The sequence below is a fragment of the Streptomyces sp. NPDC030165 genome (genome assembly GCF_055573595.1).
Window position 1 is genome coordinate 115,344 of the sequence record NZ_JBVIBD010000020.1, and the last position, 57,671, is coordinate 173,014.

Sequence of the window (57,671 nt, forward strand, 5' to 3'; positions counted from 1 at the left end):
CGATGCCGTCCAGGGCGCTGGCCGGCGCGTCGGTGGCGTCGGTACGGGTGACCAGCGCGGCGGCGTCCATCGCGCCGCGGCCGGGCACGTGCAGGGTGGGCCGCTCGCCGGTGTCGGCGCGGGCGCGCAGCACGGCGTGAGTTTCCAGTACGGCGGCCAGCCCCGCGGTCAGCGCGTCCGTGCCCAGTCCGGCCGGCGCCCCCATGATCATCCACTGGGCGAAGCCGGGACGGGCGGCGCGCTCCCCCAGGGCCCGCATCACGGGCGTCCAGGGGATCTCGCCGTCGCCCGGGTCGGACGCCGCGCGGGCCGCGGCACCGGTGCGCGTCGCCACCGCCGCCAGCCGCCCGGCCGTCTTGAGGTCGAAGACCTGCCGTGGGATCAGGACGAGTCCGGCGCGGCGGGCCCGCGACACCAGCTGCATCGAGCCGATCGAGTCGCCGCCCAGCGCGAAGAAGCTGTCGTCGACGCCCACCCGGTCCAGGCCGAGCACCTCGGCGAACAGGCCGCACAGGACCTCCTCGGCGGGCGTCCGCGGCTCCCGGCCGGACACCCGTCCCGCGAAGTCGGGGGCGGGCAGCGCCACCCGGTCCACCTTGCCGTTGACCGTCACCGGCAGGGACGGCAGCACCAGCACGGCCGCCGGGACCATGTAGTCCGGCAGCACCTTGGCGAGGTGCTCGCGGATCTGGCCCGCGTCCGCCTCCTGCCCGTCGGGCACCACGTAGCCCACCAGGCGCCGTTCGCCGGGGCCGTCCGCGCGGGCCACGACCACGGCCTGGCCGACGGCCGGGTGCGCGGCCAGCGCCGCCTCCACCTCGCCCGGTTCGACCCGGAATCCGCGCACCTTGACCTGCGCGTCCGCCCGCCCGACGAAGACCAGCTCACCCTCGGGCGTCCAGCGCACCAGGTCACCGGTCCGGTACATCCGTCCACCGGAGGCGAACGGGCACGCCACGAAGCGTTCGGCGCTGAGCCCCGCCCGCTGCCAGTAGCCCTGTGCCAGGCCGGTCCCGGCGACGTACAGCTCGCCGACCACGTCGGGCGGTACGGGCTGCAGGAACGCGTCCAGGACGTACACCTGCCGGTTGTCCAGCGGGCGGCCGACCGGCAGTTCCCCGCCCGCGTCGTCGCCGGGCCGCAGCACGTGCCAGGTGGCGCACAGCGTGACCTCGGTGGGCCCGTACAGATGCCGTACGGACACCTCGGGGCACGCCGCGCGCACCCGCGCCACCGATGCCGCCGGCACCACGTCACCGCCGGTCAGCACCTCGCGCAGCCCCGCGAAGCACTCCGGGGCGTCCTCCGCGACCACCCGGAACAGCCCCGCCGTGACGTGCACGGCCGTCACCCCGCCCGCCACGGCCTCGCGGATCCGCTGCGCGTCCACCGCGCCCGGCCGCGCCACCTCGACGCGGCCGCCGGCCACCAGCGGCGCCCAGATCTCGAACAGCGACACATCGAAGGCGTGCGGCGCGTGCGTCAGCACCGCGTCGTCCGGGCCGAGGGACCAGCCGCGGCCGCCCGTCAGCGCCGCCACGCTCCCGTGCGGCACGGACACGCCCTTCGGCACGCCGGTGGAACCGGAGGTGTACATTACGTACGCCATGTCCTGTGCGGTGAGCGGCACTTGGGGCGCCGGGCCGTCGTGGCCCGCGGTGTCCGGCGCGTCGAGCACCACGAGCCGGGCGTCCGCGTCCACCGGGACCGCCGAGCGCGTCGCCTCCGTGCACAGCACGGCCGCCGGCCGCGCATCGGCCAGCATGAAGGCGATCCGTTCCGCCGGGTACCCGGCGTCCACCGGCACGTACGCCGCACCGGCCTTCCATACCGCCAGCAGCGCCACCACCAGGTCGGCGGACCGTTCCATCACCACCGCGACGCGGTCCCCGCGCGCCACACCCGAACCGTCCAGGTACGCGGCCAGCCGGTCCGATTCGGCATCCAGCCCGCCGTACGTCAGCGTCCGCCGCTCGTCCCGGACGGCCACGGCGTCCGGCGCCGATGCCACGCGCCGCGCGAACAGCTCCGGCACCGACGGCCCCGCCGCCTCCGCCGCCGTCGCGTTCCAGCCCTCGACGACCAGGTCCCGTTCGTCCGCGTGCAGGACGCCGATGCGGCCCACCGGTGCCGACGGGTTTGCCACCATCTGCTCCAGCACCCGCACGAGGCGGGCGAACACGGCCTCGGCGCTACGGCGGTCGAACAGGTCCGGGCGGAAGTCGAGCTTGCACAGCATCCGTTCACCGGGCACGACGACGAGCGTGAAGGGGTAGTGGGAGGTCTCCCGCCCTTCGAGGAAGCGCAGGGTGAAGGCGTCGGGCCCGGTGGCCCCGGCGGGCGCCGCCGGGTAGTTCTCGAACACCACCAGCGTGTCGAAGACCGCTCCGGGCCCGGCCAGCTTCTGGATCTCCCCCAGGCCCAGGTGCTGGTGGGACATGAGCGCGGCCTGCCGCTCCTGAATGCCGGCCAGGAGCCGGTGCAGCGGCTGCCCGCCGTCGATCCGGGCCCGGACCGGCAGCGTGTTGATGAACAGGCCCACCATCGACTCGACACCGGGCAGTTCGTCGGGGCGGCCGGCCACCGTGGCACCGAACACCACGTCGTCGCGCCCGGCGAGCCGCGCCAGGAGCAGCGCCCAGGCGCCCTGCACCACGGTGTTCACCGTCAGCCCGTGGGCGCGGGCCAGCCCCACCAGGCCGCGCGTCAGGTCCTCGGGTATGTCGCCGGTCAGGCTCTCGGGTACCACCGGCAGCCGGGCCGGGTCGGCCGGTGCCACCAGGGTCGGCTCGTCGTTGCCCGCCAGTTCGGCCCGCCACGCCTGCCGGGCGGCGTCCTTGTCCTGCCGGTTCAGCCAGGCCAGGTAGTCACGGTAGCGGGCCGCCCTGGGCAGGCCGCGGGCGTCGCCGCCCGCCGCGTACACCGTGGTCAGCTCGTTGAGCAGCACCGGCATCGACCAGCCGTCCACCAGGACGTGGTGAGAGGTGATGACCAGCCGGTGCCGTTCGGCACCGAAACGGATCAGCAGCAGGCGCAGCAGGGGCGGCACCGCCGGGTCGAACCGCTCGGCCCGCTCCTCCGCGGCCAGCCGCCCGGCCTCGGCGGCCGCCGCCGCCCCGCCCAGACCCGAGACGTCGGCCACCCGCCACGGCAGCCTCACCTCACGTGCGACGACCTGTACCGCGTCGCCCGACCTGCGCCGCCGGAAGCCCGCCCGCAGCACCGGGTGCCGGGCGACCAGCGCCTCCCAGGAGGCGCGCAGCCGGTCCGCGTCCAGCGGGCCGTCCAGGGCCAGTGAGCGCTGGCCCTGATAGACGTCCGGGCCCTCCTCGTCGAAGGCGGCGTGGAAAAGCAGCCCTTCCTGCAACGGCGAGAGCGGCCACACGTCCTCGACAAGAGATCGGGTCATCGCTTACTCCTCAAAACGGCATGCGTTCATCGGGCTACGAGGTGCGGCCGGCGGCTCGCGGGCTACGGGGCGCCGTCCGCGAAACCGGCTTCGAACTCCTCGACCTCGTCCTGGCCGAGGTCCAGCAGGGGGAAGTCGGAGGCGGTGTGCCCGCCGGCGGCCGGGTCGCCGGTGTGCGCCGCCAGGCCCTCCAGCAGGTCCAGCCAGCGCCGGCCCAGCCGCTCGGCGGCCTCGTCCGGCCACAGTCCGGCGGGCCCGCCGAGCATGAGGGTCAGTTCCGGCCCGTCCGGGGTGTCCTGGACGTACGCCCCCGCTTCCAGGGCGTGCGGGGCGGGCGTGCGGGGGTCGGCCGCACTGCCGACCACCGAGGTGCCGGCCGGCTGCCAGGCGTCCCCCGGCGCTCCGGCCCGGCCCGCACCCGCGAACCTGCCCAGGTAATTGAACCCGATGTGGGCGCCCGGCAGGGTGTCCAATTCCGGTCCGGTGTACGGGTTCAGGTGGCGCAGCAGGCCGTGGCCGAGGCCGTCGCCCGGCACTGCCCGCGCCTGCTCCTTGACGCGTTTGAGCAGCTCGCCGGCGGCCGGGCCGCCCTGCGGCGCCTCGTCCAGGCCGATGCCCGACACGTCCAGGCGTACCGGGTGGACGCTGGTGAACCAGCCCACCGTCCGGGACAGGTCCGCCCCGTCGACCGGTTCGCGCCCGTGCCCCTCGATGTCCACGACGAGCGCGGCCTCCGGCCGGTCGTGGGCCACCGCGCCCGCCAGCGTCGCGAGGAGCACTTCGTGCACGCCGCAGTGGAAGACTCCGGGGGCTTTGCCGACGAGCGTGGCCGCCGTCGCCCCCGCCATCGTCCAGGTGTGCCGCACCATCGCGGCCAGAGTGTCTTCGGCCGGGTCGAGTGCCCGCCCGCCCAGCGGCGGCGCGATGCCGTCGAACAGGGCGGTCCACGCGGGCAGTTCGGCGGTCCGGCGCTCTTCGGTGGCCTGTGCGGCCAGGGCGCCCGCCCACTGCCGGAAGGAGGTCGCGACGGGGTCGAGTTCCGGGGCCCGCCCGTCCGCCACCGCTTCGCAGGCGGCCCGCAGGTCCGGGAGCAGGATGCGCCAGGACACACCGTCCGTCACCAAGTGGTGCACCACCAGTGCCAGCCGGCCGGGCTCGGTGGGCCCGGCGTCCAGCCACACGGCCCGCAGCAGTACGCCCGCCGCGGTGTCCAGCCGCCCGGTCGCCGCCCGGGCCGCGCGGTCGGCGATGTCGTCCAGGTCCCCGGCCGGTGCGTCCGCCGCGTCGATACGGGTGAGCAGCGCGGCCGCGTCGACCGTGCCGCGTCCCGGCACCACCAGGCGCGGTCCGCCCTCGCCGTGCACCACGCGGGCCCGCAGCATGTCGTGTGTGTCCAGTACGGCGGCCAGCCCGCCGGTGAGCACGTCCGGCCGCAGGCCCGCGGGGGTCGTGACGACCATCCACTGCGCGAAGTCGCCGCTCAGCGCGTACTCCCCGAGCGCCGCCATGGCCGGCGTCCAGGCCACCTCGCCCACGCCCGCGTCCGGGGCCGCGCGGACCTCGTCGGCGAGCCGGGCGACGGCGGCCAGCCCGCCCGGCGTCTCCTGCTCGAACACGTCCTGGGCGCTGAACAGCACCCCTTCGCGGCGGGCCCGGGTGGCGAGCTGCATCGACATGATCGAGTCGCCGCCCAGTGCGAAGAAGCCGTCCTCCGCGCCGACCCGTTCGAGGCCCAGCAGCTCGGCGAAGAGGCCGCACAGGATGTCCTCCGCCGCCGTGCGCGGTGCGCGTCCGGCCGTCTTCCCGGCGAATTCGGGGGCGGGCAGGGCCTTGCGGTCCACCTTGCCGTTGGCTGTGACCGGCAGGGCGTCCAGGACGAGGACGGCGGCGGGCACCATGTGGTCCGGCAGGGTGCGGGCAAGGTGCTCGCGCAGGGCCTGGCCGTCCGGCGCCGGAGCACCCGCCACGTCCGCCACGACGTAGCCGACCAGCCGCCGTTCGCCGGGACGGTCCTCGCGGGCGACGACGGCGGACTGGGCGACTCCCGGCGCAGCGGCGAGCGCGGCCTCCACCTCGCCCGGTTCGATCCGGTAGCCGCGGACCTTGACCTGCGCGTCGGCGCGCCCGGCGAAGACCAGTTCGCCGTCGTGCGTCCAGCGCGCGCGGTCGCCCGTACGGTACATCCTCCCCCGGCCTTCGGCCGGGGGGACCCCCATGCCGGGCGGGAACGGGCAGGCGACGAACCGCTCGGCCGTCGCACCGGCACGGTCGAGGTAGCCGCGCGCCAGGCCCGCGCCGGCCAGGTACAGCTCACCGTCCACGCCCGGCGGCACGGGCTGGAGGAATGCGTCGAGCACGTACGCCTGCCGGTTGGCCAGCGGGCGGCCGATCGGCAGCACGTCCGGGGCGGGCCCGCCCGGCCGGAGCCGGTGCCAAGTGGCGCACAGCGTGGTCTCGGTCGGCCCGTACAGATGCCGTACGGACACCTCGGGGCACGCCTCGCGTACACGGGCGACGGACCCGGCCGGGACCACATCGCCGCCGGTCAGCACCTCACGCAGCCCCGCGAAGCACTCCGGGTCCTCCTGCGCGGCCACCCGGAAGGAACCGGCGGTCAGATGCACCGCCGTGACGCCCGCCGCCACCGCCTCCCGCACCCGCTGCGCGTCCACCACACCGGCCGCGGCCACGACGACCCGGGCGCCGGACACGAGTGGCACCCAGATCTCGAACAGGGACGCGTCGAAGGCGTGCGGGGCGTGCAGGAGGACCGCGTCGTCGGGGCCGAGCGACCAGCCGCGGTCCCCGGCCAGCGCCGCCACGCTGCCGTGCGGCACGCCCACCCCCTTCGGCACACCGGTGGAGCCGGAGGTGTACATCACGTACGCCAGGTCATCGGCGCCCGGGCGGGGTCGAGGCGCCTTGGCCGGGGCCTCCGCCACCGCCGCCCGTACCTTCGGGTCGTCCAGCACGACCACCTGCCCGGCCACGTCCGCCGGAACCGCCGCCCGCGTCGCCTCGGTGCAGAGCACGGCCGACGGTCCCGAGTCCGCCAGCAGGAACGCCACCCGCTCCGGCGGATATCCGGCGTCCACCGGCACGTACGCGGCTCCCGCCTTCCACACCGCCAGCAGCGACGTGACCAGATCGGCGGACCGTTCCGTCACCACCGCGACCCGGTCACCACGCCGCACCCCCAGACCGCTCAAGTACGCAGCGAGACGATCCGAACCCGTGTCCAACTCGCCATATTGAGCACTTTGACACCCGTCCGTCACGGCCACGGCGTCCGGCGCGGACGCCACCCGCGCCGCGAACAGCTCCGGCACCGTGGCGGCCACCGGCTCCGCCGCCGTGGCGTTCCACTCCGCCACGGCCCGGCGCCGCTCCGCCGCGTCCAGGACACCGACGCGCCCCACCGGAACCGCCGGGTCCGCCACCATCTGCTCCAGCACCCGCACCAGCCGCCCGGTCAGCGCACGGGCCGGCCCGGCGGCGACCAGGTCGGGCCGGTAGGAGACCTCCACCTCCAGCCGGTCGCCGGGGAGGATGCCGAGGGTCAGCGGGTAGTGGGTGGCCTGGCGCAGGCCCAGTGTGGTGAAGGAGAGCGTGCCGGGCGCGGCCGATTCGGCGGCCGGGCGGGGGTAGTTCTCGTACACCACCAGCGTGTCGAAGCCCGCTTCCGGGCCGGCGTGCTTCTGGATGTCGGCGAGGCCCAGGTGCTGGTGCGGCAGCAGCGCGGACTGGCGGGCCTGTACGTCCTTGAGCATCTCCACCACGGGCTGCCCCGCGTCGAGGCGTACGCGCACCGGCACCGTGTTGATGAAGAGGCCGACCATCGACTCGACGCCGGGGAGTTCCGGCGGGCGGCCGGCCACGGTCGTGCCGTAGACCACGTCGTCGCGTCCGGACAGCCGGGCCAGGAGCATCGCCCAGGCGCCCTGGACGACGGTGTTGACGGTCAGGCCGTGCCGCCGGGCCAGGCCGGTCAGGGCCCGGGTCAGGGACGCGGGCAGGTCGGCCTTGGTCCGGTCGGGCAGCACCGGGGTACGGGCCGGGTCGGGGGGGGCGACGAGTGTCGGCTCGCCGTCCCCGGCCAGTTCGGCGCGCCACGCGGCCCGTGCGGCCTCCTTGTCCTGCCGGCCCAGCCACGCGAGGTGGTCGCGGTACGAGGCGGCGCGCCGCAGCACCGTGGCGTCGCCGCCCGCCGCGTAGACCGTGGTCGCCTCGTCGAAGAGGATCGGCATCGACCAGCCGTCGAGCAGGATGTGATGGGCCGTCAGTACCATGCAGTGCCGGTCCGCGCCGAGGCGGACGAGCAGTACCCGCAGCAGCGGCGCCACCCCGAGGTCGAAGCGCTCCGCGCACGCGCCGGCGGCCAGCCGGCCGACTTCGGCGAGCGCGTCGGCCTCGGGCAGACCGGACAGGTCGGCCTCACGCCAGGGCAGGGCCGCCTCCCGGGAGACCAGCTGGACCGCCTCGCCCGACTTGCGGCGGTGGAAGCTGGCGCGCAGCGCCGCGTGCCGGCCGAGCAGCGCCTGCCAGGACGCGCGCCAGCGGGCCGCGTCCAGCGGGCCGTCGATCGTCAAGGTGCGCTGGATGACGTAGACGTCCGGCCCTTCGCCGCCGAACCCGGCGTGGAAGAGCATCCCTTCCTGCAACGGGGACAGCGGCCACACCTCGGCCAGCGCCGAGCCCTTGCCGGGTGCCGGTCCCGTGGCGGGTGGTGAGGTCTTCACAGCGACAGTCCCCCTTCGAGCCGTGCCGCGATCGCTTCGAACTCCTCGACCTCGTCCTGGCCGAGGTCCAGGAGCGGGAAGTCGGAGGGCGTGTGGCCGCCCGCCTCGGGCGCGGCCGTGTGGGCGGCCAGGCCGCCGAGCAGGTCCTGCCAGCGGCGGCCCAGACGGGCGACGGCCGCATCGTCGAGGACGCCGGCCGGCCCGCCGAGCGTGAGCGTCAGTTCGGGCCCTTCGGGGGTGTCGCGGATGACCGCGCCTGCCTCCAGGGCGTGCGGTGCGGGCATGTCCGGGTCGTCGGAGCCGCCCAGCGCGGTGCCGCCCGCCGCTTCCCAGGGCCCTGCGGTGCCCTCGGGGGCGCCCGCGGGGAACCGGCCGAGGTAGTTGAAGCCGATCTGCGGGGCCGGGAGGGCGGCCAGTACGGGGGCGGTCTCGGGGTTCAGGTGGCGCAGCAGTCCGTGGCCGAGGCCGTCGCCGGGCACCGCGCGCGTCTGTTCCTTGACCGCCTTGAGCAGCGCTCCGGCCGCGGGCCCGCCCGCCACGACCTGGTCCAGGTCCACGCCGGACAGGTCGAGCCGTACGGGGTGCACGCTGGTGAACCAGCCCACCGTACGGGACAGGTCGGCGCCGGCGACCGGCTCCCGCCCGTGCCCCTCGATGTCCACGAGGACCCCGGCCGCCGAGTCCGCCTCCGGCCGTGTGCCGGCGACCGCTCCGGCCAGCGCCGCGAGCAGCACCTCGTGCACGCCGCAGTGGAAGACCGCTGGTGTCCGGCTCGCCAGGACCGCCGCCTGCTCCCGGGACATGTGCCACTCGCGGTGGCGCACGGTCGCCTGCGTGTCCGTGCCCGGGTCGAGGGCGCGGGTGCCGAGCACCGGCTCGGGTCCGTCGAGTACGGCGGTCCAGTGCGGCAGTTCCGCCACCCGCCACGGCTGCGTCGCCTGGTCGGCCAGCAGACCGGCCCACTGCCGGAAGGCCGTGCCGACCGGCTCGGGTTCCGGTGAGTGTCCGGACGCGACCGCTTCGCAGGCGGCCCGCAGGTCCGGGAGCAGGATGCGCCAGGACACACCGTCGACCGCGAGGTGGTGCACGACCAGGGCCAGCCGGCCGGTCCGGTGCGGTCCCGCGTCCAGCCAGACGGCCTGGACGAGGACGCCCGCGGCCGGGTCGAGCCGTCCGGCCGCTTCCCGGGCGGCCCGTTCCGCGAGGCCGTCGAGGCCGTTGTCCGGCACCCGGGCCGCGTCGACCCGGGTGACCAGCGCGTCGGCGTCCACCGAGCCCCGGCCGCCGACGGCCAGCACCGGCCCGCCGAGGCGCGGCACCACCCGGGCCCGCAGCATGGCGTGGGTGTCCAGGACGGCGGCCAGCCCGGCGGCCAGGACGTCCCGGCCGAGTCCGGCCGGTGCGCCCACGGTCATCCACTGCGCGAACCGGCCGCCGGTGATCCGCTCGCCGAGCAGCCGCATCACCGGCGTCCACGGCACCTCGCCGGTCCCCGCGCCCGCGGTGTCCGCGCGGGGCGCGGACGTGGCCGGCTCCGCCACCTCGGCCAGGCGCTCCGGGGTCTGTTCGTCGAAGACCTGACGGGAGGACAGGACCAGCCCGGCCCGGCGTGCCCGCGCCACCAGCTGGAGCGACATGATCGAGTCGCCGCCCAGTTCGAAGAAGCTGTCCTCGGCGCCGGCCCGCTCCACACCCAGCAGTTCGGCGAAGAGCGCGCACAGCACCGCCTCGGCCGGGGTGCGCGGCTGCCGCCCGGTGGCGTGCCCGGCGAAGTCGGGCGCGGGCAGCGCCGCGCGGTCCAGCTTGCCGTTCGGTGTCCTCGGCAGCTCGGCCAGGGCCACCACGGCCGCGGGGACCATGTAGTCCGGCAGGGTCGCGGCGACGTGACCGCGTACGGACCGTTCGTCCAGTCCCGGTCCGGCGGGTACCGCGTAACCGACCAGCCGGCGTTCGCCGGGGCGGTCCTCGCGGACCACGGCGACCGCGTCCGCCACCGCGGGGTGCGCGGCCAGCGCGGCCTCCACCTCGCCGAGTTCGACGCGGAAACCGCGCACCTTGACCTGGGCGTCCGCCCGGCCCGCGAAGACCAGGTCGCCGTCGGCGGTCCACCGCACCAGGTCCCCGGTGCGGTACATCCGCTCGCCCGGCGCGAACGGGTTCGCCACGAACCGTGCCGCGCTCAGCTCCGCGCGCCCCAGGTAGCCGCGCGCCAGGTTGACCCCGGCCACGTACAGCTCGCCGAGCACGCCCGGCGGCACCGGCTGGAGGAAGGCGTCCAGGACGTACGCCCGGGAGTTGGTGACCGGGCGGCCGATCCCGGGGGCGCTGTCGCCGTCGCCGTCCAGCGGCGCGGTCACGGTGGAGGTGACCGTCGCCTCGGTGACGCCGTACTCGTTGAACAGCTCCCGCCCGGCCGACCATCGGCGGCGTACCTCGTCGGTCATCGGCTCGCCGCCGGTGACCAGGACCCGCAGCCGCGACAGGCCGTCGGACGGCAGCTGGGGCAGGAAGGCTGCGGGCAGCACCACGTGGGTCGCCTTCTTCTCGCGCAGCAGGTCGGCCAGGTCCTCGCCGAAGGACTCCTGCCCGGCCGGGGCCAGGACGAGCCGTCCGCCCGCGCACAGCACCGGCCAGATGTCCCCCATGGACACGTCGAAGCTGGGCGAGACGCGCTGGACGACACGGCTGTCCGCGCCGATGCGGTAGCGCTCGACGCGGTCCGCGACGAGGTTGGCCAGCCCCCGGTGCGGGACCAGGACGCCCTTGGGCACGCCGGTCGAACCGGAGGTGTAGATGACGTACGCCGCGTGGTCCACGTGCAGCGGCGCCGACCGCTCGGTGTCGGACAGCGAGCCGCCCGCGAGACGGGCCACCGCCGCGGCCACCGTGGGGTCGTCCAGGACGACCGTGCTGCCGTACGCGGCGGCCGGGACCGCGGCCCGGGTGCCCGTCGTGCACACCACGACCGCCGGTTCGGCGTCCCGCAGGACGAACGCGACGCGCTCGGCCGGGTATGCGGGGTCCACCGGTACGTACACCCCGCCCGCCATCGCCACCGCCAGCACGGCGGTGATCATCTCCACCGACCGCTCGACGACGACCGCCACCCGGCACTCCGGCCCCACGCCGTGCCCGGCCAGGTGCCGGGCCAGCTGCCCGGCCTCGTGCTCCAGCTCGGCGTAGGTCAGCGCCCGCCGGCCGTCCTGCACCGCGACGGCGCCCGGTGTCCGCCCGGCCTGGGCGCGGAACAGGTCGGGCATCGTCGCGGCGGTCACCGGCGCGTCCGTACGGTTGAAGTCCGCGACGACCAGCGCGTGTTCGTCCCGGTCCAGGACGCCGACCCGCCCCACCGGCACCGAGCAGTCGTCCATCAGCTGTCCGAAGACCCGCACCAGCCGCCCGACCAGCTTGTCGGCGAGGTCCGCCGCGACCTGGCCGCGGCGGTGGGCCACATGCACCCGGAGCCGCTCGCCCGGGATGACGCCCAGGGTCAGCGGGTAGTGCGTGGCCTCGCGGGTGCCCAGGACGGCGAAGGTGAGCGCGTCCGGGGAGCCGGGCGCGGCGACCGCGCGCGGGTAGTTCTCGTGCACGACGAGCGTGTCGAAGACGGCGCCGGGACCGGCCAGGCGCTGGATCTCCGGCAGGCCCAGGTGCTGGTGGGCCACCAGTGCGGACTGGCGCTCCTGGAGGTCGCGCAGCAGCCCGAGCACCGGCTGCGCGGCGTCGAGACGTACCCGTACCGGCACGGTGTTGATGAGCAGGCCGACCATGGACTCCATGCCGGGCAGCTCCGGCGGGCGGCCCGCGACGGTGGCGCCGAACACCACGTCCGTACGGCCTGCCAGGCGGGCCAGCACCAGGGCCCAGGCGCCTTGCAGCAGCGTGTTGACCGTCAGGCCATGGCGGCGCGCCAGCTCCGTCAGGCCCCGGGTGGTCTCCTCGGGGATGTCGGTGACGACGTGGCCGGCGTCCACCGGGCCACGGTCCGCCGCGCCCGGGGCGACGAGCGTCGGCTCGTCGGTGCCGGTGAACTCGGCGGCCCAGGCGTCCCGTGCGGCGTCCTGGTCCTGGCGGGCGCGCCAGGCGAGGTAGTCGCCGTAGGACGGGGCCGGGGCGAGGGCCGAGGTGCCGCCGCCCGCCGCGTAGACCTCGGCCAGCTCGGACAGCAGGACCGGCATGGACCAGCCGTCCATCAGGATGTGGTGGCTGATGACGACGAGCCGGTGCCGGTCCGCCCCGAGCCGGATCAGCAGCAGCCGCAGCAGCGGCGCCGCCGCCGTGTCGAACCGGCGCTCCTGCTCCCGGGTGGCCAGTTCCTCGATGCCGGACAGGGCGTCGGCCTCCGACAGGCCGGACAGGTCGATCTCCCGCCAGGGCAGACGCACGTCACGGGCCACGACCTGGACGGCCTCGCCCGACGCGCGCCGGTGGAAGCTCGCGCGGAGCGCGGCGTGCCGGGCCAGCAGCGCCTCCCACGAGGCGCGCAGGCGGGAGGCGTCCAGCGGCCCGGTCAGCTCCAGCATCCACTGGGTCTCGTAGACGTCCGGGCCCTCCTCCTCGAAGGAGGACTGGAACAGCAGCCCTTCCTGGAGGGACGACAGCGGCCAGATGTCCGCCGGCCGCGGCACGGCGGCCTCTAGTTCCGCGACGCCGTCCTGGGTGAGGGCGAGCAGCGGGAAGTCGGAGGGGGTGTGGCCGCCCGCTCCCGGCCGGGCGGCGTGGGCGGCCAGGCCGCCCAGCATCTCCACCCACCGGCGGCCGAGCCGCTGCGCGGCGGCGTCGGTCCGTCCGTATCCGTCCCGGTGCTGCCAGGTGAGTGTGAGTGTCAGGGTCGGCCCGTCGGTGGTGTCGCCGATGGCCGCGCCGGCTTCCAGGGCGTACGGGGAAGGCCCGCCGCGACCGGTCGCGGCCGCTCCGGCCGACAGGTGCGGGCCGCCCTGGCCCGGGCGCCCCGAGCAGCTGAACGCGATCCGGGGCGCGGGGAGGGCGGCGGGCGCGGGGCCCGTCTCCGGGTCGCGGTGCCGCGGCAGGCCGTGCCCGAAGCCGCCCCCGGGGGCCGAACGTACCTGTTCCTTGACCGACTTCAGCAGCGTCCCGGCCGCCGGGCCGCCCGCGAGGACCTCGCTCAGGGCGGTGCCGGACAGATCCAGCCGTACGACGTGCACCCCGGTGAACCGGCCCACCGTACGGGACAGGTCGAGTTCGTTCGGGCCCTGGCGACGGCCGTCCGTCTCGATGTCCAGCAGGACACCTGCCGGGAGAGCCGTCCAGGCACCGTCCCGGCCGTCCTCGCGCCCGTACGCGACGGCGGCGGCCAGCGCGGTCAGCAGCACGTCGTCGGCGGTGCAGTGGAACGCGGCGGGCGCCCGGTCCACCAGCACTGCCGCTTGCTGCGGCGGCACCGTCCAGACCATGCGGCGCGCCGTTCCGGCGGGGTCCGCGTCCGCCTGCGTACTCGCCGGTCCGAAGCCGTCCGGGAGGGCTCCGGCCCCGGCGTCACCGTCCGGTACGGCGCGCCGGCCGTCCGGTTCCGCGGTCCGGTGCTCCTGCTTCGCCTGTACGGCCAGCAGGTCCGCCCAGCGCCTGAACGAGGTGCCCACCGGGCCGAGCGCGGGCGTGCGGCCCGCGGCCACGGCCTCGCACGCGGCCGCGAAGTCCGGCACCAGGATGCGCCAGGACGCCGCGTCCGCCACCGCGTGGTGCACCGCGAGCACCAGGCGGCCACGCTGCGCGGTGCCCGCGTCGAGCCACACCGCCTGGAGGTTCGCGCCGGCCGGCGGGTCGAGCCGCGCCACCGCTTCGCGGGCCGCCCTTTCGGCGGCGTGAGCGAGGTCGGGCGCGGCCACGGGCTCCCGGGTGACCAGGGCCGCCGCGTCCACCGTGCCGCGGCCGGGCACCACCAGGCGCGGCCCGTCGTCATCGGACGGCGTCCGTGCGCGCAGCACGGCGTGGGTGTCCAGGAGGGCGGCGACAGCGGTCGTCAGCGTGTCCGTGCGCAGGCCGTCCGGGGCCGCCAGCACCGCCCAGCGCGCGAAGGAGCCGCCCCGCTCGCGGCCCGTCGGTATCCAGGGGATTTCGCCGGTCTCCGTGTCCGTACCCGGCCGTTCGTCCGGCGGGCAGGACGCGACCCGGGCCAGCCGTTCCGGGGTCCGCTCGTCGAAGACCTGCGACGTGGTCAGCACCAGCCCGGCGCGGCGGGCCCGTGAGGCGAGCTGCACCGCCATGATCGAGTCGCCGCCCAGCTCGAAGAAGCTGTCCTCCGGCCCCACCCGCCCGAGGCCGAGCACCTGCGCGAACAGCGCGCACAGGGCCTCCTCGGCGGGTCCGCGCGGCTCCCGCGCCGATCCGCTCCCGGTGAAGTCGGGGGCGGGCAGTGCCTGGTGGTCCACCTTGCCGTTCACGGTCAGCGGCAGCCCGTCCAGCGGTACGAACGCCGACGGCACCATGTACTCCGGCAGCCGGCCGCCGACGAACTCGCGCAGCGCGGCGAGCAGCGCGCCGGTGTCCCGGCCCGCCGCAGCGCTCCCGCCGGACTCGCCGGTGAGCAGGGCTTCCGGGGCGCTGCCCGCGCCCGCCGCGGCCCGTTCACCGCCCGGCTCGTCGCGGAACGGCTCGTCGCGGAACGGCTGCCCGTCGCGCGGCGGTTTCCCCTCCCGCGGTCCGCCGTCGGGCGCCGGCCCGCCGGAAGCCGGCTCCGGCGTCTGTGCCACGACGTACGCGACCAGGCGGCGTTCGCCCGGCCGGTCCTCGCGGGCCACCACCACCGCCTCGCCGACCGCCGGGTGGGCCGCCAGCGCCGCTTCGATCTCCCCCGGCTCGATACGGAACCCCCGCACCTTGACCTGCGCATCCGCCCGCCCGACGAAGACCAGTTCGCCGTCGTCGGTCCAGCGGACCATGTCGCCGGTGCGGTACATCCGCTCACCGGGGACGAAGGGACTGGCGGTGAACCGCTCCGCCGTCAGCCCGGGGCGGGCGAGGTAGCCGCGCGCCAGGCCGGTCCCGGCGATGCACAGTTCGCCCGTCACCCCCGGCGGTACGGGCTGGAGGAACGCGTCCAGCACGTACACCTGGCGGTTGTCCAGCGGGCGGCCGACCGGCAGCACGGACGGCACCGGGTCGCCGGGCCGCAGCCGGTGCCAGGTGGCGCACAGGGCGGCCTCGGTCGGCCCGTACAGATGCCGTACGGCCACCTCGGGGCACGCCTGCCGCACCCGCGCCACGGCCGCGGGCGGTACCACGTCACCGCCGGTCAGCACCTCGCGCAGCCCGGCGAAGCACTCCGGCGACTCCTCCGCCACCACCCGGAACGACCCCGCCGTCAGATGTACCGCCGTGACCCCCGCCGCCACGGCCGCACGGATCCGCGGCCCGTCCACCACGCCCTGCCCGTCCACCACGACCCGCGCTCCGGAGACCAGCGGCACCCACACCTCGAACAGCGAGGCGTCGAAGGCGTGCGGCGCGTGCATCAGCACCGCGTCGTCCGCGCCCACGGACCAGTCCCGCTGTCCGACGAGCCCGGCGACGCTGCCGTGCGGCATCGACACGCCCTTCGGCACCCCGGTCGAGCCGGAGGTGTACATCACGTACGCCAGGTCCTCGGGCCCCACCCGGACCGCCGTGCCCGGCGCCGGGCACGCGGCCACGGCCGCCCGTACCCGCGGGTCGTCCAGGACCACCAGGCCGCCGGACGCGCCCGGCGGCACCGCGGCCCGGGTGCTCGCGGTGCACAGCACGGCCGCCGGCGCGGAGTCGGCCAGCATGACCGCCACCCGTTCCGCCGGGTACGCCGCGTCCACCGGTACGTACGCCGCGCCCGCCTTCCAGGCCCCGAGCAGTGCCACCAGCAGTCCGGCCGACCGCTCCATCAGCACGGCGACCCGGCTGCCGCGCGTCACGCCCCGGCTCGTCAGGTACGCGGCCAGGCGGCCCGCTTCCGCGTCCAGTTCCGCGTAGGTCAGCGAGCGTTCGCCGTCGGACACCGCGACGGCGCCGGGCCGTCGCGCCGCCTGGCGGGCGACCAGCTCCGGCACCGAGCTGCCCGGCCGCTCGGCGCCGGTGGCGTTCCACCCCTCCACGACCAGTCCGTGCTCCGGCGCGCCCAGCACGCCGAACCGGCCGACGCGCGCCTCGGGTTCGGCCGCCGCCTGTTCCAGGAGCCGGACGAAGGCCCGGTGGCCGGCCCCGGCCCACTCCTGGTCGTACAGCGCGGGGTCGGCTTCGAGGACGACGCTCGTCCCGGCGTCGTCCGGCAGCTCGCGCACCACCACGGAGAACGCCGCGACGGGCCCGCCCGGCAGATCGTGGAGCACACCCCGGACCCCGCCGAACCGCAGGCCCGTGCCGCTCGCCGGGACGGCGACCGAGGGCCCGAAGTCGCGGCGGCCGCCCGGGCGTCCGAGTTCGGCGTGCAGGCGCTCGCCGCGGTACCGCCGGTGCGCCAGCAGCCCGTCGATCTCCCGCTGTGCCACGCGGGCCAGCCCGGACAGGCTGTCGCCGGGCGACGCGGGCAGCCGCAGCGGCAGCACGTTGGCCGTCGCGCAGGGCGTCCGCCGGGCCGCGGGGCCCGTACGGCCGTCGACCGGGAAGCTCAGCAGCGCCTCGTCCGCCCCCGTCGTGCGGCACACGAAGGTGGCGACCGCGGCGACGACGAGGGCTCCCCTGCTCACTCCCGTACGGTCCGCTGCCGTCCGCAGCGCTTCCCGGCCCGCGGCCGACAGGAGGCCGTACGCGCGGGGGCGGGCGTCGCGGGCGGCCGACCGGTGGCCCGGCACGGTGGCCGGCTCCGGGCGGTCCGCGAAGTGCTCGTGCCAGTACCGGCGGTCGGCCTCGTGGTCCGGCGACTCCCGGTACGCGGACTCCTGCTCCCACAGCTCCCGCAGCGGGACGTGCCCGGGACCGCGGTACGGCTCACCGCGCAGGATCGCGCTGTACAGGGCGGCGACGCGGCGGGCCAGCAGGGTGCTCCCGAAGTGGTCGACAAGCAGCTGGTGGTGGCGCTGGTACCAGACGTACCGGTCGGGGGCCAGCTTGAACAGGATGTGCGCGCCGAGGTCCCCCTCGGTGGGGTCGGCCGGGTGCCGGCCGTCCGCGCGCATCAGCGCCTGCGCCGCTTCCCACGGGGCGTCCTCGGCGGTGAGGTCGACGTGCCGCAGCGCGGTCTCCTCCCCGGCCGCCCCGATCACCTGTGCCGGGACACCGCCGTCCTGCGTGAACCGCAGACGCAGTGCCTCCGTCTCGGCGACGGCCTGCCGCAGCGCCCGCCGGAAGATGCCCGTGTCGAGCGGGCCCGGTACATCGGCGTACTGCCTGATGTCGTACTGCCGGGGCGGGTTCTCCGCGCGCTGGGCCAGCCACGTCCCCTCCTGGCAGTCGGTCAGGGGCGCAGTGAACTGTGCCTGGCCTTCCATGTCTCCCCCTTCGACGGACAACCCGTTGCTCGCTTCTGCCTGCTGCGCCACCGCGGCGGTCGCCCGTCGCGGTGGCGCGTCGTTCCCCGTGTACGGCGGCCGCCGGTCAGCGGCCGCCGGGGCCCCGGCCGGTGGTGTGCCAGACGCCGCCCGGGCCGCCGGGGCCCTCGCCCTCGTCGGGTCCTGACCCGTCGAAGAAGACCATGCCGCCCGGCATCATCTGCGCCGCCTCCTGCGGCCGGTGCTCCTCCTCGGGACCGGGTGCGGCCGGCTCGGGACCGCTGCCGTTGGCGGCCTGCCGGGCGAACTGCGTGTGGTACAGCTCCGCGTAGAGACCGCCGGCCGCCAGCAGCTCCTCGTGCGTGCCCCGTTCCCGGATGCCGCCCTCGTCGAAGGCCAGGATCTGGTCGGCCTCGCGGATGGTGGACAGCCGGTGCGCGATGACGATGGAGGTACGGCCGTGCAGCGCCGTCTTCAGGGCCCGCTGGACGGCCGCCTCGGACTCCGAGTCCAGGTGCGCGGTCGCCTCGTCGAGGACGACGATCGAGGGTGCCTTCAGCAGCAGCCGGGCCAGCGCCAGGCGCTGTTTCTCGCCGCCCGAGAGACGGTAGCCGCGGTCGCCCGCCACCGTGTCCAGCCCGCTGGGCAGCGAGCTGATCGTGTCCCAGATCTGCGCGGCCCGGCACGCCTCGATCAGCTCCTCCTCGGTGGCGTCGGGACGGGCGTACGTCAGGTTGTTGCGGATGGTGTCGTGGAAGAGGTGGGCGTCCTGGGACACCACACCGACGGTCCGGCGCAGCGAGTCGAGGGTGACGTCGCGCAGGTCCTGCCCGGCGATGCGGACGCTGCCCGCCGACGGGTCGTACAGCCGCGACACCAGGTGCGTGGCGGTGGTCTTGCCCACCCCGGACGGGCCCACCAGCGCGGTCAGTTTGCCGGACGGCGCCGTGAAACTGAGGTCGTGCAGCACCTCGGACGACTCCTGGGCCCGCTCACCGGCGGGCAGCGCGTTCGACTCCAGGGACGCCAGGGAGACCTCACTGGCCCGCGGATAGCGGAAGGACACCCCGTCGAAGGTGACCTCGGGGGCCGCTCCGCCGTCCGGCGCGGGCAGTTCGGTGGCGTCCGGGCGCTCGGTGATCAGCGGCTTCAGGTCGAGCAGTTCGAAGATCCGGTCGAAGCTGACCATCGCGGTGTGCGCGTCGCCCTGGACGCTGGAGAGCTGGGTGATCGGCCCGTACAGGCGGGCCAGCAGGGCGGCCAGCGCCACCAGCGTGCCGACCTGGAAGGTGCCGTCGACCACCATGACGCCACCGAGGCCGTAGACCAGCGCCGTGACGACCGCGGCGAGCAGCGTCATGATGATGACCGTCAGACGGCTCAGCACCATCCAGGTGACGCCGACCCGGCGCACCTTCTCCGCGCGCTCGGCGAACAGCTCCGCCTCCTCGCGCGGACGGCCGAAGAGCTTGGAGAGCATCGCGCCCGCCACGTTGAAGCGCTCGCCGATGGTCGCGCCCATCTCGGCGTTCATCTGCATCTGTTCGCGGGAGTAGCGCGTCAGCCGCCGCCCGACCAGCGCGCCGGGAATCATGAACACCGGCAGGACCACCAGCGCGACCAGGCTGACCAGCCACGACAGGTAGAACATGCTGGCCAGGACCAGGACCAGCGTGAACACGCTGGACAGCGAGCCCAGGAGGGTGCCCAGCGCGTGCTGCGCGCCCACCACGTCCGTGTTGAGCCGGCTGACCAGGGACCCGGTCTGGGTGCGGGTGAAGAAGGCCAGCGGCTGGCGCTGTACGTGGGTGAACGCCTGCACCCGCAGGTCGTAGCTGACGCCCTGGCTGATCCGGCCCGCGAAGTAGCTCTGGGCGAATTGCAGCGCCGCGTCGAGGACGGCGAGCCCCGCGACGACGAGCGAGATCACCGTCAGCACCCTGGTGTCCCGCTGCAGGATGCCGACGTCGATGATCTCCCTGAGGAGCAGGGGCGTGGACACGATGATGAGCGAGTCCACGATGGTCAGCAGCAACAGCAGGACGGTCTCGCGGGAATGCGGTTTCGCATAGGCGAGAATCCGGCGGAGCGTTCCCGGCCGGAGCCGCTGCGAAGCCGTGGAATTACCCGGGTCGTCGTACGTCGCCAGCATGATGCCCGAGCCTTGTCCGGCAAACATATCCGCGGAAACCTCCTGGGTCGGGATTCCTGGCCATGCGGTCGACCGCATGGAAAAGGCGGCACCCCGAGGGTGCCTGTTCCGTCGAGTTCGGCGGGTTCTCGTGAAATCCGGGCCACTGGATGGGGTACCCGGAATGCTGCCCTGGTGCGGTGCGCCGTTGCGACGATACCCATGTCGATCCCCGCCAGCCAGGCCGATGGGCCCGGGGCGGCTCCAAGGGATTTCTCGCCGGACCGCGGAGAAGGTGAAGGTGAATCACCGGACCACGGCACGCCGGTGCACCGGAGAATTCACGGTGCCGGGTGCCGGGCGGCCCGGCGGGCGAACGCAGCCGCGCCGCCCGCCGGTACCGACCGTATCGCGCATTACCACCAGGTGCGGCTGGACGGCCCGGAGTCCGTCCAACCGGTCGTTTTCCTCACTTGGACACGGTCCGGCCGCCGGTCAGACGGCCTCGGCGACATTCCGCTCGGCCCGCTGGGCGAAGTCCGCCCAGATGTCCGCGCATTCCCGGGCCAGCTGGGCGATGATGCCGCTGCAGTGCGGGGGAATGTTTGCCATGATGTCGTCCCACTCCTCCGCGCTGATCGTGTGAATGCTCAGCAGCCGCAGCAGCGTGCGTCCGGTCTCGCTGAACCGCAGGGCCGGGTCGACCTTGAGGCGGCGTACGACCACCGTCCGGTCCTGTACGGGCATCCGGGTGGGTGCCGTGACCTCACCGCCGTCACCCGCGCCGGCGGACGCGGCCGGCGCCGGCTCCTGCGGTGCCCGCTGCTGCCGGCCCCGCGCCTTCAGGAGCGGCTCCTCGCCCCGGCGCAGCCGGTTGCGCACATCGCGCGCCGTCTCCGGCGAGATCCCGGACGCCCGGGCGATCTGCCGCAGCGACAGGCCGGGATTCTCGGCGATGAGGTTGCCGGCGAGCCGGCGGCCCTCGGCGCCGTTGAGCGGCCGGAAGCGGCCGTCCTGGCCGATCCTGCCGCGCCCTGCCGCCGCCGCGCCGGAGACCCGCCGGCGGATCTCCGCGACGGTGCCCGGTGCGATTCCGGTGACCGAGGCGATCATCCGGTCCGACCACAACGGGTGGGTACGGATGATGCGTTCGGCCGCGTTCTTGCGGTCCGCCATGGACAGCGGAAGGCCGTGCGTGATGTTGGACTCGACGGCGAGGACGAAGGCGTCGGCCTCGTCCCCGTCGAAGAACCTGACCGCGATCTTGTCGTCGCCGCGCCGCTCCGCGGCTCGTAATCGGTGGACACCGTCGATGACCCGCATCGTCGCGCGGTGCGCGATGATGGGCGGCAGCGGCGCCTGTGCCACCGTCAGCATCTCCACATGTTCCGCATCTTCCCCGGATATGCGCGGAGAACCGGCCACCGAAAGTGAATTGATCTCCACTTCGACGACCGTCTGCATATCCAGGTGCGCCTGCCCAGGTTCCACTCCAGGCTCCTCGCGTTGTGATTCCCCCGTGCGCAAGCTCGCGCTGACGCACCCTAACGACGTACGGCAGGCCCGTGCTTCGGCGACGTCTGCCTGATTCGGACATCGCCGGGCCGTTCAGGCGTAGAACCCACCCCCGCTTCTCGACCCGCTACAACTCCTGGCGGGGGAGGAAGGTTCCCGAACCGCAGAAAACGCCGCGCGCGAAGCGGAACACATATTCAAACAAACCATCTTCCCCCATTCAGATACATACTCTAACAGTGCCTTTATCTACGGGGCACCCCTACCTGACGCACCTGAACCCGCGATGTCGCATTCCGCGGGCCACCGGAACCGGGCCCTTCACGGACGGCTCCCGTCGGCGCAACGATTGCTTTCGCCAATTGACGATCATTCGGCCCGCGGCGCGCGCGGGGAATTCCCACCGCGCCCGTCCTCCGTCCGCGTCCAGCCGCCGGTACCCCGCTCCGCCCCGCCGGCCGCCGCTGCCACGTACGTCCACCCGTGCCGGCGCATCAGCTTGCGCACGCCCTGCACCGTGTACGTGACGCGGAAGCGCCGCACGATCACGGTCTGGATGCGCTCCAGCGTCCAGCGGTCCCCCGGCCAGCCGTAGGCCGCCGGGCCCCTGGCCAGTTCCGCCTCCAGCCGGCGGAACTGGGCCGGGCTCAGCCGCGGCCGGGACGCCGGCCCCTTCGAGCCCAGCGCCCGCTCTCCTTCCTGCTGCCAGGATCTGCGCCACCGCTGCACCGACCGCACGCTCACCCGCAGTTCCCTGGCGATCACCGCATTGGTCTCGCCCCGCGCGAACCGCTCGACCGCCTTCAGCCGCAGCCGTTCACGGAACTCCCGCCGCTCGGCGGTCAGTCCGCCGCCCTGTGCGTATCGCATCTCTCCGACATACCGCAGGATGCGCGATACGTCAGCCTCCGGCGACATCACGGGTTCAGCACCGGTACCCCTATCGCGGGCGGCGCCCTGCACCGGGGAACACCGGTCACCGGGCGTCCCACACGTCCGGCCGTGCGCGCGGAAATTGGCCTGTACCAAGCGGCCGGACGGTGGGTCGTGTGCGCTTTCGCCCGGCCGCCCGTCGGGGTACCCCTACCGGCGGTGCGCACCCCGCCGGCGGGGGCCGGGGCTCTCAGGAAGCGGCAGCGGCCTGCGGCGCCGGCTGCGTGAGCGACCGGCCCATCAGCGGCGACAGGATCGTGGCCGTACTGGCGATCTCCCGCATGTCGGCCTCCAGCAGCGCCTGGTCGCCGTCGCACCGCGCCGTCTCCGGCGCCGGATGCACGTCGATCATCACGCCGTCCGCGCCGACCGCCAGCGCCGCCCGCATCAGCGGCAGGACCAGTTCCCGGCGGCCGCCCGAGTGCGACGGGTCCACGATCACCGGCAGGTGCGACAGCCGCTGGGCCACCGGCACCGCGCTGATGTCCAGCGTGTTGCGGGTCGCGGTCTCGAACGTGCGGATGCCGCGCTCGCACAGCACGATGTCCAGGTTGCCGCGCTGCGCGATGTACTCGGCGGCCATCAGCCACTCGTCGATGGTCGCGCCGAACCCGCGCTTGAGCAGCACGGGCTTGCCCGCGGACCCCACCGCCTGAAGCAGCGCGAAGTTCTGCATGTTGCGGGTGCCGATCTGGAGCATGTCCGCGTAGGAGGCGACCAGTTCGACGCTGCCGGGGTCGATGACCTCGGTGACCACCGGCAGCCCGGTCTCGGCCCGCACGTCGGCGAGGATGCGCAGCCCGGCCTCACCCAGCCCCTGGTAGGCGTACGGCGAGGTGCGCGGCTTGAACGCGCCACCGCGCAGCAGCGACGCCCCGGCGGTCTGCGCCATCCGCGCCGCGGCGAGGGTCTGCTCGGCGGACTCGACCGCACACGGGCCCGCGATGACGGACAGGGTGTCGGGTCCGATCGGCACGCCGCCGACCCGCACGACCGACCGCGCGGGATGGTGCTCCCGGCTGACCAGCTTGTGCGGCACGGAGATCCGTACGACGTCGAGGACGCCCCTGCGGCTGCGCAGGTTGAGCGCCTCGAACTCGTCCACGTCACCCACGAGTCCGACGATCGTCCGGGTCACCCCCCGGCTGACGAAGGCATCACCACCCGCCGAGCGCACCAGGCCGACGACGGCGTCGACATCCTCCTGCGTGGCCCCTGGGGCCATCACCACCACCATGAGGGGTTCCTCCCGTTGATTGGCCGGCACCGGCCGGCCGGATGTGGTTGGACGAGAAGCCGGCGCCCGCCCGCACCGCCGTGCGCCGGAGCGACTGCCGGGGCCCGTGAAGGCGGTACGGCCGCCGCGCCGCCGGTGCCGCGCGCCGCGGCACCGTTCGCTCGGCCCCACGGGCCCGGACACTCCGGGCCCGGTCCCGGTGCACCCACCCGCCAACTCCGGCAGAGCCGCCTCGTCGCGTCAACTGCCTTGCAAATAAACGGAGTTCACGGAATGTGGTATCGCCGTCAATAATTCCACACGCGCCCGCCGGAGTGTCCAACCGCGCAACGTCCACCGCGGCCCGCCGACGGCTCCCGCCCGCCCCGCCTACCCGGCACGCAGGCAGTCCCGCGGAGCGCCGCCGTCGCCGCACCCGTCGAGCCCGGTGTCCTCCACGCCGTCCGGCTCCAGCCGCGTCGCCAGGTCGGTACGGCGCTGCACCCCCAGTTTCCGGTAGGCCCGGGTCAGGTGCTGCTCCACGGTGCTGACCGTGATGAACAGCGCCCCGGCGATCTGCCGGTTGGTGTGACCACGGGCGGCGAGCGTCGCGACGCGCAGCTCGGCGCCGCTCAGCTCGGCGGGCGGACGGCCCGCGCCGCCCGCACCGGACCGCTCGGGCGGACCGGCGCTCGCCGCGCCGACCGGCCAGGCCTTCAGGACGGGCGCCTTGATGCCGCACTCCCGCATCAGCTGCTGCGCCTTGCGCGCCGCGACCCGGGCCCTGCTGTCGTCGTGTGTGTCCCAGTAGCTGTACGACAGTTCCGCCATCGCGTACGCCAGCTCCAGCCGGTGCCCGCCGCGCTGCAGGATGTCCATCGCCTCGCCGAGGAGCCGCGGGCGGTCCGCGCGCTCGGCCAGCGACGCCAGCACCCGCAGCGCCACGCCCCGCGTCCACAGCGGGCGGGGCCCCGTACGGGACAGCTCCTCGTCCAGCAGGGCCCGCGCGCGGCGGTCGTCCCCCAGCGAGACGTGCACCTGCGCGGCATCGGTCCGCCACGGCACCAGCCCGGACAGGTCCAGGCGCCACCGCGCCATCAGGTCCCCGCAGCGGTGGAAGTCCTCCAGCGCGGCGTACGGCCGGCCGGCGGCGAGCTGGTAGTGGCCGCGCGCCCAGAGATACAGCAGCCCGCCGGGCGTCCGGAACGCCGCGTCGGGCACGGGGACCTTCAGGTGGGCCGCCGCCTCGTCCAGCCGCCCCGTGGCGGCCTTCGTGTACAGCAGCGCGGCGACCGGGGCGGCGACGGCCGCCCCCCACCCTTCGGGCGGGACGACGGTGAGCGCGGTGTGCGCCGACTCCTCCGCCGCGGCCAGCTCGCCGAGTCTGATCTCGATGAACGCCTTGGCCGACGCGAACAGCGACTGCCACATCGGCGTCCGGCGCTCGCGGGCCTCCGCGAGGAGGATGTCGCACCAGCGGGCGGCCTCCCGCAGCCCGTCGGCGACGATGAGCGCGACCAGCGCCGCCAGGCCCGCCGCCGGGGTACGGTCCTCCGGCCGGGTCTCCTGGAGGATGCGCTCCGCACGGCCGGTCACGTCCCCGGTCGCCCTCTGGTCCAGCACGGAGGCCATCAGGGCGAGCGCGCGCTGCTGCGTGTCCTGCTCGGGCGCCGGGCCGAGAGCCCGGCCTCCTGCCGCCGCGCCGCGGTACGACCCTGCGGCCACCTCGGCGCGGTACTTCCCCGCCAGCCCCGGATACCCGTAGGCGAACCAGAGCCGCACGGACTCCGCCACCACGCCCGCCCCTTCCTCTCTCCCTCCCTCCTCCACGAGCCGGAGGACCTCCAGGGCATCGTCCGCCCTGCCGGCCCACAGCAGATGCCCGACCAGTGCCTTCATGTCGCGCGCCGGGAGCCGTCCGGCCAGCGCCGCGTCGGTGAGCGCCGGCAGGTGCCGTACGGCGGCGGACGGGTCGACCCGCCACCCGGCCCGCACCAGCGCGATCCTGACCGCGAGCACCTGCCCCTCGTCCGCACAGCTGTCCCTGGCCACCCGCAGGCAGTCCAGCGCGGTGCCCACCTCGTCGCGGGCCAGCGCGGCCTCGGCCGCCTCCAGCAGTACCGGCAGCGCCCACGGGGCGTCCACCGTCTCCGCCGCGACCAGATGGCGGGCCAGTACGGCCGCCGGCGCACCGTGCTCGTACAGCACCCGGGCGACGCGGGCCTCCAGGCGCGCGCTGCGTGGCGGTTCCGCCCGGCGCAGCACCGCCGTCCGGCCCGCCTCGTGGCGGAACCGGCCATGGGCGAGCAGCCCCATCTCGTGCAGGGCACGCAGCGCGCGTGCACCGGCCTGGCGGGACACCCCGAGCAGTTCGGCGGGCCCGACGTGCGTGGCCCGCTCCCCGAGCACCGCCAGCAGCCACGCCGTACGGCGCGTGAGGACGTCGCTGCGGCTCAGGCACTGCGCCACGGCACGCTCGTACGCCTCACCGGGCACCAGCTCGGCGCCCCCAGCCGGGTCCGCGTCCGCGTAATCGTCCAGCAGCGCCCGCATCAGCAGCGGACTGCCGCCGCTCAGCCGGTGGAATTCCGCTGCCGGCGGTGCCGACCGCCGCCCTTTGTGCCCGTCGGCCAGCATGGCGACGACACCGTCCCGCGGCAATGGCCCGACGTGCAGGAATCGGCACGCCGGACGCCGCAGCAATTCCCGCCGCGCCGTACTGTCCTCCCACTCCGTACCGCTGCTTTCCCCGAGGACCACCAGAATCCTGCTGACATCCAGCCGCCGTACCACGTACAGCACGCATTCCAGTGAATAGGCGTCGGCCTGATGGACATCGTCGATGCACACCACGACCGGCCGCTTCCTGGCCTGGGCGAACAGAATGCCGCATACGCGCGGAAAGACGTTCACAACGATTTCCGCGGGAATCGCCCCGTCGGCTGCCCGCGCCGGCGCGCCACCGCCTCCGGCCGGAGGCGGCAGCCACACCACCGGTTCCGCGCCCGCGCCGGCCAGCTCCGCGGAACGCAGCAGCTGCCCGGCCACCCGCAGCGGCACTCCCTTCTCCGCCGCGGTCGCCGTGGCCTGCAACCACAGCGCGCCCGTGGGCGCGGCCCGCTCCCGGAAGGCGCGCAACAGGGCCGTCTTGCCGCCGGCCACCGCGCCGCCGACCACCACCACTCCCCCGCGCCCGGCCGCGCAGGCGTCGAGCAGGCCCTCCAGGACGGAGAGCTCCGTGTCCCGCTCCACCAACTTCATGAGCCGGTTCACCCCCGTATCCGGACTCGCGTTGTTCAGTTGGACGGATATCCAGCCGCAACCGACCCTTCGGCTCCAACGGTCACAGGAAATCCACACAGGCCGGTTTCCCCGGCCTCAGGAACAGTCGCCGCCCGCGTCCGCACCCCGGCGCCGACCGCCCCGCCTGACATGTTCCGCATTACCTCAACATTACCCCGCCCGAGCCCTCCGCCCAGGCCGAGCCGGAAAGTATTTCAGGAGTCCACCATTCCCCTCCTACCGGCTCTCCGCGACCTTTCCCGAAGCCCTCACTGCGCGTAGCTGGAATCGTCGGAGGAATAACAGGGATTCACATCAGGAGAATGCAGGGGGCTCTCTGCACCCGTTCGTCCCGGCCGGCCCGCTCGCCGCGGGCACACCGGGTGCACCAGACGTATCGGGCGGCGCAGGGGAGGTGATCAATGACAGGAACCCCGCGATCCCTGGGGGACCGCGGGGTTCTTCGTTGTGTCCGAGGGGGGACTTGGACTCTCCACTCGGGCACCAGCTCTTTGGTTCGCTGACCTGGGGAAACGTGCTCAATACGCCACAGACTTGACCAACCGCGTCGGTCATGCGTTCCACCTGTTTCGGGCCGTTCCGGACCGCTGTTGGTCATGCGTTGGTCACGTGGCCAACCTGCCCACACCGTCCCCACGGCCGCCTCCGGGAGAGGGCGAGCACCACAGGTTTATGCGACAACGCAAATATTGGCGTGATCGCATGGACGGCCACGGCACGTCCTCCGTACGGTCGTGGGGCCGCCCCACTAGGGGGCTGGGGGCAGGGGGTTTCACCATGGCTCGTGAGGAACTGACCCGACTCACCGGAAACGGCAACGGCGGGCCGTGCGGCAAGGACGACTGCCCGAACGTCTACCGCACCGCGTCCGGCTCCATCGTCGTCCAGGGCGACGTGTCCAAGGCATTCCAGCCCCCGGACGGGGAAGGGCTCGTAAAGATCCCCGAGGACGTTCTGAGGGAGGCTGTCCGTGCTCTTGGCTGGTGAAGAGTGGGCCGCACGCTTCGAGGGCTTCCAGCGGGAAGCATGGCGTCTTGAGACCCTGCCGCAGTACCTCATGCCGCAGGAAGCCGAGGAGCTTCGGGCGTTCCGCGACGGCGCGCGTATCGACCCCGCCACGGTCCGCAACGAGTACACAGACCGGCTCCGCCGACAGACCACGGAGGGGCGCGTTCAAGGACGCGTCCACATCGTCACTCGGCCTCTGTCTGAGTACCTGCGGTTCGAGTTCTCCCAGTACTACCGGCCGCACCTTTTGGCCGGTGAGCAGATCCGTATTCTCGACGTGACCGACAGAACCAACCCCCTTGAAGGGGTTCGAGACTTCTGGATGTTCGACCAGTCGGAAGTTGTACTCATGAACTATGAGCACGACGGGAAGCAGATCAACCGCGAGGTATTCGAGGGCGACGTGACTCCGTTCATCGAATACCAGCGAATCGCGGTAGCCGAGTCCGTTCCCTTCGAGGAGTTCGTGAAGGGTCTTGAGCTTTGAGCCTGAACGGCTAGGTCAGTCCAGGTCGGACCTAGCGGAAGCACTGCGAAGCCTGCGGAAGCGAGCCGGGAAGACTCAGACCTGGCTCGCTCGCCGCTGCAACATGTCACAAACCAAGGTCAGCAACATGGAGAGCGGGAAACTCACTCCCGCCATTGTCGACGTAGAGCTGGTCCTTGAGGCGCTTGGGACCGATGATCCGGCAGCCTCGAAGATCCTCGAACTGGTTCGCTCCGCGAATACCGAGTGGCAGGATCATTGGTCTTCACGGCGTAGGGGGCTTGACAAGAAGCAGAACGAGCTAGCCAGGATCGAAACCGTCACAACAGAGTTCCGATTCTTCCTACTCTCGGCGATCACAGGACTCCTTGCTACGCCGGAGTATGTACGTGCCAGCATCGCGGACACTCCCGGAGACCAGTCCAAGACCATTGCTAAGAAACTGGAACGCCAGAGCGTCCTCTACGACTCGTCAAAATCGTTCACGTTCCTGCTGACGGAACAAGCCGTTCGCTGGCCCTTGCTGCCACCTCTTGCTATGACAATGCAGCTCGACCGACTGGCTTCAGTGTCTCGAATTCCTAGTGTTCGACTTGGGGTCATCCCCTTGACGGGTCACATTTCAGAGATGCCGTTGAATACTTTCACGGTGTACGACCGGCGACTAGCCACCGTGGAAACCGGCACCGGTGCATTGATCCTGCGGGACCATCGCGACGTGAACGCGTACCGCGAAAACTTTGAGAGGTACGCGTCGTACGCGGTGTTCGGAGACGAGTGCCGAGAACTCCTGAACGAGTGGTCCGGGACCTTTACCCGACAAGGCAAATAACGCTAGAGGTTCCTCGTCTGCGGGCCGAGGATGTACCCATGCCGACCGAACCGAAGAACCACAGGCAGAGCGTCCCGCAGGGTTGGCGAATGGACCCGATCCCGAGCCGCCGGGCGTACCGGGATGATGATGGGAACATTCGTGTCCCGATGTGGTTGACGAAGAACGGCCGGCACATGGCGGACACGGAAATGGTCCTGCTTCCGTCCGAGGCCGCTCTACTGGCGGAGAACCTGGCCAGTGCCACGCGGGACGGCCCCAGGTCGATGCTGGACGAACTCTTCCGGGAGTCCGCGACGGCTCTTGCACCCGGTGTCGTGTACGTGCAGAAGCCGGAGCAGTACCCGTTCTGAGCCTGCCTTTCACTGATCTATCAGGAAGGCACAGTCATGGCCCGAACCGACCTGTACAGCCTGCCCATCGACGGCGCCACATTCCTCAAGGCGTGCGGGGGCAACACGCACCCGGACGGCGAATCCTGCGCCACGCTGGCGAAGATCAGCCCCGATGCGTGGGCCCTGGGTGACAGCAAGCGGCCCGGTGCGGAGCCGCTGAGGTTCACCACCGCCGAACTGGACGCGGCCGGTATCGACCCGGCCCGCTTCGGCCTCTCGGCCTGAACGGCCGCTCCCTGACCGGCGGCCTCCGTTCTCCGGGGAGTGCGGGGCCGCCTTCAACTGCTCTGGCAAGGATCACCAGTTGCACTATCACGGCTACCTGTGGGCGGGCTCGAAGAAGCGGTTCGACGAGGAGGCTTTGCGGCGACCTCCCCACCCCGATCCGCCCCCGGCCCCGGCCGGTGACGACGACACCGAAGGAAAGCGGCTCGTCGAACGCTATCGGGTGGTGCGGGCAGAGTTCCCCGTCAGCGACCTGCCCCCGCTGGAAACGGCGCGCTGGCTCACCAAGCCCGGCACGTTGGTACGGAGCACCTGGGATGAGCCGAAGGAGGTCGCGCAGTGGCTCGGGGAACAGCTCGCCGCGTACGCTCCCCGGTTCGATTCCGAAGAGGACCGCGACACGACCCGGTTGGCCATACTCGTCAGCTCCGCCGCCGAACGGCTGGCATGGGGCGGCGACGTGTCGCACGGCTTCTACCTCGAACGCCCCTCGTTCCTGTCCCTGGCCCTGGTGTGCTGCTCCCCGAACCGCGCCATACCGGACCTGGACTGTCCGCTGCGGTAGGCCCCTCAGCCACCCTCCGTGCTGGCCGGCGTGGCGTTCCGTGTGCTCACGGATGCCAGGTATCCGTCCGTCGTCATGCCGAGGTTCTGCACGTACCGGCGCATGGCAGCCTCCACGTGGTCGCGGTCGTCCTCGGGTTCCTCGATCCACTCCGCCACTACGCCACTACGCCGCCCCCATGCCACGGCGAGAGGGGGAATTTCCGGACCCGTTGCGCGGTCGTGGGCTTCTGCACCATCTTCAGCATGGCGTCAGCGAGTGCACGCGATTGTCGCGCCTCGGCAATTCCCGGATGAAGAACGAAAACACCCCGGCGGTTTCCGCCCTCGATCATACGGCCCTGTTCCCTCACGAGCCGATCCCGCTCGGTTCCAAGAGCGTCCGCCACATCCACAACATCATTTCGGCTGCGCTCGATTCGGTGACCGGCCCGAGGAAGCTCCTTGCGGTCAACCCGGCCCACACGGCCGACCCGCCCACCGAACGGCAGATCAAGGCTGCTGAACCGAATTTCCCCACGCTCGACGACCTTGAAACGGGGCGGTTCCTCGCGGATATCCGGCAGCCGTGCGGCAACCGGACGTGTGACGGCGGCCTGACCCATCACCGCCTTCGGGACGCCCCGCTGTGGACCTCCTACGCGGCAACCTCGTGCCGCCGCAGCGAAGTTCTGGGGTGGATGTGGGACCTGATCCACTGGGATGACTGCGCCATCGAACTTGGCTGGGTCGTGGTCGAAGAAGGCAACACCTACCGGCTCCGCAAGCTCACCAAGGACGGCGACGACAACGCGATCATCTATGTGGATCAAGCGTTGATGAACGTCCTCAAGTGGCTGCGGGAGCGTCAGCAGGCCGAGAGGAACGTATCGGGCGGCCTGGGTGGATCACGGGTTGGTGTTCGCTCGGGACGGCTTCAAGCTGTACCGGGGCGAGGCAGGCGGCCCCCAGGACCCGGAGAAGGTCTCCGCCCACTGGCGGACGGCCCGCAACCGTCTGCACCTGCCGGAGAACTTCCGGCTGCACGACTGGCGGGCATCGAAGATCACGAACGATCCGGACAATCACGAGAACCCTGTAGAGGTCTCGGCCAACGCCCGGCACCACTCGCCCGGCTGCACAATGGCCCGCTACGGCAGGCGCCGCGCCGAGGAAGCCAAGAAGCTCGCTGCTTCCAGTGCAGCCCGTATCGGGCTGGCATCCCTGATCTGACCAGGAGAATCGCTCGGCTGTTGGTCACGCCACAGCCCGAGATACAGAAAAACCCCACGGGAAGTGGGGTCTCTGCTGGTGTCCGAGGGGGGACTTGAACCCCCACGCCCGATAAAGGGCACTAGCACCTCAAGCTAGCGCGTCTGCCATTCCGCCACCCGGACCAGGTGTGGTCTTCGCGGGGTGTTCCCCGCGGCGACATGGACAACAATACCAAGGTTTCGGAGTGGGTTTCACCTGCGTATGCACTGAGGGCATAAGTGCAGGTTATGAGAAGTCAGCCGGGCGGGGCGCGGTGGCGCCTCATAACCTGTGCTTATGCCGCATCTCCTTCCAGGTGCCGTTCGCCAAGGACGCCGGGTTCGGGCCGCTGGTCGCGGCGTCCTCCATCGGCATCATGTCGGTGGTCAACGGGACGGAGCGGGCTCGCTCCGACCTACCGGGAGTCGGCAGGCCGGTAGCGGGCCTTGACGTGGAAACGTTCACCCTGGGGGCCGAGGATGCCGAGGAACTCCACCGGCCGCGCGTCGGCGTCGCCGAACCAGTGCGGCAGATCACCCGGGGGTCGAGGCCCGCCGGGGCGCCGACGGGTTCGTCGAGTGCCATCCGGTAGGTCTCGGCCAGGGGCAGCAGCAGTTCCAGACCCGGCTTGCGCTGCCCGGACTCCAGCCGGGACAGGGTGCTGACCGGGATCCCGATCGTCTCCGACAGGGCCGTCAGCGTGGCTCCGCGGCGGTGACACAAGTCACGCAGCCGCGGTCCGACAGCGGCCGGCACGGCATCGAAGCCGTCACCCGTCTCCTCGCTGCTCACCTCTTCACGTGCCCCCGTTTTGCGGTTTCCGCAATGAACTTTGCCGGACCGGCGGGAGAAGGTGCAGATTCGGGAGCGGAGGTGGTCACGATGACCCGAGAGACTTCAGACATACGGCCGGGGGAGCGTCACGACGGCGACCGGTACGACGTGGTGATCGTCGGAGGCGGCCCGGCAGGCCTGAGCGCGGCGCTCATGCTGGGACGCGCCCGGCGGTCCGTGCTGGTGATCGATGCCGGGGAGCCCCGCAACGCACCTGCGGCGCACCTGCACGGCTTCCTGTCCCAGGACGGTACCCCGCCCGGAGAGCTGCTGGCGGCGGGTCGGCGGGAAGTGGCCGCCTACGGGGCCGAAATGCGCGCCGGCCGGGTGCGGTCGGCGGTACGGGACGGCGGCCTGTTCGCGGTCACCGACGACTCCGGCCACACCGTACGGGCGCGACGGCTCCTGGTGACCACCGGGTTCACCGACGAACTGCCCGACGTACCCGGCCTGGAGCCACGCTGGGGGCGCGACGTGCTGCACTGCCCGTACTGCCACGGCTGGGAGGTCCGCGACCAGCCGATCGGCGTCCTGGCCACCGGCCCGATGAGCGTGCACCAGGCCCTGCTGTTCCGCCAGTGGACCGACCGGCTCACCCTCCTGCTGCACACCGGCCCCCGCCCCACCACCGAGGAGGCCGAGCAGCTGGCCGCGCGCGACATCGCGGTCGTACCCGGCGAAGTGACCGGCCTGGAGATCACCGACGACCGCCTCACCGGGGTCCGCCTGCGCACCGGCGCGCTCATTCCGCTACGGGTCCTGACCGTGGCACCCCGCGCCGTACCGCGCGCCGCGTTCCTGGACACCCTCGGGCTGGCCTCCACCCCGCACCCGAGCGGCATGGGTTCGTACATCGCCGCCGACCCGACCGGGCTCACCCCCGTACCGGGCGTGTGGGTCGCGGGCAACGTCGCCGACCTCACCGCGAACGTCCTCGCGGCCGCCGCCTCCGGCTCGGCAGCCGCGGGCGCGATCAACGCCGACCTCGTCGCCGAGGACACCCGCCGCGCGGTGCGGGCCCGTAAGGACCCTTTCTCGGCCGAGGCGGAAGCCCGCGTCTGCGAGCTGGTGGCAGGCGACCGACGCCGCGTCCTGTAATCCCTCACCCGCCCACCCCCTCACCACTTCAGGAGAAACTCATGGACGCCCAGTTCTGGGACGAGAGGTACGGCAGCCGCGACCAGCTCTTCAGCGGCGCGCCCAACGGAGTGCTCGTCACCGAGATCACCGGCTTCCCGCCGGGCCAGGCACTCGACGTGGGCTGCGGCGAAGGCGCCGACGCCCTGTGGCTCGCCCGGCAGGGCTGGCAGGTCACCGGGGTCGACATCTCCGAGGTCGCCCTGCGGCGCGCCGCCGAGGCGGCCACGGACGTCGCCGACCGCGTCGCCTGGGCCCGGACCGACCTGAACGCCACGCCGCCCCCGGCCGACGCGTTCGACCTGGTGTCCGCCCAGTACTTCCCGCTCATGCGCCAGCCGGGCCACGCCACGCTACGCGGCCTGCTGGACGCCGTCGCCCCCGGCGGCACCCTGCTCTTCGTCAGCCACGACCTGGCTGGCCTGCCTGCCCGGTCGGCACCCGGCTTCGACCCCCGCGCGTTCTACCAGCCCGCCGACATCGCTCGGCTCCTCGCCCCCGACTGGACCGTACAGATCAACGAGACCCGCCCCCGGACGGTTCCCGCCCCCGCCGGCACGCACCACACCCACGACACCGTGCTACGAGCCCGCCGCCCCCACTGACCCGCACTGCTTCTAACACTCCTCCTGGAACTTCACCGCTTCCAACGTCACCGGCTGCCCGTCCGCCTTCGTACCGGCGGCCGGGCTCTGCCGGCACACCTTCCAGTTGGACTCCACGAGCACCATCCGGCCGCGCCCCGACGCGTCCTTGACCGTGATGCTGGTCCCGGCGTCGAGAGCACGCCGGGCCACCTTTACCGATTTGTCCCGAAAGTCAGGCATGGCCGACCCGGCCCCGGCTGATCCGTCCGCCGCGGCACCGGCACCGGCCCCGGCATCGGTTTCCGGGCAGGACTCGGTCAGCTTCACCGCGCCGAAGTCCACCGTCTTCCCCGTGTCGGCCTGCCCGGGCCCGGGCGTCTGCGAACAGACCTTCCAGTTCCGGTCGAACGCCTGCATCCGTCCACGCCCGAGCGCGTCATGACTCCGCAACGACCGGAACCCGGCCGCCTGCGCGGCATCCTGCGCGCTCTGAAGCCCCTTCCCCACCAGATCAGGCAACACGGCCTCACGAGCCGGCGCAGGCCCCGGCGTAGTCTCCGCGGCGACACTGGGCTCCACCGCCGCCTTCGTGGCCGAACCCCCGCCACCATCAGCACTCCCCGCGGGCTGACAGGCGACGAGCCCGAGACAGAGCACCGTAAGAGCGGCGGCGGAGACGGTGGTGCGGTGCATGGTTCCCCCAGGACGGGAATGACGCCACTACGGGAACGGCGTCGTAACAGGGCGTGACGGAGACGGAGACTGATGATCCTGGGGGAGGGTTGTACGGGAGGGGTGGGGAAATCTTGTTCGGGGCCTGCCCATGCGGCGGCCGAGCGGGCCGTGGCGACAGCACCGCCCTCGGCACTGCACCCGGCGAATCCGCCGGATGTCAGCTCTTCACGGGCTCGTCGCGCCGCCCCGGAATGTCTTCCCGGCCGGTCTCCTGATCCGCGATGGCCTTATGGTGACGAACGACCTCACCGATGATGAAGTTCAGGAACTTCTCGGCGAATGCCGGGTCCAGTTTGGCGTCCTCCGCCAAGGTGCGCAGGCGGGCGATCTGGGTGGCCTCGCGAGCCGGGTCGGCGGGCGGGAGGTTGTGGCGGGCCTTGAGTTCGCCGACCTGCTGGGTGCACTTGAAGCGCTCGGCGAGCAGGTGGACCAGTGCGGCATCCAGGTTGTCGATGCTGCCGCGCAGGTAGATCAGGCGCTCCCGCGCCTCCTCGTCGGCGACGGAGGTCGCGTCGCCCGCCAGTGGTGCGGTCCCCTCGCTCATGTACGTCTCGCCAATCTGGTCGTACCGGTCGCCCCGGTCGGGCAGTGCTGATCCTGTGCACATTACCCGGCCAGGGGCGTACGGCTTAACCGCGCGGTGCCGCGCGCAGGCTCCGCAGGTGGCGGGCGGAGCGGCGGGCGGTCGACAGGGAGCCCGCGGGGTTGGCGGCCGGGTCCACGGCGTCGTCGCGCTCGACGGTCCAGTGGGCGGAGCGGCGGCCGCGGCGGCGTTCCACCGCCGAGATGAAGCGGCGGTGATCGATGTCGCCGTCGCCCACGTCGACCATGCGGTAGCCGTCCTGGGTGGCGGTGTCGTGCTCGCCGTCCTTGACGTGGAAGAGGGGGTAGCGGGCGGGAGCCTCAAGGACGTAGTCGAGGGGTTCGAAGGGGGCGGGGGTGCCGTCCGGGCGCCGGGAGAAACGGTACTGCGCCACATAGGCCCAGAAGATGTCCATCTCGAAGAAGACGAGCCGGGGGTCGGTCTCCGCGAGCAGGACGTCGTACAGACGGACACGTGGGTCGTCGGTGGCGAAGGCGAATTCCTCGGCGTGGTTGTGGTGGTAGAAACGCATGCCGCGGGCGCGGGCGGCAGCGCCGTACGCGTTGAATTCGGCGGCGGCGCGTTTCCAGGCGTCGACGGTGTTGCCGTACCGGCCGGGGCTGGACGGGGTGCCGATGTACGGCAGGCCGAGGGCCTCGGCGTCGTCGAGGACCTGGGTCAGGCCGGTGGCGAACGTGTACGCGGTGGGATCGGCGGAGGCGTACCCGACGTGGCTGCCGATGCCGCGCAGCCCGTTGTCCCGCAGGAGCCGCTCGAGCCGGCGCAGGGTGATCGCCCCGGCGGAGCCCTGGGTGTAGCCGGCGAACTCGACCTCGTCGTAGCCGTAGCGGGCGAGGTCCTCGAAGACGCAGGCGAAACCGAGGGTCGAGGTCCGGTCGCGGAGTGTGTAGAGCTGGATGCCGAGGCGGCCGGGCGGGAGGACGGGGCGGTGGTGGGGGTGCCGGGCGGGGGCGGCCGGTGCGGCGGACTGCCGCGTACCGCGCTGGGCGGCGTGCGCGGGGCCGGTCCCGGTGCCGAGGAGGGCGGCTGCCGATGTGCCGGCGGCCACGCCGAGGAAGCCGCGGCGGTGGAGGGTGCGTCTCAGGGCGGCTCGCCGGGGGTCGTCGTGGTCGTGGTGGTTTCGGTGAGCGGGCATGGCGGGTGGGCTCCTCGGTCCGTGTTCGGTGGGTGTTCGGTGGGTGTCCGGTGGGTGGGCAGGCAGGGGGGTGGTGGCCGAGCGGGGCGCGTTGTCGGTGGGGCGCGTTGTCAGTGGGTGCGGGCAAGATGAAGGAGCAGTGACTTCACGTCGGTGGCGGCGAAGGGGGTGGGCAGGGGTGCGTCGGCTGCGGAGCAGATGAGGAGCGGGCCGTCGGCCGGATCGGTTCCGGGCGCGGGGAGCAGGCCGTGGCTGCCGCGTACGGGTTCGGGGTCGAGCGGGACGACCGCCATGCGGTAGCGCAGGCCGGCCTTCTTGCGGGCCAGGGCGGTCGCCGCGCGCAGCCGTACGTACGGGTCGCGGGGATCCATGAAAAGTTCGGCCGGGTCGTAGCCGGGTTTGCGGTGGATGTCGACGAGGCGCGCGAAGTCGGGCGCGCGGGCGTCGTCGAGCCAGTAGTAGTACGTGAACCAGGCGTCGGGCTCGGCGAGGGCGACGAGTTCGCCGGAGCGGGGGTGGTCGAGGCCGTACGCCTTCTTGCCCTCGTCGTCGAGCAGCCGGTCCAGGCCGGGCAGTCCGGTCAGGGCCGCGCGGGTCGCGTCGAGGTCTTCGGGACGGCGTACGTAGACGTGGGCGATCTGGTGGTCGGCGACGGCGAAGGCGCGGGAGACGGTGGGGTCCAGGTACTCCATCCCGTCCTGCGTGTGCACTTCCAGCAGGCCGGCGCGGCGCAGGGCGCGGTTGACGTCCACGGGGCGGCGGACGGGCCGGATGCCGTATTCGGACAGGGCGACGACCGTGACGTCCGTGCTGCGGGCGTCGGCCAGGAGGGGGCCGATGACGGTGTCGAGCGCGGCGGCGGCCGTGGCGGCGCGGGGGTCGTCGGGGCCGTAGCGCTGGAGGTCGTAGTCGAGGTGCGGGAGGTAGCAGAGGGTGAGGTCGGGGTGGCGGGTGTGCAGCAGGTGGCGGGTCGCGTCGGCGATCCATTGTGAGGAGGGGAGGGATGCGGTGGGCCCCCAGTACGTGAAGAGGGGGAAGGTGCCGAAGCGGCTGGTGAGTTCGTCGTGGAGGGACGGCGGCCGGGTGTAGCAGTCGGGTTCCTTGCGGCCGTCGGCGTAGTAGACGGGGCGTGGGGTGACGGTCCAGTCGGTGTCGGCGCCCATGGCGTACCACCAGCAGACGTTGGCGACCGTGTAGCCCGGGTGTTCGCGGCGGGCGGCGTCCCAGAGCTTGTCGCCTGCGACGAGGGCGTTGTGCTGGCGCCAGAGGTGGACTTCGCCGACGTCCCGGAAGTACCAGCCGTTGCCGACGACGCCGTGCCGGGCGGGCGGCGTGCCGGTGAGGAACGTGGACTGGACCGTGCAGGTCACAGCGGGCAGCACGGTGTCCAGCGGCGTGTACGCACCGGTGTCGGCGAGCGCTTGGAGGTGCGGCATGTGCGTGAGGAGACGAGGGGTGAGGCCGACGACGTCGAGGACGAGCAGGCGGTTCGGTGCTGCGCTCATGGGAGTTCCTTGAGTCCGAGGTCGGCCAGCAGGTCGCGGGCGAGGGCGAGTTCGGCCGCGATGCCGTCGGCGAGGCGGCTTCTGCTGCGGGGGCGCAGGCCCGGTGGGAGAGCCTGCCAGGTGTAGGTCTCGACTTCGAGGTGGCGGGTGCGCGGCACGGGTCCGCCTACGAGGAGAGCCAGCGTGTCCCGGAGGACGGGGAGAGTGGAGGTGAGCGGCGGCTCGGGCGGGGCGTGCAGCGGTACGTGGAAGTGCGCGCGCCACGGTGCCGTGACCGGCAGGCCGCCGTCGGCCTCCCCGGCCAGGGCTTCGCCGAGGTCGTCCGTGCCGCGCAGTCGCCCGTCGGGGGTACGGGTGCGCGCCTGGTGGAGGAAGCGCGGTTCGGCGAAGGCGCACAGGGCGGCGCGTACGTCCGTGTGGTCGGGGTGTTCGGCGTGCAGCGCGGCGGACAGCTGCGCCTTGACGACGGGAACGCGCGCCCGGCCGAGGGCTTCGAGGGCCGTGTGCGGATACTCGAAGGAGGTGGCGAGGTGGCAGGTGTCGACGCAGACGCCGATGCGGTGGGCCGGGGGTGCGGCGGGCCAGGACGGCTCGTCCCGCCCGTGCCCGAGAGCGTCGGCGGCTTCGGCGGTGGTCTCGATCAGGCAGCCGGGTTCGGGCTCCAGGCCGACGCGGACGGAGCGGCCGGTGAGTTCTTCGAGGGCGTCGAGCCGGCCGGCGAGGGTGTGCAGCGCGCCGAGAGCGGCGGTCCGGCGGGCGGCGGCGTCGCGTACCGCGTCGAAGTCGGTGTGCCAGGCGAGGGGCAGCGTGGAGATGGTGCCTTCGGTGACGTCGTCGGGGAGAAGGGCGGCCAGCAGCCGGGCGAGGTCGGCGGTGTGGTCCAGGCGCGCGGGCTCGGTCCAGTCGGGCCGGTAGACGCGGTACTTGACACGGCTGTCGCCGAAACCCTGGTACGGGAACCCGTTGAGGGTGACGACTTCGAGGCCGCGGGCGTCGAGTTCGCGCCGCAGCCCGCGCAGCGCGGCGGGGTCGCGGACGAGCGCGCGGGCGGCGTCGCGGGCGAGCCACAGGCCGATGCCGAGACGGTCCCGGCCGAGGCGTCTGCGTACGGGTTCGCAGTGTTCGCGGAGTTGGACGAGCACCCCGTCCAGGGTCTCGGCGGGGTGGACGTTGGTGCAGTACGCGAGATGGACGGTCGACCCGTCGGGGTGCCGGAAGCGCATGTCCCGTCGTCCTCCTCATTCCCCGCCGCGGAGGATGGAGTTGCCCTCGTGCAGGGCGCCCGGAGGCTGCGTGCTGAGGTCCAGCCGACCGCTGAGGCCGTAGAACGCGACGGGGTTGCGCCACAAGACCTGGTCCACGTCGTCCTCGGTGAACCCGGCGGCCAGCATCGCCTCGCCGACGTGCCGTGTCTTCAGCGGATCGCTGCGGCCCCAGTCTGCGGCGGAGTTGACCAGCACGCGGTCGGTGCCGTGCAGGCGCAGGACGCGCACCATGCGGTCGGGGTCCATCTTGGTGTCCGGATAGATGGAAAAGCCCAGCCAGCAGCCACTGTCAGTGGCCTGCCCTACCGTTGTCTCATTGAGATGGTCCAGGACGACGTGATCGGGGGGCAGAGCGGATTCACGCAGGACGTCGAGGGTGCGCCTGAGGCCCGCCGCCTTGTCGCGGTGGGGGGTGTGGACGAGGGCCGGCAGGCCGTGGTCCACGGCGAGCTGGAGCTGGGCGGCGAGGGCGGTGTCCTCGGCGGGGGTCATCGAGTCGTAGCCGATCTCGCCGACGGCGACGACCGGGTCTTTTACGAGGTAGCGGGGCAGGGCGTCGAGGACGGGGGTACAGCGGGGGTCGTTCGCCTCTTTGGGATTGAGGGCGAGCGTGCAGTGGTGGGCGATGCCGTACTGCGCGGCACGGAAGGGTTCCCAGCCCAGGAGGGAGTCGAAATAGTCGAAGAGACTGGCCGGTGAGGTGCGGGGCTGCCCCAGCCAGAAGGAGGGCTCGACGACGGCGCGGACACCCGCGGCGTGCATGGCTTCGTAGTCGTCCGTGGTGCGGGAGGTCATGTGGATGTGCGGGTCGAAGATGCGCATCGGGTCTCCTCGCGTGCCGGGGGTACGGTGCCGGCGGCCTGGCGGTCCGGCGGCCGGGCCCGGCACCGGTGGAGGTCAGGTACCGGCTGAGTCGGATACCGGGGAGCGGTCGGTGACGGAGCGGTCGGCGGCGGAGCGGTCGGTGCCGGAGCGGGACGGAAAGGGGGATGCGGATGGAGCGGTGGACACGGACGGTGCGGTGAGGGCCATGACGCGCTGGACGTCGGCGGGTACGGAGCGGTACGCGGCGGTGCGCTCACGGGCGTATTCGGCGAGCATGTGGGCCAGCTCCGTGTCCCCGCGGGCGCGTTCGGCCAGGCCGGCCACGGCGGCCACCGGGACGCCGGTGAACAGGCACTTCAGTACGGCGTGCCGCCAGGTGTGCGCGTCGAGGTGACGGGCGGCGTACGGACCCACGGCGGCGGCGACCAGCCGGGTGTCGTTGCTGCGCAGCGCGTCCTCGACGAGCGGCCGGGCGCTCGGGCCGAGGTCCAGGTGGGGCAGCGCCATCAGCACGGCGCGGCGTTCGGCGGCGGTGCCGTGCCGGTAGAGCCGGGTGACGGTCCGGGCGTCGGCACGGGCCGTGTGCAGGAGCAGGATGCGGGCAGCCTCGGCCGCTTCCCGGTCCCGCGCGTACGGCGGCTCACGGCGGGTGCAGTACCGGCCCGCCGAGGCGAAGCGCATCTCCCACACGGGCGGAGCGTACGCGGTGTAGGAGTGAGCACCGTCGCCGTCCGCCGTGCCCCGGGGGCCTGCGGCTTCGGCTTGCGCTTCGGCGTGTGCCTCGTCCAGCGCCTCGTCCAGCCAGGCGCGCCCGGCACCGCCGAGCCGGTCACGCAGGGCCGTGTGGAGCTGGGCCATCCAGTCCTGCGGCGTCATCATCGCGGGCCTCCTGCGCTCGGGGCGGACAGGTGCGACGGGGTGGGGGCGCGGGGCGGTTCGGCGGCGCGCAGGAACGGGAGGGAGGTGCGGGCGTGGTGCGGGCCGGCGTGGGAGTGGCGGGGCAGTTCGACGCTGACCAGGCCCTGGTAGCCGGTGTCCCGGAGCGCTGCCAGGACCGGCGGGAAGTCGATCTCGCCTGCTCCGAACGGCAGGTGTTCGTGTACGCCGCGCCGCATGTCCTCGATCTGGACGTGCCGCAGCCAGGGCGCGGCGGCGCGGACGCATGCGGCGGGCGGGTCGGGTTCCAGGCACTGGCAGTGGCCGATGTCCAGGGTCAGGCCGAGGACGTCGGCGGGCGGGGCGGCGAGTGTGGTGCGCAGGTGGTGGAAGCCGGCGAGGTCGGAGAGGAGGTGCCCGGGTTCGGGTTCGACGGCCACAGGGATGCGGGCGGTGGCGGCCGCGTCGAGTACGGGGACGAGTGCGCCGGCGAGGCGTTGCCAGGCGGCGGGTTCCGGCGTACCGGGAGGGCGGGGTCCGCTGAAGCAGTGCACTGCCGTGGCGCCGAGGTCCGCGCCGACGCGGACCGCGGTGCGGAGCAGGTCGACGCGGGCCGTGCGGGTGTCCGGGTCGGGGTCGAGGAGAGTGGGGTGGTGCTTGCGCCGGGGGTCGAGGACGTACCGGGCGCCGGTTTCGATGGCGATGGACAGGCCCAACGTATCGAGGCGGCGCGCCAGTTGGGCCGTTCGTGCCGCAAGGTCCGGGGCGAGGGGGTCGAGGTGCATGTGGTCGAGGGTGAGGGCGACGCCGTCGTATCCGAGGTCGGCGAGGAGGGCCAGCGCGTCGGTCAGCCGGAGGTCGGTCAGGCCGTTGGTGCCGTAGGCCAGGCGGAGCGGGTTCGTCGCGGTCACGTCGGGCTGACCTTCCGGGACAGCCGCCGGGCGGCGGGCACCAGGGCCAGGAGAGCGGCACCCGTACCGGGCGCGCCGGCGCGTGCGGTGAGGGCTGCCTGGAGCGGGATCATCGCGCGGATTCCGCTGCCGACGGCGCGCTGGAGGAGGTAGGGCGAGGGGTTGAGGGCCGCGTGGAAGAAGGGGCGCGCGGCGGTCCCGGCGTAGAGGGCCGCGGCGGCCTTGGGGACGGCTCCCGCGACCCCCACGAGCCCCATGTGCCCTATATGCCCTATGTGCCCCATGTGTGGCATGGCTCCGTTCGCGGCGGCAGCTCTGGGCGGAGAGGGACGCGGGCGGCGTCTCCTGCCGAGCCCGCCGCCCCTGCCGACCCCCCGAAGCCCGCCGGCCACCCCGCCCACCGCCGTCACGACCCCCAATGCGGCCAGCGGCAAAGCCGGGGAGCTGCCTTGGGCTTCGCGGCGCGAGACGGCGGTGACCGCGAAGGTGTGGGTGCCGAGCAGCGCCGCCGACGGCAACGCCTTCCCCATCGCCCGGCCCCACCCCCGCCCCCACTCCCATCCCTGCCCCTGCCCCTGCCCCTGCCCCTGCCCCTGCCCCTGCCCCTGCCCCAGAGTCTGGCTCCGTCCGCGCTCGTGCCCGTGCGCCCGTCCCCGCACCGGGGCCGCCGATGCCGCGCCCTGCAGTACGTCGAGGGTGCGGGCGCAGGCCATGGCCAGCGGGCCCGCCGGGGTGTTCTTCAGGCGGAGGTCGTAGGCCCAGACGGTGGCGGCGAGCGCGGTGGCGGTGACGAGGGACGGGCGGCCTGCGGCGGCCGCCAGGGCGAGGCCCGCCGCCGTCAGTCCGGCGGCCGCGCCGAGGGCGGCGGCCGGGGCGATGCGGCCGGACGGGATGGGACGTTCGGGGCGTTCGACGGTGTCGATGTCGCGGTCGGCCCAGTCGTTGAGGGCCATGCCCGCCTCGTAGAGGCAGAGGGACGAGCCGGTGGCGAGAAGGGTGCGGCGGCCGGGCCCGTACCCGGCCGCCGCAGCCCCCGCCAGCAGGTCCCCCGGCACGCTGAACAGCGCAGATACGCGCAGGAGTCGCAGCCAGGGAGAGACGGCGGGGGAAGGCTCCATCGGCCCTCGGCCGGAAGAGACGCGAGCAGCATCGGCGGACGGAGCCGCGGCCGCAGCAGCGGTCGCGCCCTTGGCCGCCACCACAGCTCCAGCCCCATCCCCGGCCCCACCCGCACCCGCACCCGCACCCGCACCCGCACCCGCAGACGGTATGAACCTCATCGCCGACACCCCCCGAGCCCCCGCGCGAACGCAACAAGTTCGGCGTACTGGTCGGCCAGTGCGGCGGGCCCGCCGTCCGGGTCTTTGAAGTAGAAACCCAGAGGGATGAGCGGCCCGGAGAGGCCGGCCGCGTGTGCGGCGGCTGCCAGGCGTACGAGGTCGAGGACCAGCGGCGCGGCGAGCGCCGAGTCGCAGCCCTGCCAGACGGTCTGGAGGGTCATGCGGTTGCCGAGGAAGCCGTCGAAGGCGACGTGGTCCCAGGCGGTCTTCCAGTCGCCGAGCGCCGGGACGTTGTCGATGTGCACCTCGCCGGGTGGTGCCGCGCCGAGGTTGTCCGCGAGGACGCGTGCCTTGCCCGCGTTCTTGGCGGCCGCGGCCGCCGGGTCGGTCAGGGTGGCGCCGTCGCCGCCGCCGAGCAGGTTGGTGCCGGACCAGGCGCGTACGGAGAGGGCCCGTTGGGCGAACATCGGGGCGAGGACGGAGCGCAGCAAGGTCTGGCCGGTCTTGCCGTCGCGGCCCGCGTACGGCAGTCCGCTGCACACGGCCATCTGCTGGAGCAGTGGGTGGTGCATGCCGGTGGACGGCGTGAAGTTGACGTACGGGCAGCCTGCGCGCAGCGCCGCGTGCGCGTACAGGGAACTGGGCGGGAGGCGGTCGTCGGCGTCGTCGTACCCGCTCGCCGGTTCCGTCGAGGCGACGTTGACGACGACCGCGCGGTCCAGGCCGTGGGTCCGTACGAACGCCCGGAGGTCGGCGGTGAAGGCCGTGACCAGTTCCGCGTCCCCGCGGGTGTCGCCGGGGAGCGGGCCGCCGGGCCGTACCGCGTCGTCCGCCGCGGTCAGTTCGGCGTGCACGGCGCGCGGCAGGTCGTGCGGGAGCACGCCGCCCGCCGCCAGTTCCTCGGCCCGCTTGGGCAGCGGGTACGCCGCGGTGTCGTGGCCGCCGAAGACGAGGGAGGTCAGCGGCGGCAGCGGCACTCCGTCGAACGGCGGGGTCTCGGTGACCATGCCGGTCGGCGGGTGCAGTCCGGCGGCGATCGCGGCGCAACCGGCGACCGCGGTGGTCGCGACCGAACCCCGCGCCCCGATCAGCCACACCCCCGTACGTCCGCCACTGCCGCCACCGCCCCTGGCCTCAGCCCCGACCTCAGCCCGAGCCCCATCCCCACACCCACATCCGCACCCATATCCGCACCCGCACTCCAACCCCGTCATTCCCTACCGCCCTTCGCCGCCGTCTCGAACTCCTTCACCCGGATGTTGCGGAAGGAGATCCGGTCCTCGTCACCGTGGTTCTGGATGCCGATGTGGCCCTGGCGCAGGCTGCGCGCCGGGTCCGTGTTCGTGAAGTCGTTGATCTTGTGTCCGTTGAGGTGGATCCGCAGCCGTTCGCCCTCGACGCGCAGTTCGTAGGTGTTCCACTCCCCCGGCGGGTTGAGCGCGGCGTCGCGCGCCTCGGCGTCCGCGCCCTGGAAGCCGTACACGGCTCCGGTGGTGCGGTCGGGGGCGTCGGTGGCGTCGATCTGGATCTCGTAGCCGTTGTTCACGGCCGACCAGGGATCGTCGGAGGGCGGGAAGCCGATGAAGACCCCGGAGTTGTCGTCGCCGTCGGCGCCGGACATCTTCCAGTCGAGTTTGAGGGAGTACGAGCCGAACTCCCGGGCCGTGTACCAGAGCATGCCCATGCCTCCGGCGGAGGTCAGGGTGCCGCCCTCCAGGGTGAAGGAGCCGGGGCCCGCCTGCTGCCAGCCGCGGGTGGAGGTGCCGTCGAAGAGTGCCCGGTAGCCGGTCTCCGGGCGGCAGTCGGCCTGTGCGGCGCCGGTGGCCCAGCGGATGCCGCCCAGCAGGTGCGTGCGGAAGGCGGGGTCGGCGAAGGACTGTCCGGTGTGCCCGCCGCCGGTGTGGAAGGCCCGGCCGCCGCGGTACTCCTGGCACCAGGCGATGGGGTGGTCGCCGCGCATCGTGCCGCCGCTGTACGTGGATTCGTCGAGGGCGGCCAGGACGTGGGCGCGGGCGCGCGGGCTGGTGCGGTAGTTGTACCACTCGTCGGTGCGGTTCCAGGCCGCCGCGAGGTGGGAGGTGGCCGGGTGGGCGCGGTCCTCGACGCGTACGGTGGCGGGCTGTACGGCGGGGTGGGACTGGAAGTAGGCGCCGGCCAGGCCGCCGTAGAACGGCCAGTCGTACTCGGTGTCGGCGGCGGCGTGTACGCCGACGTATCCGCGGCCGTGCGCGATGTAGCGTTCGAAGGCCTGCTGCTGGGCGGGCCGCAGCACGTCGCCGGTGGTGGAGAGGAAGACGACGGCGGCGTAGCGGGCGAGGCGCTTGTCGGTGAAGGCGGCGGCGTCCTCGGTGGCGTCCACGGCGAAGCCGTGCCGCTTGCCGAGGTCCTTGACGGCGGCGATGCCGTCGGGGATCGAGTCGTGCCGGAATCCGGCGGTCTTGGAGAAGACCAGGACGCGGTTCGCCTCGCGTTCCGGGGCGCGGGGGCCCTCGCCTGGCAGGGTCATTGTCGCCAGCAGGGTGGCAGCGGCCGCCGCGGTGGTGGCCGGCCGGGCACAGGGGTACATGCCGGTTCTCCTTCCTCCGGCCACGGGGCGGGCGGCCGGCGGCTCTGCGTCCGGTCGGCCCGGGCGCTGTCCGCCCGCCCCGGTGGCCACCTGGGGTCAGCCGGTGGTGAAGGTGAAGTCGTCGACGTCGAAGAGGGCTCCCGTGCCGCTGCCCTTGAAGACGAGGTAGAGGGTGGTGGTACCGGCCGGCGGTTTGCCGTTGAGAGTGGCCGAGACGTCGGTGAAGGTCTCCCAGCCGCCGGTCACCGGCACTTTGACGCTGCCGAGCAGCCGTCCGTCCGCCCGGCCCGTACGGATCTCCAGCGTGCCGCCGGCTCCGGCGGAGGAGACCCGGGCGGTGAACTTCTTCGCGTTCTTGACGATGTACGGCGTGAATGCGATCCAGTCGCCGTGGTCGATGTCGCCGACGGTCCGGCCGCCGTGCGCCGGTGTGTGGGTGACGACCCGTACGCCCCGGGAGGTGCCGAAGTGCTCGGCCTGGCGGTGCCGGGGCTGGGTGACGGCCTGGTCGTGGGTGGTCAGCGGCGGCTGGCCGTTCGCGCCCCGGTCGGTGTATTCGGCGTCGAAGACCCCGAAGATGTTGGCGTTGGGGTCGTGCTCGTTGTCCGCCGACGTCTGGAGAGTGCCGGAGCAGCCGTTGGCGGAGGTGACGGGGTGGCCGTGGCTGTCGTGCCCGAGGATGTGGGTGACCTTGACCTTGGCGCAGTCGACGGTGCGGTCCTCGGGGTCGGTGACCTCGACCCGGAACGGGATCTCGTCGCCGAAGGTGAACAGCTGCCCGTCGCCGGGGAGCTGGAGTCTCACCTCGGGCGCGGTGTTGCCGACGGTCAGGTACACGCTCGCCGAGCCGGTCCGGCCGCCGGGGTCCTTGACGGTCACGGTCGCGGTGTAGGTGCCGTTCTTGCGGTACGTGTGGGCGGGGTTCTGCCGGTTCGAGGCCGTACCGTCGCCGAAGTCCCAGGTGTAGGTGAGCGCGTCACCGTCCGCGTCGGTGGCCGAGGCGCCGAACCGCACCTTCAGCGGCGCCTGCCCGGAGGTACGGTCGGCCTTGGCCTCGGCGACCGGTGAGTGGCCGCCGGTGGCGTTCTCGATGCGGTAGAGGGCGGAGTTCTCGTCGCCGTTGAAGTAGCCGGTGCCGTAGTCCAGGACGTACAGCGCGCCGTCCGGGCCGAAGGCCATGTCCATGACCTGGGTGCCCTTCCAGGGGAAGGCGTTGACGGTCCGGCCCGTGCCGTCGGCGGCCTGTTCGATGCGCTTGATCCAGCGGCGCCCGAACTCGCCGGCGAAGAAGTTCCCGTCGTACGCCTGCGGGAACTTCACCTGCGAGGTGGAGGCGGCGTCGTAGCGGTAGACGGGCCCGGCCATCGGGGACTCGGATCCGGTGCCGAATTCGGGCACCGACCCGCCGTCGTACGGGATCCACGCGGGCTGGGCGGCCGGCAGGTCGGTCAGTCCGGTGTTGCGCGGCGAGGTGTTCCTGGGTGCGGCGCAGTCGAAGGCGGTGCCCGGGGTTTCGGTGGCGAAGTCGTAGTCCACGTAGGCGTCGTTGTTGCCGGTGCAGTACGGCCAGCCGAAGTTGCCGGGTTTGGTGACGCGGGTGAACTCGACCTGGCCGGCGGGGCCCCGCTGGGGGTCGGCGGTGCCCGCGTCCGGGCCGTAGTCGCCCACGTGGACGGTTCCGGTGGGCTTGTCGACGCTCATCCGGAAGGGGTTGCGGAAGCCCATCGCGTAGATCTCGGGCCGGGTCTTCGCGGTGCCGGCCGGGAAGAGGTTGCCGTCGGGAACGGTGTACGTGCCGTCGGCGTTGACCTTGATGCGCAGGATTTTGCCGCGCAGGTCGTTGGTGTTGCCCGCGCTGCGCTGGGCGTCGTAGGCGGGGTTGCGGATCGCGCGTGCGTCGATGGGGGTGTAGCCGTCGGAGGCGAACGGGTTGGAGTCGTCGCCGGTGGAGAGGTAGAGGTTGCCCTGGGCGTCGAAGTCGATGTCGCCGCCGACATGGCAGCAGATGCCGCGGGAGGCGGGCACGTCCAGGATCTTCTTCTCGCTCGCCGTGTCCAGGGTGCCGTCGGCCTTGAGGACGAAGCGGGAGAGGCGGTTGACGCCGTCGAACTTCGCGAAGTCCGCGGCGGTGCCCTCGTCGGGGGCGTCGCCGGACGGGGTGCCGAGCGGGGGCGCGTAGTACAGGTAGACAAAGCGGTTGGCGGCGAATTCGGGATCGATGCCGACGCCCTGGAGGCCCTCCTCGTCGTGGCTGTAGACGGGCAGCTTGCCCGCGACCTTCGTGGTGCCGCCCGCGTCGGTCAGGCGAACCGTTCCGTCACGCGAGGTGTGCAGCACGGACCGGTCGGGCAGCACGGCGAGCGTCATCGGCTCGCCCGTCTCGGGCTCCCCCTTGGCGAGGGTGACCTGCTGGAAGTCCTCGGCGGCGGGAGCGTCCGGAGCGGCGGGCGCCGCGGTGGCGGCCGGGACACCGGCCAGGGACAGGGACGTGGCGGCCAGCAGCGCGCTCGCGAACAGGGCGAGTGCCGGGCGCAGGGAGCCTCGGCGTGATCTTCGGTGCACGGTACCTCCCTTACGGGTGGGTGGGCAGCGGGATGTCACTCGGGCTGACGGCCCGGCGGTCGGGTGCTCGTCCTCAGACGCCGGACGGGGCCGTGCCACCGGACGGAGCCGTGCCACCGGACGACGGGCCCGCACTGTGCAAGGGAGCCGCACTGTCCGACGAGCCCGCACTGTCCGACGGTCCCGCACCGAACGCCGCGTCGAACGCGGCGGCGGGCGGCTCGTAGTCGTACGACTTGAGGTGGGCCAGCGCTTCGGGCGCGCCCTGGAGGCGGTCCATGCCCGGGTCCTCCCACTCGACCGACACCGGCCCCTCGTAGCCGATCGAGCGCAGCATCCGGAAGACGTCCTCCCAGGGCACCTCGCCGTGCCCGGCCGAGACGAAGTCCCAGCCGCGGCGCGGGTCGCCCCAGGGCAGGTGGGAACCGAGGCGGCCGTTGCGGCCGTCCAGCCGGCGCCGTGCCTCCTTGCAGTCCACGTGGTAGATCCGGTCCCGGAAGTCGTACAGGAAGCCGACCGGGTCGAGGTCCTGCCAGACGAAGTGGCTGGGGTCGAAGTTGAGGCCGAAGGCGGGCCGGTCGCCGATCGCCTCCAGGGCGCGGCGGGTGGTCCAGTAGTCGTACGCGATCTCGCCGGGGTGCACCTCGTGGGCGAAGCGCACGCCTTCCGCGTCGAAGACGTCCAGGACCGGCCCCCAGCGCCCGGCGAAGTCGGTGTAGCCGCGTTCGATCATCTCCGGCGGTACGGGCGGGAACATCGCGACCAGGTGCCAGATGGCGGAGCCGGTGAAGCCGACGACGGTCCGTACGCCGAAGGCCGCGGCGGCGCGCGCGGTGTCCGCCATCTCGGTGGCGGCCCGGCGCCGTACGCCCTCCGGCTCGCCGTCGCCCCAGACGCGGGCGGGCAGGATGGCGCGGTGCCGCTCGTCGATGATCGCGTCGCAGACGGCCTGGCCGACCAGATGGTTGGAGACGGCCCAGCACTTCAGGCCGTACTTGTCGAGCAGCTGGCCCCGGGTGGCGAGATAGCCGGGCTCGGCCAGCGCCCGGTCCACCTCGAAATGGTCGCCCCAGCAGGCGAGTTCGAGCCCGTCGTAGCCGAAGTCGCGGGCGAGCCGGCAGACCTCCTCCAGGGGCAGGTCCGCCCACTGTCCGGTGAAGAGCGTGAACGGTCTGGCCATACGGATCTCCTCGGTACGGGCGGGGCGGACGGTGTGCCGGTGTAGTCATGGGGCCGGTGTGGCGGTGGGGCGATGGCGGCGGTGGTGCGGTGGGGGAAGGGACACGATCGGGCGCCGGGCCGCGACTGGCAAGAGGGGCCGGGGCGTCAGGTGGGGAAGTCGGCCACGGCCGGGGGTACGGGCGTGTACGCGCAGTTCTCGGCGGCGCTGTCCTCGACCGCCGCCAGTACCCGCTGCACCTGGAGCCCGTCCGCGAAGGACGGCGCGGGCTCGGTGCCGGCGGCGATGGCGTGCACGAGGTCGCGGGCCTGGTGGACGAAGGTGTGCTCGTAGCCGAGGCCGTGGCCGGGCGGCCACCACGCCTCCAGATACGGGTGGCCGGGTTCGGTGACCAGGATGCGGCGGAAGCCGGCCGCGACGGCCGGTTCGGTGTGGTCGTGGAAGGAGAGTTCGTTGAGCCGTTCCAGGTCGAAGGCGAGCGAGCCGCGCTCCCCGTTCAGTTCGATGCGCAGCGCGTTCTTGCGGCCCGCGGCGACCCGGCTGGCCTCGAAGGAGGCGAGCGCGCCGGAGGTGAAGCGGCCGGTGAACAGCGCGGCGTCGTCGACGGTGACGGTGCCCCGGCCGCCCGCGGGCAGCGGCCGTTCCCGTACGAAGGTGCCGGTGACCGCGGAGACGCCGGTGAGCCGTTCCCCCGCCAGGTACTGGGCCAGGTCCACGATGTGCGCGCCCAGGTCGCCGAGCGCGCCGGAACCGGCCTGTTCCCGGCGCAGCCGCCAGGTCAGGGGTGCCTCGGGGGCGACCAGCCAGTCCTGGAGGTAGCTGGCGCGTACGTGCCGCAGGGAGCCGATCCGGCCCTCGCGGATCATCCGGCGGGCCAGCGCGACGGCCGGGGTGCGGCGGTAGTTGAAGCCGACCATGGCGAACCGGCCGCGGGCGCGGGCGGCCGAGGCGGCGGCCACCATCGCTTCCGCTTCCGCCACGGAGTTGGCCAGCGGCTTCTCGCACAGCACGTGCTTGCCGGCCGCCAGCGCGGCGACGGCGATCTCGGCGTGGCTGTCGCCCGGCGTGCAGATGTCGACGAGCTGCACGTCGTCGCGGTCGAGCAGGCGCCGCCAGTCGGTCTCGGCGGCGGCCCAGCCGTGCCGGGCCGCGGCGGCCGCGACGGCGTCCCGGTCCCGGCCGCACACTGCGTTCATCGCGGGGCGCAGCGGCAGGTCGAAGACGCGGCCCACCGTGCGCCAGCCCTGGGAGTGGGCGGCGCCCATGAAGGCGTAGCCGACCATGCCGATGCCCAGTTCGGCCCGCGGGCCGGGCGGCGGAGGCTGCCGGTGCGGCGGGGTCACCTCCGTGACCGGTCGTGCGGCGTGCGGTGCGGGTTCCTGCGCGTGGTCGTCGTGTTCATCCATGCATCACCTCGTCGGTCGGCCGTGGCCGGCGGTCTTCCGGGTTCGGATAACTGCGCATTTCCGGCGCTCAGTTGAAGCCGGTGGGGAGGTATTCGTCGACGTTGTCCTTGGTGACGACGGCGGAGTAGAGGGTCACCGAGGCGGGGATCTCCAGTTCGGCGGTGCCGGAGATGCCCCGGCCCTGGGCGAGGGCGCGGGCCAGGTCGATGGCGGAGGCCGACATGGTCGGCGAGTAGAGGACCGTCGCCCGCAGCACGGAGTTGCCGGCCTTGACGGTCTCCATGGCGCGCCGGGAGCCGGCGCCGCCGACCATCAGGAACCCGTCCCGCCCGGCCTGCTCGATGGCGCGCTCGGCACCCACGCCCTGGTCGTCGTCGTGGTTCCACAGCGCGTCGAAGGAAGGGTGCGCCTGGAGCAGGCCGGCCATCTTCGCCTGCCCGGACTCCACGGTGAACTCGGCGGCCTGCCGCCCCACCTTGCGGATGTTGGGGTAGTTCTTCAGGGCGTCGTCGAAGCCCTTGGTGCGCTCCCGGGTCAGTTCGAGGGTGTCGATGCCGGCCAGTTCGACGACCGTCGCGTCCGGCTTGTCCTTGAGCTGCTCGCCGATGTAGCGGCCGGCGTTCAGGCCCATCCCGTAATTGTCGCCGCCGATCCAGCAGCGGTACGCCTGCGGTGAGGCGAAGACCCGGTCGAGGTTGACGACGGGGATGCCGGCCCGCATGGCCTTCAGCCCGACCTGGGTGAGCGCCTTGCCGTCGGCCGGGAGGATCACCAGGACGTCGACCTTCTTGTTGATGAGGGTCTCGATCTGCCCGATCTGCTGGGCGGTGTCGTTGGAGCCCTCGGTGATGTCGAGGGTGACGTCCTGGTAGCGCTTCGCGCGTCTCCTGGCGTTCTGGTTGATGGCGTTCAGCCATCCGTGGTCGGCCTGCGGACCGGCGAAGCCGATGGTGACCTTCTTACCGGGCTTGTCGTCCGCGCCGCCCGCCTGCTGCTGCGTGACGCCTGCGGACGTGTCGCCGCGCTGGTTGCTCGTGCAGGCGCTGAGCAGCGCGCCTGCGGAGACCGCCGCCGCGCCGAAGAGGATGCCCCGGCGGCTGTTGCCCCGGGCGGCCGGGGTACCCGCCTCCGTGCCGTAGGGACCGTACGGACCCGGTGTGCTGTCGGTCATCACTTGTGCCCCTTCTGGACCAGTACGGCGACGACGATGATGGCGCCCTTGGCGATCTGCTGGACGGCGGTCTCCAGGTTGTTCAGGGCGAACAGGTTGGTGATCGTGGTGAAGACCAGGACGCCGAGCACCGAGCCGGTGACGGTGCCGCGGCCGCCGCTGAGCAGGGTGCCGCCGATGATCGCGGCGGCGATGGCGTCGAGCTCGTAGAGGTTGCCGTTGGTGTTCTGGCCCGACCCGGTCAGCACGATCAGCAGGAAGGCGGCGATGCCGCAGCACAGCCCGGACAGCAGGTACAGCAGCAGCCGCTGCCGCCGTACGTCGATGCCCGCCAGCCGTGCCGCCTCCGGGTTGCCGCCGACGGCCACGGTGCGCCGCCCGAAGGTCGTACGGTTCAGCAGCAGCCAGCCGACGGCGGTGACGGCGGCGAAGACCAGCACGATCGGCGGGACGCCGAGGACGTACGCGTCGCGCCGGCCGAGGTCCAGCACGGACGGGACCGACACGATCTGCGTACCGCCCTGGCTGATCTGGAGGGCGAGGCCGCGGGCGGCGGCGAGCATGGCGAGCGTGGCGACGAACGGCACCATGCCCCCGAAGGCGACCAGCAGTCCGTTGACCAGCCCGCAGCCGAGGCCGACGAGCAGCGCGCAGAGCAGGATGCCGCCGAGGCCGTACTCCTGGGTGGCCACGGTCGTCGCCCAGACCGTCGCGAGCGCGACCATCGCGCCGACGGACAGGTCGATCCCACCCCCGATGATCACAAAGGTGACGCCGACGGTCACCACGCCGATCACCGACGCCTGGGTGAGCACGAGTTGCAGGTTCTGCACGCTCAGGAACTGTTCGGGCCGGGTGAGGGCACCGACGGCCACGAGCGCCGCGAGCACGCCGAGCAGGGAGAGGTTGCGTACGTCGGCACGGGCGCGCGGCCGGCCTCGGACGCCGGGGGTGCGGGACGGGGGCGGACCGGGCGCATCCGGCGCGGGGCCGGGCGCCGGGGCACGTCCGGAACCGGGCCCCGACACCGGGCGGTAAGGCACTTTCTCTCCGGAGGTGTTCACGGTCGGTCTCCTCGCGACGTGTCGGCGTTCGCGTCCCGTGCGGTGGTCACGTCCTGTACGGCGCTTGCGTCCCGCACGGCGCCCGTGTCCTGCACGGCCCCTGCGTCCCGTACGGCGTTCCCGGCCCGTGCGGCGCTCGCGGCGTCCCGGGCGGCCCCGGCGGCGCTGCCCGCCATGACCAGGGCGAGCACCCGGTGCTCGTCCAGCGCCGCCGCGCTGTCCTCGTGGACGACCCGGCCCTCGCGCAGCACCAGCACCCGGTCGGCCAGGCCCAGGACTTCGGGGATCTCGCTGGACGCCAGCAGCACCGCCACCCCGTCGTCGGCGAGCCGCCGCACCAGCGCGTACAGCTCGGCACGGGCGCCGACGTCCACTCCCCGGGTCGGCTCGTCGAGGAGCAGCACCCGGCAGCCGCGCAGCAGCCAGCGGGCCAGTACGGCCTTCTGCTGGTTGCCGCCCGACAGGGTCCGTACCGGCCGGTCCGGGTCGTCGGGCCGGAGCGACAGATCGCGGGCGGCGGCGCGGGTGGCCGAACGTTCCGCCGCGCGGTCCAGCCACCCGGCGCGGGAGAAGCGCGGCAGCGAGGAGACCGAGACGTTGCGGTTGACGGACTCCAGGAGCAGCAGCGCCTGGGACTTGCGCTCCTCGGGGGCGAGGCCGAGTCCGGCGCGTACGGCGGCGGGGACGCTCCCGGGGCGCAGCGGACGCCCGTCGACCAGGACGCGGCCCGCGGTGGGGCGGCGGGCACCGAAGACGGTCTCCAGGATCTCCGAGCGCCCGGACCCGACGAGCCCGGCGAGCCCGAGGATCTCGCCCGGGTACAGGTCGAAGTCAAGCGGCGCGAACTCGCCGCGGCGGGCGAGCCCTCGCGCCGTGAGGACGGGGACGGGGCCCGTGTCCACGGTGGCGCTGCCCTGCCGTACGGGAAAGGTGTGCTCGACGGAGCGGCCCGTCATCAAGGTCACGATGTCCCGGGTGCGAGTCGTCCGCGCGTCCAGCCCGCGCGCCGCCGCGCGGCCGTCCTTCAGGACGGTGACGCGGTCGCCGACCTGGCGGATCTCCTCCAGCCGGTGCGAGATGTACACGACCGCGACGCCCGCGCCGGTCAGGTCGGCGACGATCCGGAAGAGGTTGCCGACCTCGTCCGGGTCGAGGGCGGCGGACGGCTCATCCATGACGATCAGCCGGACGTCGTGCGAGAGGGCCCGCGCCATGGAGGCGATCTGCTGCCCGGCGGCGGACAGCGAGCCGGCCGGCGCTCCCGGGTCGATCTCGGGGTGGCCCAGCCGGCCGAGGATGCCGGCGGTGGCGGTGCGCGCCGCCCGGGAGCGGACGAAGCCGGCGGTGGCCCGCTCGTGCCCGAGGAAGACGTTCTCGGCCACCGACAGGTGCTCCACCAGGTCGAGTTCCTGATAGATGGTGGCGATGCCGAGCCGCATGGCGGCGGCAGGGGACTTCAGCGCGACCGGCGCGCCCTGCCAGCGGATCTCGCCCGCGTCGGGCTGGTGGACCCCGGCCAGCACCTTGATCAGGGTGGATTTGCCGGCGCCGTTCCGGCCGAGGAGACAGTGTGTCTCACCGGCCGTCACATCGAGGTCGACGCCGTCCAGGGCCCGGACGCCGGGAAAGGACTTGGTGATGCCGTGCATGGTGAGCAGGGGGCCGCCGGGTCCCGGCGGCGGGCCGGACGAGTCCCCCTGACCGGCCGGGGCCGGCGGTCCGGGATGGCGCTCTGGTGCCATGGCGTGCGGCCTCCTCGACGGGCGTCGGCGGGCGGGCGGCGTGGCGTACGGCGGGGCGGGTCGGGCGCGTGCGGGAAGTGCTGCGTAGTGCTGCGGTGCGGGGCCCTGGTTGCGGACGTACGGCGGTACCGGCGTACGGCGTGCTCGGCGCGCGCGTACGGAGCCGGGCGGTGCCCGATCGGTGCGGAGCGGGACGGTGTCCGATCGGTGCGGGGCCGTGCGGCGGTGCTGTGCGGTTCCAGCAGTGCTGTGCCGCGCGGTCGGTGCTGCGCTGGGCTGTGCTGTGCGTCAGGCGGGTGAGAACAGGTGGTCGCTGGTCAGGCGGGCGGCACCGGTGACGCCCGCCGCCTGGCCCAGCTCCCCCAGCACGATGGGCAGATTGTTCGTCGCCAGCGGCAGCGACTGGCGGTAGACCTGGGTGCGGATCGCGGCGAGGAGGGTGTGGCCGAGGCCGGTCACACCGCCCCCGATCACCACCAGGCCCGGGTTGAAGAAGCTCACGAGCCCGGCGATGACCTGGCCGGTGCGGGTGCCGCCGGACCGGATCAGGTCCAGCGCGACGGGGTCGCCGGAGGCGGCAGCGGCGGCCACCTCCGGCGCGCCGAGCGTGCCGGAGGTGGCCAGCCGCGCCGCCAGCTCCGGTGAGGTGCCCTCGCGCGCGGCGGCCTCCGCGTCGCGGGCGAGGGAGGCGCCGCCGAAGTACGCCTCCAGGCAGCCGCGGTTGCCGCAGGCGCACGGGCGGCCGTCCGGTTCGACCTGGATGTGACCGATGTCGCCGGCGCTGCCCGTCGTACCGCGGTAGACCTCGCCGCCCACGACGATGCCGCAGCCGATGCCCGTACCGATCTTGACGAAGAGGAAGTCCTGCACGGTGCGGGCGACGCCCGCGTGCTGCTCCCCCACGGCCATCAGGTTGACGTCGTTGTCGACCATGACGGGGCAGCCCAGTTCCTGGCTGAGCGCCTCCCGTACGGGGAAGCCGTCCCAGCCCGGCATGATCGGCGGTGCCACCGGCACGCCTTCGGGGAAGCGGACCGGCCCCGGCACGCCGATGCCCGCGCCGTCGAACCCCTCGGCCACCCCGCTCGCCTTCAGCTTGCCCGCCAGGGCGAGGGCCTGCTCGAAGACGGCGACCGGCCCCTCGCGGACGTCCATGGGCTGGGTCAGATGGCTCAGTACCTCCAGCTCGGCGTTGGTGACGGCCACGTCGACGGAGGTGGCGCCGATGTCGATGCCCAGGAAGCGCAGCGAGGGCGCGAGCCGGACGTTGTGCGAGCGGCGGCCGCCGCGGGAGGCGGCGAGGCCGTCGGCGACGACCAGCCCGGTCTCCAGCAGCCGGTCCACCTCCACGGCCAGTTTCGAGCGTGACAGGTCGACCTGGTCGCCCAGCTGGGCGCGGGAGCTGGGGCCGTGATCGCGGAGCAGGCGGAGGAGCCGCGCCTGGTGCGCGTTGGCCGGCCTCGCCGTCATGCGCCTCACGCCACCCCTCCAGCCGTCGTCGGCCGCACGTGGTCCGGCACCGAGCGATGCCGGAGCTTTCGAGGGGAACGTAGCAGTGCTTGTCCGGACGGGGAAGAAGTATGGACAGGATCCGTGCCGACTTTCTCCTGTGCGAGGACAAAGCCTGGGTGAGCATGGGCAAGCCTCGGCAGCGGTCCGCCCGCCGCGCCTTCGTGGCCGCTGGTCGGCGGCCGGCGGCGGTCCGGGGAGAATGGGCCGGTGAACTACCGCTACCGCGTGCTCGGCGCCGCCCGGGCGTGCCGCCCCGACGGCACCGAAGTGCCCGTCAAGGGGGCACGGCTGCGTGCCCTGCTGGCGGCGCTCGCGGCGGGCGGCGGGCGTCCCGTACCGCCGGACCGGCTCATCGCCCAGGTGTGGGGCGAGGGACAGGAGCCGCCCGCGGACGCCTCCGCGGCGCTCCAGGCCCTGGTCGGCCGGCTGCGCCGGGCCCTCGGCGGGCCGGCGGTCACCTCCTCGCCCGGCGGGTACGCGCTGGCGGCCGGGCCGGACAGCGTCGACCTCTTCCGCTTCGAACGGCTGGCGGCGGAAGGTACGGCCGCGCTGCGCGACGGCGACCCCGCGAAGGCGGCCGGCCTGCTGGACGAAGCGCTGGCACTGTGGCACGGCCCCGCGCTGGCGGACCTGCCGGGAAGGGACGGCGACCCGCTCGCCGTACGGGCCGAACGGCGGCACGGCGAGGCCCGCCGCACCCTGCTGGCGGCCGAGGTGGCGCGGGGCCGGGCGGCGGACACCCTGGCCGAACTGGCGTCGCTGACCGCGGCGGAGCCCTTGGACGAACCCCTGCAAGCACTGCGCATCCGGGCGCTGTGGGCGGCGGGCCGGCAGGCGGAGGCGTTGCAGGCGTACGAGGAGGTACGGGCGGGGCTCGCGGAGCGACTGGGCGCCGACCCCGGCGCCGAACTCCGCTCCTTGCATGCGCAGTTGCTGTCCGGAAACCCGGCACCGGGACCGTCCACGGCACCGCGGCCACCCACGGCACCGGTTCCCTCCCCTCCCCCACTCTCCGGGGGCCTCCGCGCCCGCCTCACCTCTTTCGTGGGCCGTTCCGACGAACTGGCCGCCCTTGCGGGCGAGTTGTCCGAACGGCGGCTGGTGACGCTGCTGGGTGCGGGCGGCGTCGGAAAGACCCGCCTGGCCCTGGAGGCCGCGGACGCCTCCGGCGCGCACCCCGGACGCCGGCCCGACGGTGTACGGGTCGCCGAACTGGCCTCCGTACGGGACCCGGAGAGCGTGCCCGAAGCCGTACTGACCGCACTCGGCGGGCACCCGACGCAGGTCCGCGGCCCCGGCGCCGACGAGCTGCGGGCGCCCGGCGGGCTCCCGACGGCGCTCGCCCGGGTGGTGGAGCACTGCGGGCAGCGG

36 protein-coding genes, 1 tRNA gene and 3 pseudogenes (2 of these 40 cut by a window edge) are annotated in these 57,671 nt (G+C 73.3%); 10 read left to right on the plus strand and 30 right to left on the minus strand.

Annotation, left to right across the window (positions count from 1 at the left end):
• The 8 genes and pseudogenes from ACZ4Z1_RS31550 to ACZ4Z1_RS31585 form a co-directional block, all read right to left on the minus strand.
• Positions 1-3,409 carry the beginning of a non-ribosomal peptide synthetase gene (locus ACZ4Z1_RS31550; RefSeq protein ID WP_468490067.1) on the minus strand. The gene continues 11,585 nt to the left of window position 1, outside the view, so 3,409 of the gene's 14,994 nt are visible here — the first part of the coding sequence; it begins with the start codon at positions 3,407-3,409; the stop codon falls past the left edge of the window.
• Between the two features lie 62 nt (positions 3,410-3,471).
• A complete protein-coding gene (locus ACZ4Z1_RS31555; RefSeq protein ID WP_468490068.1) occupies positions 3,472-8,148 on the minus strand; it encodes an amino acid adenylation domain-containing protein in 4,677 nt (1,558 codons plus the stop codon).
• Positions 8,145-17,561 carry an amino acid adenylation domain-containing protein gene (locus ACZ4Z1_RS31560; RefSeq protein WP_468490069.1) on the minus strand — a complete coding sequence of 3,139 codons (9,417 nt, stop codon included), beginning with the start codon at positions 17,559-17,561 and terminating at the stop codon, positions 8,145-8,147. Before ACZ4Z1_RS31560 ends, ACZ4Z1_RS31555 begins: the two co-directional genes overlap by 4 nt.
• 106 nt (positions 17,562-17,667) lie before the next feature.
• Complete coding sequence (locus ACZ4Z1_RS31565) at positions 17,668-19,740, minus strand: ABC transporter ATP-binding protein (protein ID WP_468490070.1); 2,073 nt, start codon at positions 19,738-19,740, stop codon at positions 17,668-17,670.
• A gap of 447 nt (positions 19,741-20,187) precedes the next feature.
• Complete coding sequence (locus ACZ4Z1_RS31570; protein WP_468490071.1) at positions 20,188-21,183, minus strand: ParB/RepB/Spo0J family partition protein; 996 nt, start codon at positions 21,181-21,183, stop codon at positions 20,188-20,190.
• A 465-nt stretch (positions 21,184-21,648) separates the two neighbouring features.
• A pseudogene (locus ACZ4Z1_RS31575) lies at positions 21,649-22,077 on the minus strand (winged helix-turn-helix domain-containing protein); the annotation flags it as partial.
• Between the two features lie 253 nt (positions 22,078-22,330).
• Positions 22,331-23,377: a 3-deoxy-7-phosphoheptulonate synthase gene (gene aroF, locus ACZ4Z1_RS31580; protein ID WP_468490072.1), complete on the minus strand. Its 1,047-nt coding sequence runs from the start codon at positions 23,375-23,377 to the stop codon at positions 22,331-22,333.
• Positions 23,378-23,746: 369 nt separating this feature from the next.
• The gene (locus ACZ4Z1_RS31585; protein ID WP_468490073.1) at positions 23,747-26,617 is read right to left on the minus strand and encodes a helix-turn-helix transcriptional regulator; all 2,871 of its coding nucleotides are present in this window, start codon (positions 26,615-26,617) and stop codon (positions 23,747-23,749) included.
• 819 nt (positions 26,618-27,436) lie between these two features.
• Here ACZ4Z1_RS31585 and ACZ4Z1_RS31590 point away from each other — a divergent pair.
• The 6 genes from ACZ4Z1_RS31590 (at position 27,437) to ACZ4Z1_RS31615 (ending at position 30,171) form a co-directional block, all read left to right on the plus strand.
• Positions 27,437-27,646 carry a hypothetical protein gene (locus ACZ4Z1_RS31590; protein WP_468490074.1) on the plus strand — a complete coding sequence of 70 codons (210 nt, stop codon included), beginning with the start codon at positions 27,437-27,439 and terminating at the stop codon, positions 27,644-27,646.
• Entirely contained in the window at positions 27,630-28,154 is a 525-nt protein-coding gene (locus ACZ4Z1_RS31595) for a DUF6879 family protein (protein ID WP_468490075.1), read from the plus strand. Before ACZ4Z1_RS31590 ends, ACZ4Z1_RS31595 begins: the two co-directional genes overlap by 17 nt.
• Positions 28,144-28,986: a helix-turn-helix domain-containing protein gene (locus tag ACZ4Z1_RS31600; protein WP_468490076.1), complete on the plus strand. Its 843-nt coding sequence runs from the start codon at positions 28,144-28,146 to the stop codon at positions 28,984-28,986. Before ACZ4Z1_RS31595 ends, ACZ4Z1_RS31600 begins: the two co-directional genes overlap by 11 nt.
• A 176-nt stretch (positions 28,987-29,162) precedes the next feature.
• Complete coding sequence (locus tag ACZ4Z1_RS31605; protein ID WP_468490077.1) at positions 29,163-29,339, plus strand: hypothetical protein; 177 nt, start codon at positions 29,163-29,165, stop codon at positions 29,337-29,339.
• A gap of 36 nt (positions 29,340-29,375) precedes the next feature.
• A complete protein-coding gene (locus tag ACZ4Z1_RS31610; protein WP_468490078.1) occupies positions 29,376-29,606 on the plus strand; it encodes a DUF397 domain-containing protein in 231 nt (76 codons plus the stop codon).
• A gap of 79 nt (positions 29,607-29,685) precedes the next feature.
• On the plus strand, positions 29,686-30,171 hold the full coding sequence (locus ACZ4Z1_RS31615) for a hypothetical protein (protein ID WP_468490079.1): 486 nt from the start codon (positions 29,686-29,688) through the stop codon (positions 30,169-30,171).
• Positions 30,172-30,176: 5 nt separating this feature from the next.
• Here the strand turns inward: ACZ4Z1_RS31615 and ACZ4Z1_RS31620 are convergent, their stop codons facing one another.
• On the minus strand, positions 30,177-30,329 hold the full coding sequence (locus ACZ4Z1_RS31620; RefSeq protein ID WP_468490080.1) for a hypothetical protein: 153 nt from the start codon (positions 30,327-30,329) through the stop codon (positions 30,177-30,179).
• Positions 30,329-30,775: a hypothetical protein gene (locus ACZ4Z1_RS31625; RefSeq protein WP_468490081.1), complete on the minus strand. Its 447-nt coding sequence runs from the start codon at positions 30,773-30,775 to the stop codon at positions 30,329-30,331. The genes ACZ4Z1_RS31620 and ACZ4Z1_RS31625 overlap by 1 nt, the downstream gene beginning before the upstream one ends.
• Positions 30,776-31,067: 292 nt before the next feature.
• Here ACZ4Z1_RS31625 and ACZ4Z1_RS31630 point away from each other — a divergent pair, with 292 nt between their 5' ends.
• Entirely contained in the window at positions 31,068-31,382 is a 315-nt protein-coding gene (locus tag ACZ4Z1_RS31630) for a hypothetical protein (RefSeq protein WP_468490082.1), read from the plus strand.
• A 76-nt stretch (positions 31,383-31,458) separates the two neighbouring features.
• Here the strand turns inward: ACZ4Z1_RS31630 and ACZ4Z1_RS31635 are convergent.
• Together ACZ4Z1_RS31635 and ACZ4Z1_RS31640 are read right to left on the minus strand one after the other, a co-directional pair.
• Positions 31,459-31,546 (minus strand) — tRNA-Leu (locus tag ACZ4Z1_RS31635).
• Positions 31,547-31,818: 272 nt separating this feature from the next.
• Positions 31,819-32,195, minus strand: a pseudogene (locus tag ACZ4Z1_RS31640) (helix-turn-helix domain-containing protein).
• Between the two features lie 90 nt (positions 32,196-32,285).
• Here ACZ4Z1_RS31640 and ACZ4Z1_RS31645 point away from each other — a divergent pair.
• Entirely contained in the window at positions 32,286-33,335 is a 1,050-nt protein-coding gene (locus ACZ4Z1_RS31645) for an NAD(P)/FAD-dependent oxidoreductase (RefSeq protein WP_468490118.1), read from the plus strand.
• A gap of 41 nt (positions 33,336-33,376) precedes the next feature.
• Complete coding sequence (locus ACZ4Z1_RS31650; protein WP_468490083.1) at positions 33,377-33,979, plus strand: class I SAM-dependent methyltransferase; 603 nt, start codon at positions 33,377-33,379, stop codon at positions 33,977-33,979.
• A gap of 12 nt (positions 33,980-33,991) precedes the next feature.
• On the opposite strand, the gene ACZ4Z1_RS31655 is transcribed toward ACZ4Z1_RS31650, so the two are convergent.
• The 18 genes and pseudogenes from ACZ4Z1_RS31655 to ACZ4Z1_RS31740 form a co-directional block, all read right to left on the minus strand.
• On the minus strand, positions 33,992-34,654 hold the full coding sequence (locus ACZ4Z1_RS31655) for a PASTA domain-containing protein (protein ID WP_468490084.1): 663 nt from the start codon (positions 34,652-34,654) through the stop codon (positions 33,992-33,994).
• 199 nt (positions 34,655-34,853) lie between these two features.
• Positions 34,854-35,240, minus strand: coding sequence for a chorismate mutase (locus tag ACZ4Z1_RS31660; RefSeq protein WP_468490085.1), 387 nt, complete (start codon positions 35,238-35,240; stop codon positions 34,854-34,856).
• A gap of 85 nt (positions 35,241-35,325) precedes the next feature.
• Positions 35,326-36,435, minus strand: a complete 1,110-nt coding sequence (locus tag ACZ4Z1_RS31665; protein WP_468490086.1) for a sugar phosphate isomerase/epimerase family protein — start codon at positions 36,433-36,435, stop codon at positions 35,326-35,328.
• A gap of 110 nt (positions 36,436-36,545) precedes the next feature.
• Positions 36,546-37,940: an alkaline phosphatase family protein gene (locus ACZ4Z1_RS31670; protein ID WP_468490087.1), complete on the minus strand. Its 1,395-nt coding sequence runs from the start codon at positions 37,938-37,940 to the stop codon at positions 36,546-36,548.
• Positions 37,937-39,163, minus strand: coding sequence for a metabolite traffic protein EboE (gene eboE, locus ACZ4Z1_RS31675; protein WP_468490088.1), 1,227 nt, complete (start codon positions 39,161-39,163; stop codon positions 37,937-37,939). Before eboE ends, ACZ4Z1_RS31670 begins: the two co-directional genes overlap by 4 nt.
• 15 nt (positions 39,164-39,178) lie before the next feature.
• Positions 39,179-40,027, minus strand: a complete 849-nt coding sequence (locus ACZ4Z1_RS31680) for a TatD family hydrolase (protein ID WP_468490089.1) — start codon at positions 40,025-40,027, stop codon at positions 39,179-39,181.
• 75 nt (positions 40,028-40,102) lie between these two features.
• Positions 40,103-40,909, minus strand: coding sequence for an EboA domain-containing protein (locus ACZ4Z1_RS31685; RefSeq protein WP_468490090.1), 807 nt, complete (start codon positions 40,907-40,909; stop codon positions 40,103-40,105).
• Positions 40,906-41,817 carry a sugar phosphate isomerase/epimerase family protein gene (locus tag ACZ4Z1_RS31690; protein ID WP_468490091.1) on the minus strand — a complete coding sequence of 304 codons (912 nt, stop codon included), beginning with the start codon at positions 41,815-41,817 and terminating at the stop codon, positions 40,906-40,908. Before ACZ4Z1_RS31690 ends, ACZ4Z1_RS31685 begins: the two co-directional genes overlap by 4 nt.
• Positions 41,814-42,872: an SCO3242 family prenyltransferase gene (locus ACZ4Z1_RS31695; RefSeq protein ID WP_468490092.1), complete on the minus strand. Its 1,059-nt coding sequence runs from the start codon at positions 42,870-42,872 to the stop codon at positions 41,814-41,816. The genes ACZ4Z1_RS31690 and ACZ4Z1_RS31695 overlap by 4 nt, the downstream gene beginning before the upstream one ends.
• A gap of 221 nt (positions 42,873-43,093) precedes the next feature.
• Complete coding sequence (locus ACZ4Z1_RS31700) at positions 43,094-44,194, minus strand: inositol-3-phosphate synthase (RefSeq protein WP_468490093.1); 1,101 nt, start codon at positions 44,192-44,194, stop codon at positions 43,094-43,096.
• A gap of 113 nt (positions 44,195-44,307) precedes the next feature.
• Positions 44,308-45,603 (minus strand): ThuA domain-containing protein, encoded by a 1,296-nt coding sequence (locus tag ACZ4Z1_RS31705; RefSeq protein ID WP_468490119.1) that lies wholly within the window; start codon positions 45,601-45,603, stop codon positions 44,308-44,310.
• Positions 45,604-45,759: 156 nt separating this feature from the next.
• Positions 45,760-48,225 carry a PQQ-dependent sugar dehydrogenase gene (locus tag ACZ4Z1_RS31710; RefSeq protein ID WP_468490094.1) on the minus strand — a complete coding sequence of 822 codons (2,466 nt, stop codon included), beginning with the start codon at positions 48,223-48,225 and terminating at the stop codon, positions 45,760-45,762.
• A 181-nt stretch (positions 48,226-48,406) separates the two neighbouring features.
• Positions 48,407-49,405: pseudogene (locus ACZ4Z1_RS31715) on the minus strand (sugar phosphate isomerase/epimerase family protein); the annotation flags it as partial.
• Positions 49,406-49,551: 146 nt separating this feature from the next.
• Entirely contained in the window at positions 49,552-50,688 is a 1,137-nt protein-coding gene (locus tag ACZ4Z1_RS31720; protein ID WP_468490120.1) for a Gfo/Idh/MocA family protein, read from the minus strand.
• Between the two features lie 190 nt (positions 50,689-50,878).
• A complete protein-coding gene (locus ACZ4Z1_RS31725) occupies positions 50,879-51,982 on the minus strand; it encodes a substrate-binding domain-containing protein (RefSeq protein WP_468490095.1) in 1,104 nt (367 codons plus the stop codon).
• Positions 51,982-53,025 carry an ABC transporter permease gene (locus ACZ4Z1_RS31730; RefSeq protein ID WP_468490121.1) on the minus strand — a complete coding sequence of 348 codons (1,044 nt, stop codon included), beginning with the start codon at positions 53,023-53,025 and terminating at the stop codon, positions 51,982-51,984. The genes ACZ4Z1_RS31725 and ACZ4Z1_RS31730 overlap by 1 nt, the downstream gene beginning before the upstream one ends.
• A 17-nt stretch (positions 53,026-53,042) precedes the next feature.
• Positions 53,043-54,695 carry a sugar ABC transporter ATP-binding protein gene (locus tag ACZ4Z1_RS31735; RefSeq protein WP_468490122.1) on the minus strand — a complete coding sequence of 551 codons (1,653 nt, stop codon included), beginning with the start codon at positions 54,693-54,695 and terminating at the stop codon, positions 53,043-53,045.
• 381 nt (positions 54,696-55,076) lie between these two features.
• Positions 55,077-56,258 carry an ROK family protein gene (locus tag ACZ4Z1_RS31740; RefSeq protein WP_468490096.1) on the minus strand — a complete coding sequence of 394 codons (1,182 nt, stop codon included), beginning with the start codon at positions 56,256-56,258 and terminating at the stop codon, positions 55,077-55,079.
• 249 nt (positions 56,259-56,507) lie between these two features.
• On the opposite strand from ACZ4Z1_RS31740, the gene ACZ4Z1_RS31745 reads away from it, so the two are divergent.
• Positions 56,508-57,671 carry the start of an ATP-binding protein gene (locus tag ACZ4Z1_RS31745; protein WP_468490097.1) on the plus strand. The gene runs 2,229 nt beyond the window's last position, so only the first 1,164 of its 3,393 coding nucleotides appear in the window; the start codon lies at positions 56,508-56,510; the stop codon falls past the right edge of the window.

Coding starts and splice junctions, on each gene's coding strand:
- ACZ4Z1_RS31560 (WP_468490069.1), bottom strand. CDS start 17,561: ATGGAAGGCCAGGCACAGTTCACTGCGCCCCTGACCGACTGCCAGGAG.
- ACZ4Z1_RS31565 (WP_468490070.1), bottom strand. CDS start 19,740: ATGTTTGCCGGACAAGGCTCGGGCATCATGCTGGCGACGTACGACGAC.
- aroF (WP_468490072.1), bottom strand. CDS start 23,377: ATGGTGGTGGTGATGGCCCCAGGGGCCACGCAGGAGGATGTCGACGCC.
- ACZ4Z1_RS31585 (WP_468490073.1), bottom strand. CDS start 26,617: ATGAAGTTGGTGGAGCGGGACACGGAGCTCTCCGTCCTGGAGGGCCTG.
- ACZ4Z1_RS31590 (WP_468490074.1), top strand. CDS start 27,437: ATGGCTCGTGAGGAACTGACCCGACTCACCGGAAACGGCAACGGCGGG.
- ACZ4Z1_RS31605 (WP_468490077.1), top strand. CDS start 29,163: ATGGCGGACACGGAAATGGTCCTGCTTCCGTCCGAGGCCGCTCTACTG.
- ACZ4Z1_RS31610 (WP_468490078.1), top strand. CDS start 29,376: ATGGCCCGAACCGACCTGTACAGCCTGCCCATCGACGGCGCCACATTC.
- ACZ4Z1_RS31625 (WP_468490081.1), bottom strand. CDS start 30,775: ATGGGTCAGGCCGCCGTCACACGTCCGGTTGCCGCACGGCTGCCGGAT.
- ACZ4Z1_RS31645 (WP_468490118.1), top strand. CDS start 32,286: ATGACCCGAGAGACTTCAGACATACGGCCGGGGGAGCGTCACGACGGC.
- ACZ4Z1_RS31650 (WP_468490083.1), top strand. CDS start 33,377: ATGGACGCCCAGTTCTGGGACGAGAGGTACGGCAGCCGCGACCAGCTC.
- ACZ4Z1_RS31655 (WP_468490084.1), bottom strand. CDS start 34,654: ATGCACCGCACCACCGTCTCCGCCGCCGCTCTTACGGTGCTCTGTCTC.
- ACZ4Z1_RS31660 (WP_468490085.1), bottom strand. CDS start 35,240: ATGAGCGAGGGGACCGCACCACTGGCGGGCGACGCGACCTCCGTCGCC.
- ACZ4Z1_RS31665 (WP_468490086.1), bottom strand. CDS start 36,435: ATGCCCGCTCACCGAAACCACCACGACCACGACGACCCCCGGCGAGCC.
- ACZ4Z1_RS31670 (WP_468490087.1), bottom strand. CDS start 37,940: ATGAGCGCAGCACCGAACCGCCTGCTCGTCCTCGACGTCGTCGGCCTC.
- eboE (WP_468490088.1), bottom strand. CDS start 39,163: ATGCGCTTCCGGCACCCCGACGGGTCGACCGTCCATCTCGCGTACTGC.
- ACZ4Z1_RS31680 (WP_468490089.1), bottom strand. CDS start 40,027: ATGCGCATCTTCGACCCGCACATCCACATGACCTCCCGCACCACGGAC.
- ACZ4Z1_RS31685 (WP_468490090.1), bottom strand. CDS start 40,909: ATGATGACGCCGCAGGACTGGATGGCCCAGCTCCACACGGCCCTGCGT.
- ACZ4Z1_RS31705 (WP_468490119.1), bottom strand. CDS start 45,603: ATGACCCTGCCAGGCGAGGGCCCCCGCGCCCCGGAACGCGAGGCGAAC.
- ACZ4Z1_RS31720 (WP_468490120.1), bottom strand. CDS start 50,688: ATGGTCGGCTACGCCTTCATGGGCGCCGCCCACTCCCAGGGCTGGCGC.
- ACZ4Z1_RS31725 (WP_468490095.1), bottom strand. CDS start 51,982: ATGACCGACAGCACACCGGGTCCGTACGGTCCCTACGGCACGGAGGCG.
- ACZ4Z1_RS31735 (WP_468490122.1), bottom strand. CDS start 54,695: ATGCACGGCATCACCAAGTCCTTTCCCGGCGTCCGGGCCCTGGACGGC.
- ACZ4Z1_RS31740 (WP_468490096.1), bottom strand. CDS start 56,258: ATGACGGCGAGGCCGGCCAACGCGCACCAGGCGCGGCTCCTCCGCCTG.